The 55,484-nt window shown below is 67.1% G+C and carries 59 protein-coding genes and 1 tRNA gene (2 of these 60 only partly in view); 27 read left to right on the forward strand and 33 right to left on the reverse strand.

Annotated elements, in window-relative coordinates:
* Positions 1–68 carry the 3' portion of an MBL fold metallo-hydrolase gene (locus tag ABGB19_RS07950; protein ID WP_347685319.1) on the forward strand. It extends 586 nt beyond the left edge of the window, so only the last 68 of its 654 coding nucleotides appear in the window; the start codon falls outside the window, past its left edge; its stop codon occupies positions 66–68.
* On the opposite strand, the gene ABGB19_RS07955 is transcribed toward ABGB19_RS07950, so the two are convergent.
* From ABGB19_RS07955 to ABGB19_RS07970, 4 genes are all read right to left on the reverse strand, one after another.
* Positions 65–1,702 carry an FAD-binding dehydrogenase gene (locus tag ABGB19_RS07955; protein WP_347685320.1) on the reverse strand — a complete coding sequence of 546 codons (1,638 nt, stop codon included), beginning with the start codon at positions 1,700–1,702 and terminating at the stop codon, positions 65–67. The genes ABGB19_RS07950 and ABGB19_RS07955 overlap by 4 nt on opposite strands.
* 24 nt (positions 1,703–1,726) lie before the next feature.
* Positions 1,727–2,431: a DUF2334 domain-containing protein gene (locus ABGB19_RS07960; protein ID WP_347685321.1), complete on the reverse strand. Its 705-nt coding sequence runs from the start codon at positions 2,429–2,431 to the stop codon at positions 1,727–1,729.
* A 70-nt stretch (positions 2,432–2,501) separates the two neighbouring features.
* Positions 2,502–2,999: a glutathione peroxidase gene (locus ABGB19_RS07965; protein ID WP_347685322.1), complete on the reverse strand. Its 498-nt coding sequence runs from the start codon at positions 2,997–2,999 to the stop codon at positions 2,502–2,504.
* 9 nt (positions 3,000–3,008) lie between these two features.
* Positions 3,009–3,566, reverse strand: a complete 558-nt coding sequence (locus ABGB19_RS07970; protein ID WP_347685323.1) for a TetR/AcrR family transcriptional regulator — start codon at positions 3,564–3,566, stop codon at positions 3,009–3,011.
* Positions 3,567–3,648: 82 nt separating this feature from the next.
* Here ABGB19_RS07970 and ABGB19_RS07975 point away from each other — a divergent pair, with 82 nt between their 5' ends.
* Entirely contained in the window at positions 3,649–4,098 is a 450-nt protein-coding gene (locus tag ABGB19_RS07975; RefSeq protein WP_347685324.1) for a DoxX family protein, read from the forward strand.
* Here ABGB19_RS07975 and ABGB19_RS07980 read toward each other — a convergent pair.
* Both ABGB19_RS07980 and ABGB19_RS07985 read right to left on the reverse strand, forming a co-directional pair.
* Positions 4,057–6,162, reverse strand: coding sequence for a S9 family peptidase (locus ABGB19_RS07980; protein ID WP_347685325.1), 2,106 nt, complete (start codon positions 6,160–6,162; stop codon positions 4,057–4,059). The two genes, ABGB19_RS07975 and ABGB19_RS07980, sit on opposite strands and share 42 nt — an antisense overlap.
* Positions 6,159–7,046, reverse strand: coding sequence for a phosphoribosylaminoimidazolesuccinocarboxamide synthase (locus ABGB19_RS07985; RefSeq protein ID WP_347685326.1), 888 nt, complete (start codon positions 7,044–7,046; stop codon positions 6,159–6,161). The genes ABGB19_RS07980 and ABGB19_RS07985 overlap by 4 nt, the downstream gene beginning before the upstream one ends.
* Before the next feature lie 31 nt (positions 7,047–7,077).
* Between ABGB19_RS07985 and ABGB19_RS07990 the strand changes: the two genes are divergently transcribed.
* Together ABGB19_RS07990 and ABGB19_RS07995 are read left to right on the forward strand one after the other, a co-directional pair.
* Positions 7,078–7,707 carry a hypothetical protein gene (locus tag ABGB19_RS07990; RefSeq protein ID WP_347685327.1) on the forward strand — a complete coding sequence of 210 codons (630 nt, stop codon included), beginning with the start codon at positions 7,078–7,080 and terminating at the stop codon, positions 7,705–7,707.
* 66 nt (positions 7,708–7,773) lie between these two features.
* A complete protein-coding gene (locus tag ABGB19_RS07995; RefSeq protein WP_347685663.1) occupies positions 7,774–8,637 on the forward strand; it encodes a type IV toxin-antitoxin system AbiEi family antitoxin domain-containing protein in 864 nt (287 codons plus the stop codon).
* Here ABGB19_RS07995 and ABGB19_RS08000 read toward each other — a convergent pair.
* From ABGB19_RS08000 to purB, 3 genes are read right to left on the reverse strand one after another with little or no spacing between them, the layout of a single operon-like run.
* Entirely contained in the window at positions 8,561–9,463 is a 903-nt protein-coding gene (locus ABGB19_RS08000) for a tellurite resistance/C4-dicarboxylate transporter family protein (protein WP_347685328.1), read from the reverse strand. The two genes, ABGB19_RS07995 and ABGB19_RS08000, sit on opposite strands and share 77 nt — an antisense overlap.
* A gap of 10 nt (positions 9,464–9,473) precedes the next feature.
* Positions 9,474–10,691, reverse strand: a complete 1,218-nt coding sequence (locus tag ABGB19_RS08005; protein ID WP_347685329.1) for a cytochrome P450 — start codon at positions 10,689–10,691, stop codon at positions 9,474–9,476.
* On the reverse strand, positions 10,688–12,115 hold the full coding sequence (purB, locus tag ABGB19_RS08010) for an adenylosuccinate lyase (RefSeq protein ID WP_347685330.1): 1,428 nt from the start codon (positions 12,113–12,115) through the stop codon (positions 10,688–10,690). The genes ABGB19_RS08005 and purB overlap by 4 nt, the downstream gene beginning before the upstream one ends.
* A gap of 40 nt (positions 12,116–12,155) precedes the next feature.
* Between purB and ABGB19_RS08015 the strand changes: the two genes are divergently transcribed.
* On the forward strand, positions 12,156–13,019 hold the full coding sequence (locus tag ABGB19_RS08015) for a DUF429 domain-containing protein (RefSeq protein ID WP_347685331.1): 864 nt from the start codon (positions 12,156–12,158) through the stop codon (positions 13,017–13,019).
* Here ABGB19_RS08015 and ABGB19_RS08020 read toward each other — a convergent pair.
* Together ABGB19_RS08020 and ABGB19_RS08025 are read right to left on the reverse strand one after the other, a co-directional pair.
* Positions 13,016–14,437, reverse strand: coding sequence for an APC family permease (locus ABGB19_RS08020; RefSeq protein WP_347685332.1), 1,422 nt, complete (start codon positions 14,435–14,437; stop codon positions 13,016–13,018). The genes ABGB19_RS08015 and ABGB19_RS08020 overlap by 4 nt on opposite strands.
* Before the next feature lie 15 nt (positions 14,438–14,452).
* Complete coding sequence (locus ABGB19_RS08025) at positions 14,453–15,082, reverse strand: TetR family transcriptional regulator (protein ID WP_347685333.1); 630 nt, start codon at positions 15,080–15,082, stop codon at positions 14,453–14,455.
* Positions 15,083–15,175: 93 nt separating this feature from the next.
* Here ABGB19_RS08025 and ABGB19_RS08030 point away from each other — a divergent pair, with 93 nt between their 5' ends.
* The gene (locus ABGB19_RS08030) at positions 15,176–16,000 is read left to right on the forward strand and encodes an alpha/beta hydrolase-fold protein (RefSeq protein ID WP_347685334.1); all 825 of its coding nucleotides are present in this window, start codon (positions 15,176–15,178) and stop codon (positions 15,998–16,000) included.
* A 16-nt stretch (positions 16,001–16,016) separates the two neighbouring features.
* Here ABGB19_RS08030 and purD read toward each other — a convergent pair whose 3' ends face one another.
* Positions 16,017–17,285 carry a phosphoribosylamine--glycine ligase gene (purD, locus tag ABGB19_RS08035; protein WP_347685335.1) on the reverse strand — a complete coding sequence of 423 codons (1,269 nt, stop codon included), beginning with the start codon at positions 17,283–17,285 and terminating at the stop codon, positions 16,017–16,019.
* Between the two features lie 73 nt (positions 17,286–17,358).
* Between purD and ABGB19_RS08040 the strand changes: the two genes are divergently transcribed.
* Genes ABGB19_RS08040 through ABGB19_RS08055 form a run of 4 tightly spaced genes read left to right on the forward strand, consistent with a single transcriptional unit; the run spans position 17,359 to position 20,200 of the window.
* The gene (locus ABGB19_RS08040; protein WP_347685336.1) at positions 17,359–18,588 is read left to right on the forward strand and encodes a cytochrome P450; all 1,230 of its coding nucleotides are present in this window, start codon (positions 17,359–17,361) and stop codon (positions 18,586–18,588) included.
* Between the two features lie 13 nt (positions 18,589–18,601).
* Positions 18,602–19,219 (forward strand): TetR/AcrR family transcriptional regulator, encoded by a 618-nt coding sequence (locus tag ABGB19_RS08045; RefSeq protein ID WP_347685337.1) that lies wholly within the window; start codon positions 18,602–18,604, stop codon positions 19,217–19,219.
* Between the two features lie 20 nt (positions 19,220–19,239).
* Positions 19,240–19,788 (forward strand): EspA/EspE family type VII secretion system effector, encoded by a 549-nt coding sequence (locus ABGB19_RS08050; RefSeq protein ID WP_347685338.1) that lies wholly within the window; start codon positions 19,240–19,242, stop codon positions 19,786–19,788.
* Positions 19,754–20,200 carry a hypothetical protein gene (locus ABGB19_RS08055; protein WP_347685339.1) on the forward strand — a complete coding sequence of 149 codons (447 nt, stop codon included), beginning with the start codon at positions 19,754–19,756 and terminating at the stop codon, positions 20,198–20,200. Before ABGB19_RS08050 ends, ABGB19_RS08055 begins: the two co-directional genes overlap by 35 nt.
* A gap of 6 nt (positions 20,201–20,206) precedes the next feature.
* Here ABGB19_RS08055 and ABGB19_RS08060 read toward each other — a convergent pair whose 3' ends face one another.
* From ABGB19_RS08060 to ABGB19_RS08090, 7 genes are all read right to left on the reverse strand, one after another.
* On the reverse strand, positions 20,207–20,455 hold the full coding sequence (locus ABGB19_RS08060) for a hypothetical protein (protein ID WP_347685340.1): 249 nt from the start codon (positions 20,453–20,455) through the stop codon (positions 20,207–20,209).
* An 8-nt stretch (positions 20,456–20,463) separates the two neighbouring features.
* Positions 20,464–20,904 (reverse strand): hypothetical protein, encoded by a 441-nt coding sequence (locus ABGB19_RS08065; RefSeq protein WP_347685341.1) that lies wholly within the window; start codon positions 20,902–20,904, stop codon positions 20,464–20,466.
* Positions 20,905–20,947: 43 nt separating this feature from the next.
* The gene (locus ABGB19_RS08070; protein WP_347685342.1) at positions 20,948–22,174 is read right to left on the reverse strand and encodes a hypothetical protein; all 1,227 of its coding nucleotides are present in this window, start codon (positions 22,172–22,174) and stop codon (positions 20,948–20,950) included.
* The gene (locus ABGB19_RS08075) at positions 22,164–22,616 is read right to left on the reverse strand and encodes a carboxymuconolactone decarboxylase family protein (RefSeq protein ID WP_347685343.1); all 453 of its coding nucleotides are present in this window, start codon (positions 22,614–22,616) and stop codon (positions 22,164–22,166) included. Before ABGB19_RS08075 ends, ABGB19_RS08070 begins: the two co-directional genes overlap by 11 nt.
* Positions 22,617–22,621: 5 nt before the next feature.
* Positions 22,622–23,470 (reverse strand): NAD(P)-dependent oxidoreductase, encoded by an 849-nt coding sequence (locus ABGB19_RS08080; protein ID WP_347685344.1) that lies wholly within the window; start codon positions 23,468–23,470, stop codon positions 22,622–22,624.
* A gap of 31 nt (positions 23,471–23,501) precedes the next feature.
* Positions 23,502–24,263: an SDR family oxidoreductase gene (locus ABGB19_RS08085; protein WP_347685345.1), complete on the reverse strand. Its 762-nt coding sequence runs from the start codon at positions 24,261–24,263 to the stop codon at positions 23,502–23,504.
* 88 nt (positions 24,264–24,351) lie between these two features.
* Positions 24,352–25,818: an aldehyde dehydrogenase gene (locus ABGB19_RS08090; RefSeq protein ID WP_347685346.1), complete on the reverse strand. Its 1,467-nt coding sequence runs from the start codon at positions 25,816–25,818 to the stop codon at positions 24,352–24,354.
* Positions 25,819–25,958: 140 nt separating this feature from the next.
* Here ABGB19_RS08090 and ABGB19_RS08095 point away from each other — a divergent pair, with 140 nt between their 5' ends.
* The 10 genes from ABGB19_RS08095 to ABGB19_RS08140 all read left to right on the forward strand — a co-directional run bounded on the left by ABGB19_RS08095 (position 25,959) and on the right by ABGB19_RS08140 (position 33,794).
* The gene (locus ABGB19_RS08095; RefSeq protein ID WP_347685347.1) at positions 25,959–26,567 is read left to right on the forward strand and encodes a TetR/AcrR family transcriptional regulator; all 609 of its coding nucleotides are present in this window, start codon (positions 25,959–25,961) and stop codon (positions 26,565–26,567) included.
* A 77-nt stretch (positions 26,568–26,644) separates the two neighbouring features.
* Positions 26,645–27,859, forward strand: a complete 1,215-nt coding sequence (locus ABGB19_RS08100; protein ID WP_347685348.1) for a cytochrome P450 — start codon at positions 26,645–26,647, stop codon at positions 27,857–27,859.
* A gap of 10 nt (positions 27,860–27,869) precedes the next feature.
* Positions 27,870–28,697, forward strand: coding sequence for an SDR family oxidoreductase (locus tag ABGB19_RS08105; protein ID WP_347685349.1), 828 nt, complete (start codon positions 27,870–27,872; stop codon positions 28,695–28,697).
* Positions 28,694–30,046: a cytochrome P450 gene (locus ABGB19_RS08110; protein WP_347685350.1), complete on the forward strand. Its 1,353-nt coding sequence runs from the start codon at positions 28,694–28,696 to the stop codon at positions 30,044–30,046. Before ABGB19_RS08105 ends, ABGB19_RS08110 begins: the two co-directional genes overlap by 4 nt.
* A gap of 8 nt (positions 30,047–30,054) precedes the next feature.
* Positions 30,055–30,258, forward strand: a complete 204-nt coding sequence (locus ABGB19_RS08115) for a ferredoxin (protein WP_347685351.1) — start codon at positions 30,055–30,057, stop codon at positions 30,256–30,258.
* Between the two features lie 11 nt (positions 30,259–30,269).
* Positions 30,270–30,824, forward strand: a complete 555-nt coding sequence (locus tag ABGB19_RS08120) for a nuclear transport factor 2 family protein (protein WP_347685352.1) — start codon at positions 30,270–30,272, stop codon at positions 30,822–30,824.
* A gap of 94 nt (positions 30,825–30,918) precedes the next feature.
* Positions 30,919–32,046 carry an NDMA-dependent alcohol dehydrogenase gene (locus ABGB19_RS08125; protein WP_347685353.1) on the forward strand — a complete coding sequence of 376 codons (1,128 nt, stop codon included), beginning with the start codon at positions 30,919–30,921 and terminating at the stop codon, positions 32,044–32,046.
* Positions 32,047–32,052: 6 nt separating this feature from the next.
* The gene (locus ABGB19_RS08130; RefSeq protein WP_347685354.1) at positions 32,053–32,487 is read left to right on the forward strand and encodes a ketosteroid isomerase family protein; all 435 of its coding nucleotides are present in this window, start codon (positions 32,053–32,055) and stop codon (positions 32,485–32,487) included.
* A gap of 25 nt (positions 32,488–32,512) precedes the next feature.
* Positions 32,513–33,343: an SDR family oxidoreductase gene (locus ABGB19_RS08135; RefSeq protein ID WP_347685664.1), complete on the forward strand. Its 831-nt coding sequence runs from the start codon at positions 32,513–32,515 to the stop codon at positions 33,341–33,343.
* Between the two features lie 46 nt (positions 33,344–33,389).
* Positions 33,390–33,794 carry an HIT family protein gene (locus ABGB19_RS08140; RefSeq protein WP_347685355.1) on the forward strand — a complete coding sequence of 135 codons (405 nt, stop codon included), beginning with the start codon at positions 33,390–33,392 and terminating at the stop codon, positions 33,792–33,794.
* On the opposite strand, the gene ABGB19_RS08145 is transcribed toward ABGB19_RS08140, so the two are convergent.
* Both ABGB19_RS08145 and ABGB19_RS08150 read right to left on the reverse strand, forming a co-directional pair.
* The gene (locus tag ABGB19_RS08145; RefSeq protein WP_347685356.1) at positions 33,782–35,206 is read right to left on the reverse strand and encodes a HAMP domain-containing sensor histidine kinase; all 1,425 of its coding nucleotides are present in this window, start codon (positions 35,204–35,206) and stop codon (positions 33,782–33,784) included. The two genes, ABGB19_RS08140 and ABGB19_RS08145, sit on opposite strands and share 13 nt — an antisense overlap.
* A 32-nt stretch (positions 35,207–35,238) precedes the next feature.
* Positions 35,239–35,958, reverse strand: a complete 720-nt coding sequence (locus ABGB19_RS08150; protein WP_347685357.1) for a response regulator transcription factor — start codon at positions 35,956–35,958, stop codon at positions 35,239–35,241.
* Positions 35,959–36,051: 93 nt separating this feature from the next.
* Between ABGB19_RS08150 and ABGB19_RS08155 the strand changes: the two genes are divergently transcribed.
* Positions 36,052–36,876 carry a hypothetical protein gene (locus ABGB19_RS08155; RefSeq protein WP_347685358.1) on the forward strand — a complete coding sequence of 275 codons (825 nt, stop codon included), beginning with the start codon at positions 36,052–36,054 and terminating at the stop codon, positions 36,874–36,876.
* Positions 36,877–36,878: 2 nt separating this feature from the next.
* On the opposite strand, the gene ABGB19_RS08160 is transcribed toward ABGB19_RS08155, so the two are convergent.
* On the reverse strand, positions 36,879–37,208 hold the full coding sequence (locus ABGB19_RS08160) for a hypothetical protein (RefSeq protein ID WP_347685359.1): 330 nt from the start codon (positions 37,206–37,208) through the stop codon (positions 36,879–36,881).
* A 49-nt stretch (positions 37,209–37,257) separates the two neighbouring features.
* Between ABGB19_RS08160 and ABGB19_RS08165 the strand changes: the two genes are divergently transcribed.
* Positions 37,258–37,332, forward strand: a tRNA-Thr gene (locus ABGB19_RS08165).
* A 939-nt stretch (positions 37,333–38,271) separates the two neighbouring features.
* Positions 38,272–40,203, forward strand: coding sequence for a right-handed parallel beta-helix repeat-containing protein (locus ABGB19_RS08170; RefSeq protein ID WP_347685360.1), 1,932 nt, complete (start codon positions 38,272–38,274; stop codon positions 40,201–40,203).
* Between the two features lie 807 nt (positions 40,204–41,010).
* On the opposite strand, the gene ABGB19_RS08175 is transcribed toward ABGB19_RS08170, so the two are convergent.
* Both ABGB19_RS08175 and ABGB19_RS08180 read right to left on the reverse strand, forming a co-directional pair.
* Complete coding sequence (locus ABGB19_RS08175) at positions 41,011–42,864, reverse strand: glycosyltransferase (RefSeq protein WP_347685361.1); 1,854 nt, start codon at positions 42,862–42,864, stop codon at positions 41,011–41,013.
* Between the two features lie 601 nt (positions 42,865–43,465).
* On the reverse strand, positions 43,466–43,627 hold the full coding sequence (locus tag ABGB19_RS08180) for a hypothetical protein (protein WP_347685362.1): 162 nt from the start codon (positions 43,625–43,627) through the stop codon (positions 43,466–43,468).
* Positions 43,628–43,721: 94 nt separating this feature from the next.
* On the opposite strand from ABGB19_RS08180, the gene ABGB19_RS08185 reads away from it, so the two are divergent.
* Positions 43,722–44,210, forward strand: a complete 489-nt coding sequence (locus ABGB19_RS08185; RefSeq protein ID WP_347685363.1) for a MarR family transcriptional regulator — start codon at positions 43,722–43,724, stop codon at positions 44,208–44,210.
* A 17-nt stretch (positions 44,211–44,227) separates the two neighbouring features.
* Positions 44,228–44,644 carry a DUF5313 domain-containing protein gene (locus ABGB19_RS08190; RefSeq protein WP_347685364.1) on the forward strand — a complete coding sequence of 139 codons (417 nt, stop codon included), beginning with the start codon at positions 44,228–44,230 and terminating at the stop codon, positions 44,642–44,644.
* Between the two features lie 14 nt (positions 44,645–44,658).
* On the opposite strand, the gene ABGB19_RS08195 is transcribed toward ABGB19_RS08190, so the two are convergent.
* The 8 genes from ABGB19_RS08195 to ABGB19_RS08230 form a co-directional block, all read right to left on the reverse strand.
* Positions 44,659–45,870: a Dyp-type peroxidase gene (locus ABGB19_RS08195; RefSeq protein ID WP_347685365.1), complete on the reverse strand. Its 1,212-nt coding sequence runs from the start codon at positions 45,868–45,870 to the stop codon at positions 44,659–44,661.
* Positions 45,863–46,372: a copper chaperone PCu(A)C gene (locus ABGB19_RS08200; RefSeq protein ID WP_347685366.1), complete on the reverse strand. Its 510-nt coding sequence runs from the start codon at positions 46,370–46,372 to the stop codon at positions 45,863–45,865. The genes ABGB19_RS08195 and ABGB19_RS08200 overlap by 8 nt, the downstream gene beginning before the upstream one ends.
* Positions 46,365–47,747 carry a PepSY domain-containing protein gene (locus ABGB19_RS08205; RefSeq protein ID WP_347685367.1) on the reverse strand — a complete coding sequence of 461 codons (1,383 nt, stop codon included), beginning with the start codon at positions 47,745–47,747 and terminating at the stop codon, positions 46,365–46,367. The genes ABGB19_RS08200 and ABGB19_RS08205 overlap by 8 nt, the downstream gene beginning before the upstream one ends.
* A gap of 137 nt (positions 47,748–47,884) precedes the next feature.
* A complete protein-coding gene (locus ABGB19_RS08210) occupies positions 47,885–48,433 on the reverse strand; it encodes a hypothetical protein (RefSeq protein ID WP_347685368.1) in 549 nt (182 codons plus the stop codon).
* Positions 48,434–48,467: 34 nt separating this feature from the next.
* Positions 48,468–49,346: an NAD(P)-dependent oxidoreductase gene (locus tag ABGB19_RS08215; protein WP_347685369.1), complete on the reverse strand. Its 879-nt coding sequence runs from the start codon at positions 49,344–49,346 to the stop codon at positions 48,468–48,470.
* A 10-nt stretch (positions 49,347–49,356) separates the two neighbouring features.
* The gene (locus tag ABGB19_RS08220; protein WP_347685370.1) at positions 49,357–49,737 is read right to left on the reverse strand and encodes a carboxymuconolactone decarboxylase family protein; all 381 of its coding nucleotides are present in this window, start codon (positions 49,735–49,737) and stop codon (positions 49,357–49,359) included.
* 34 nt (positions 49,738–49,771) lie between these two features.
* The gene (locus ABGB19_RS08225) at positions 49,772–50,551 is read right to left on the reverse strand and encodes a cutinase family protein (RefSeq protein WP_347685371.1); all 780 of its coding nucleotides are present in this window, start codon (positions 50,549–50,551) and stop codon (positions 49,772–49,774) included.
* Positions 50,552–50,623: 72 nt separating this feature from the next.
* Positions 50,624–51,661, reverse strand: a complete 1,038-nt coding sequence (locus tag ABGB19_RS08230; protein ID WP_347685372.1) for an NADP-dependent oxidoreductase — start codon at positions 51,659–51,661, stop codon at positions 50,624–50,626.
* Between the two features lie 93 nt (positions 51,662–51,754).
* Here ABGB19_RS08230 and ABGB19_RS08235 point away from each other — a divergent pair, with 93 nt between their 5' ends.
* Together ABGB19_RS08235 and ABGB19_RS08240 are read left to right on the forward strand one after the other, a co-directional pair.
* Complete coding sequence (locus ABGB19_RS08235; RefSeq protein ID WP_347685373.1) at positions 51,755–52,729, forward strand: TIGR03885 family FMN-dependent LLM class oxidoreductase; 975 nt, start codon at positions 51,755–51,757, stop codon at positions 52,727–52,729.
* Entirely contained in the window at positions 52,726–54,402 is a 1,677-nt protein-coding gene (locus ABGB19_RS08240) for an alpha-amylase family protein (RefSeq protein ID WP_347685374.1), read from the forward strand. Before ABGB19_RS08235 ends, ABGB19_RS08240 begins: the two co-directional genes overlap by 4 nt.
* On the opposite strand, the gene ABGB19_RS08245 is transcribed toward ABGB19_RS08240, so the two are convergent.
* On the reverse strand, positions 54,370–55,484 hold the 3' portion of the coding sequence (locus ABGB19_RS08245) for an MFS transporter (RefSeq protein ID WP_347685375.1). Its footprint extends 184 nt past the window's final position; the window shows 1,115 of its 1,299 coding nt (coding positions 185–1,299); its start codon lies off the right edge, out of view; it ends in the stop codon at positions 54,370–54,372. The two genes, ABGB19_RS08240 and ABGB19_RS08245, sit on opposite strands and share 33 nt — an antisense overlap.

The following is a 55,484-nucleotide window of genomic DNA, read 5'->3' on the forward strand; positions in this document are numbered from 1 at the left end:
GCAGGCTTTCGGAGATGACCGACACCGATTTCCAGGTTCTCGAGCCGGAGCACGGCACCGAGTTCTAGGCCGTGGCGCGCGCCGCCGCCCGGCCCGCGGCCCGACCGGAGAACACGCAACCACCCAAGAACGTGCCCTCCAGCGAGCGGTACCCGTGCACCCCTCCGCCGCCGAAGCCGGCCGCCTCCCCCGCGGCGTACAGCCCGTCGAAGACGGCGCCGTCGGATTTGAGCACCTGGGAATCGAGATCGGTTTCCAGCCCGCCCAACGACTTTCGCGTCAGGATGTGCAACTTGACGGCGATTAACGGTCCGGCCTTCGGATCGGTCAGCCGGTGCGGGGCCACGACGCGGCTGATCTTGTCGCCGAGGTAGTTGCGCGCCACCCGGATCGCGGCGATCTGGGTGTCCTTGGTGAACTTGTTGGCCACCTCCCGATCGCGCGCGGTCACCTCCGCCTCGACGGTCGAGTAGTCCAGCGGCAGCACGGTGGGGACGGCGTTCATCGCAGACACCAACTCGCGCAGCGTGTTCGCGCTGACGAAGTCCACCCCGCGGTCGACGAACGCCTGCACGGGTTTGGGTGCGCCGGCCCGTACGCGTGACAGCACGTCGCGCACGCTGCGGCCGGTGAGATCCGGGTTCTGCTCCTGACCCGACAGCGCGAACTCCTTGGCGATGATCCGCGCATTGAGGATGAACCACGTGTAGTCCTGGCCGGTCTGCGCGATGTACTCCAGCGTGCCCAGCGTGTCGAACCCCGGATACAGCGGCGAGGGCAGCCGCTTGCCGTTCGCATCCAGCCAGAGCGACGACGGGCCGGGCAGGATGCGGATGCCGTGCAGCGGCCAGATGGGGTCGTAGTTGGTGATGCCCTCGGTGTAGTGCCACATCCGGTCGCCGTTGATCACGTGCGCCCCGGCCTTCTCGGTGATACCGATCATTCGCCCGTCGACGTGGGCAGGCACACCCGAGAGCAGCTGTTCGGGCACCCGGCCCATCCGCGTGGGCCAGTTCTGGCGGACCAGATCGTGGTTGCCGCCGATGCCGCCGCTGGCGACGATCACCGCCTGCGCTCGAAGTTCGAATTCACCCAGGGTCTCCCGCGACGAAGCCACCCCGCGCAGCGCGTCGGAGGGCTCGAGCACCGCGCCACGGACACCGACCACGGCGCCGTTCTCGACGATCAGCTCGTCGACCCGGTGCCGGTGCGCGAACCGGGCACGCCCGGCCAGCCGGCGCGCGAAAATCTCGACGATCGCCGGCCCGGTGCCCCAGGTGATGTGGAACCGCGGCACCGAGTTGCCGTGTCCGCGTGCGTCGTACCCGCCGCGCTCGGCCCACCCGACGATCGGGAACGTCTGCAGCCCGCGCTCGCGCAACCAACTGCGTTTCTCTCCCGCCGCGAAGTCCACGTACGCATGCGCCCACTGCCGCGGCCAATGGTCCTCGGGCCGGTCGAAGCCGGCGGACCCCAGCCAGTCCTGCAGCGCCAACTCGTGGCTGTCCCGGATGCCCAGGCGCCGCTGTTCGGGGCTGTCGACGAAGAACAGCCCGCCGAACGACCAGAACGCCTGGCCACCGACGTTGTTCGCGTTCTCCTGGTCGACGATCAGCACGCGTCTGCCTCGGTCGACCAGTTCACAGGCTGCGACCAGACCCGCCAGCCCGGCACCAACGACGATGACGTCAGCATCTGCCATGGCCGCCACGTTAGCGGGCCGAGATCAGGCGGCGTCTGTCAATGCGCGGTACGGAGCCCATCGGTAGACACCGGCCACGCACTGGTGCATCAGGGCGAGGTCGACGGCGTCGAGCATAACCTGCCGCGGTCCCGGCCTGCGCAGGTGCCTGGCCGCCACCGCGACACGGACGATCCCGCCGCGCCGCGCCGTGCGCTCGGCGGAGAGCACCAGCGTCCGGCACCACCACGGCTCGCTGAGGAAGCCCTCTCCGATGCCGAGCACCCGCGACCGCACCGTCGTGTCCCGCACCAGGTCGGTGATCTCGCTGAGCGCGGCGACCAGCCGAAAGCCGTTGCGGGGCAAAGCTTTGACGGTACCCTGGGAGACCGTCCACCCGGGTGCGGCGAACAGCCGGGTGCGCAGCCCCAGATGTTCCATCACCCGGTCGGCGCCCATCAACCGCAGATTGGCCTCGTGCGCCTGCAGCGTCGCGAATTCGCTGCGGCGCTTCTTGGTGGCCGCCTCGTCGAAACCGTGCAGGACGATCGCATCGCCGGCGTCGCGTCGGCCGGCCAGCCACTCGACGGTCTCGGCGTCGCCGTCGAGGCGGTAGCCGCCCTTGATCCTCGGCGCCACCAGAAACGACACCGGTACGTCCCGGGCGTCGAGTTGGGCGCGGAAGTCCGCGACGTCGGGCATCGTGCGATCGCTGATCCCGGAAATCGAGACGATCAGTTGTCCAGGCACGCTTGCCAGTGTGGCAACGTCAGGTGTCGCAACGGTTTACAACACGTGGTCGCCAGTTGGCCATCGGGTGCTATCGCGACAGCACACCCTCGATGGCCTCGATCACCTCGGGCGCATCCGGTTCGGTGCGGGGACGGAACCGCTTGACGACCGTTCCGCCGGGGGCAAGCAGGAACTTCTCGAAGTTCCATTGGATGTCGCCGGCCTCGCCGCTGTCGTCGGGGGTCTTGGTCAACTCGGCGTAGAGGGGGTGGCGATCTGAGCCGTTGACGTCGGTCTTGGCCAGCAGCGGGAACGTCACACCGTAAGTGGTGGAGCAGAACTCTTTGATCTCGTCGGCCGTGCCCGGCTCTTGTCCCATGAACTGGTTGCACGGCACGCCGATCACCGTGAGCCCGCGATCCCCGTAGTCCTTGGCGAGCTGTTCGAGCGCGGTGTACTGCGGTGTCAGGCCACATTTCGATGCGACGTTGACCACAAGCGCGGCGCCGTCGGCCAGCTCTCCCAGCGTGGTGGCGCGGCCGTCGAGAGTGGTGACAGCGATGTCGGTCAGCGGTGTGTCGGTCATGCCCGCACGTTACCCGCTCTTGAAAAGCATGCCCGCCACTCGGTCCACCGTGGCCATGGGATCGCTGTCGGTGTCGATGGCACGGTTCAGCCATAGCAGCGAAAAGCCGTGCACCAGCGACCATGCCGCGAGCGCGGCGGCCTGGGGGTCCTGCACGGCGCGTGGGTCGTCAAGGGTGCCGACGCCGCGTCGGAGCTCGGCACCCGCGGCGTCCTGAGCGGCCAGCAGGTCGGCGTTGTCGGGGTCGACGAGCGACCGGTCGAACATCACCGCGTAGTGGCCGGGATGATCGAGGGCGAACCGCACGTAGGCCAGCGCGGCGTTGATGAACTCCGGCCTCGCGTCGGCGAGCGTCGCGGCGAGCTTGCGCCAGCCCTCGGCGGCGAGCGCGGTGAACAGCCCGCGGCGGTCGGTGAAGTGGTGCGCGGGCGCGGCGTGCGACACGCCGGCCGAGCGCGCCAGTTCCCGCAGCGAGATGCCGTCGGCGCCGCGCTGCGCCACCAGATCGGCCGCCTCGGCGAGGATGACGGCCCTGAGGTCGCCGTGATGGTAGGAGCTTCGGCTCATGGCGTCATCATACCCGCCATCTTGACACTGCCTAGATACCCGCCTACCGTAGAACTTGCCACTGTCTAGATGGGAGTACCCAATGGTCGTTCTGTGGACCCTTCTGCTGGGCGCGCTGGTCGCCCGGGTGGCCGGTTGGCTGGGCGTGGACTACGTCGACGACTGGCCGTCGGCGATCGCGGTGGGACTGGCCGCGATGTTCGTCGTCACCGGTGTCGCCCACTTCGTCAACCCGCTGCGGCGCGACCTGATCGCGATCGTGCCGCCAGGGCTGCCGGCACCCGCGCTGCTGGTCACCGTCACCGGTGCGCTCGAACTGGCCGGTGCCGCCGGGCTGCTGTACCCGCCGACGCGGGTGGCTGCGGCGGTGTGCCTGTTCGTGCTGATGATCCTGATGTTCCCGGCCAACGTCTACGCGTCGCGGATGCCCGACCCGCCGAAGTCGATGACCACGCGCCTAAATCTGCGGACGGCAGAGCAGGTGCTCTATCTAGGGGCGGGGCTCGTGGTCGGCCTTGGCGGTATCCAATAGCCAGGCGTACTGGAACGCGACTTCCTTCCAGCGCTCGTAGCGTCCGCTGATACCACCGTGACCGGCGTTCATCTCGGTCTTGAGTAGCACCGGATGACCGTCGGTCTTGGTATGCCGCAGCGCCGCAATCCATTTCGCCGGCTCGACGTAGTAGACCCTGGTGTCGTTGAGCGACGTCATCGCCAGGATGGCCGGATACGCCTTGGCCTCGACGTTCTCGTACGGCGAGTACGACTTCATGTAGGCGTAGACGTCGCTGTCCTCCAACGGGTTTCCCCACTCGTCCCATTCGGTCACGGTCAGCGGCAACGACGGGTCGAGGATGGTGGTCAGCGGGTCGACGAACGGCACCACGGCGAGGACGCCCGCGAACAAATCCGGTGCCGCGTTGGCCACCGCGCCGACGAGCAGACCGCCTGCGCTGCCCCCCTGGGCCACCAGATTCTCGGGCCGGGTGATGTCGGTCTGCACGAGATGTTCTGCGACGGCGACGAAGTCGGTGAAGGTGTTCTTCTTCTCCAGCATCTTGCCGTGCTCGTACCACGGCCTGCCCAGCTCGCCACCGCCGCGCACGTGTGCGACGGCGAACACCATGCCACGGTCCAGCAGCGACAGCCGCGCGATGGAGAACCGCGGATCCTCGCACATCTCGTAGGCGCCGTAGCCGTAGAGCAGAGTCGGTGCCGGATACTGCAGGCCGATCTTGTGCACGATCGAGATCGGCACGCGGGCGCCGTCGGGCGCCACCGCCCAGTCGCGGCGCTCCACATAGTCCTCGGGCCGGTAGTCGCCAAGCACCGGTTGTTCTCGCAGCAGCGTGCGTTCACCGGTGGCGAGGTCGACGTCGTAGATGCGGACCGGCGTGATGTACGACGTCGCCCCGATCCGCAGCTTGGGCGCGGACCAGTTCGGGTTGGCCGATAGTCCCGCCGAGGTCAGTTCGGACTCGAAGGTGAAATCCTGTGGATGGCCGTACTCACCGTTCGGGTAGATGGGCCACAGCTGGATCTTGGGCAGTGCCTCGCTGCGGTATCCGACGACGAGGTGCCCGTCGAAGGCGTCGACCGAGTCCAGGCGGACGTCGTCGCGGTGCTCGATCAGGGTCCGGAATGCCGTCGGGTCGCTCACCGGCGCCTCGACGAGGGTGAAGTTCTCGGCGCCGTCGTTGTGCAGGATCAGGAAGCGGTCCTCGCCGCCCACGATGGCGTGTTCGACCGAGTACTCGACGAGGTCGCGCCGGGGCCAGACGACGGTGAACTCGGCTTCGGCGTCCATCGCGTCGCCGTAGCGCACCTCCGAGGTGACGGCGCTGCCCGCGGCGATGACGATGTAGCGGTCGCTGCGGGTCCGCCCCACGCCGAGCCAGAACCGTTCGTCGGGTTCGTGGTAGACCCTCTGCGCGGCCGACCCCGAGCCCAGGCGGTGGCGCCAGATGGTGTCCGGACGCCACGCCTCGTCGAGCGTCGAGTAGTACACGGTGCGGTTGTCGGCCGCCCACGTGGCACCGGGGCCGATGCCGACGATCGTATCCTCGTACAGCTCGCCGGTGCGTAAGTTCTTGAACCGCAACGTATAGCGTTCGTCGCCCTTGACGTCCTCCGAATACGCCAGAATGTCGCCGTCCAGGCTGACCGATGCCGCGCCGAGGGAGAAGAAATCGTGTCCTTCGGCCTCGACGTTCTCGTCGAGAAGGATCTGCTCGCCTTCGATCTCGGTGTTCTCGTCGAGGACCGGCGGCGTCCAGTCGTCGGGATCGGCGACGGGGCAACGGCAGTGCACGCTGTACTGCTTGCCCTCGAAGCTGCGGCCGTAGTACCACCACTGCCCGCGCCGGGTCGGCACCGACAGGTCGGTCTCCTTGGTGCGGGCCTTGATCTCGTCGAAGATCTTCTCCCGCAGCGCCGCCAGGTGTTCGGTGACGTGCTCGGTGTAGGCGTTCTCCGCTTCGAGGTGGGCGATCACATCCGGGCTGGACTTGTCGCGCATCCACTCGTAGGGATCGACGAAGACGTCGCCGTGATGCTCGCGACGGGTGTCGACGCGCTTGGCCACCGGCGGCTTCATGCACCGAGCCAATCGCTGAACTTCAGTCCCGAAATGCGTTCGTAGGCATCGATGTAACGAGTCCGGGTGGCGTCCACGACATCGGGCGGCAGCGGTGGCGGCGGGGTGTCGCTGCTGCGATCCCAGCCGGAGTCGGGACCCGTGAGCCAGTTGCGGACGAACTGCTTGTCGAAGCTCTCCTGCACGACGCCTTCCTGCCAGCGCTCGGCGCGCCAGTACCTGCTCGAGTCGGGGGTGAAGACCTCGTCGGCAAGACGCAGGTCGCCGTCCTTGTCGACACCGAATTCGAACTTCGTGTCGGCGACGATGATGCCTTTGGTCATCGCGTGGTCGGCACCCTGGACATAGGTCTGCAGTGTGCGCTCCCGCAACTGGTTGGCCCGCACCGTGCCGATCATCTCGACCACCTCGGCGAACGAGATGTTCTCGTCATGCTGTCCCAGTTCGGCTTTCGTCGCGGGGGTGAACAGCGGCTGGGCGAACTTACTGGCTTCGACCAGCCCTGGTGGGAGCTCGATACCGCACACCTTTCCGGTCTTCTGGTAGTCGATCAGTCCCGAGCCGGTGAGGTAGCCGCGCGCAACGGCCTCCACCGGCAGCATCTCGAGTTCGGTCACCACCAGCGCACGGCCCAGCACCTCCTCGGGGATGCGCGGATCGTCGGGTGGGCCGGCCAGATGGTTGGGCGCGTCGACGAGGTCGAAGAAGAAGACGCTCATCGCGGTGAGGATGCGACCCTTGTCGGGGATCTGCGAGTCGAGGATGTAGTCGTACGCCGAGATGCGGTCGCTGGCGACGAACAGCAGCGTCTCGTCATCCACGCGATACAGCTCACGGACCTTGCCGCTGGCAAGATGCCGGTAGTCGGACAGAGCGGGGCGCATCGGGCCAGCCTATCGGGCAGCATCTACAGCCATGACTTCGCGGTTTATCCCTTACGCCACCCGGCCGTCGCGGCTGCTGGGCCAGCTAGTCAGCGACATCGTGGTCGTCGCTTGGACAGTTCTGTGGGTTCTGATCGGCACGGCGGTGTACAAGGCGGTGGCGGCGATCGCCGCCGTTGGCCGTCAGGTCGAGACGGGGGCCAACGGCGTCGCCGACAACCTCGATACCGCCGGCGACCGCACGGATGACTTTCCGCTCGTCGGCGACGCGCTGAGCCAGCCGCTGCGTGCGGCGAGCGAGGCCGCCCTCGACATCGCGGGGGCCGGACACAGCCTCGACACCACCGCATCGTGGCTGGCCTGGGTGCTGGCGCTGGCGGTGGCGGCGCCGCCGATCCTGTTTGTCGGGATGCCGTGGCTCTTCCTTCGGCTGCGGTTCGCCCGCCGCAAGTGGACGGCGATCACCCTGGCCCGCACGCCGGCCGGCGAGCAGCTGCTGGCCCTGCGCGCGCTGGCCAACCGGCCGCTGGCCAAGCTCGCCGCGATCCATGCCGACCCCGTCGGTGCGTGGCGCAGTTACGACGTCGACGCCATCCGCGGCCTCGCCGCCCTGGAACTGCGTGCCGCCGGCTTGCGATTTGTGCGTGATATCGAGCGCTGAGCGTACGTTTTCACGCACAAGCCGCCATGGATGGAGCCAGTCGAGGCGTCAAACCGTCCTATTGAAGTGCTTGAAGACCTCTTGCGCAGTCACGACGGCGTCATCACCCTCGCTCAGGCCCGTCTCGCTGGCCTCAGTGAGTACGCGGTCAGGCGCCGTGCGCGGTCCGGACAATGGCGACGCTGCGGCCCCGGTGTCTACTTCGTCGACGACCGGCCATTCACCCATTCGGCACGAGTTCGGGCGGCTGTCTGGAGCTACGGCGTCAGGGCCTGCGCCAGCGGACTGTCCGCGGCGTGGTGGCAGGGTTTGACGAAATTCACCCCGGACGTCGTCGAGGTAACGGTCCCGAAGGGAAGCAACGGCCGCCATCGCCCGGGCACCAAGCTCCGCAGGCGCGATCTCGACCCGCATGATGTCGTCGAGCGCCACGCCCTACGGGTGACGGCATTGCCGCTGACCGTCGTCGAGGCCGCAGTGCGGCGCGGTGGCGGCGCCAAGCTGATGGACGCGGCGCTACAGCGCCATGTCGAACTCCGAGAACTGTGGCGCGCGCATCTGCGCAACAAGGGTCGGCACGGTTCACCCGCCGCGCGCCGGCTACTGAATGCCGCGCAGAGCGGCGCGCGTTCCGAGGCGGAACGCCAGCTCGTGAAGCTCCTGAAAGACGCCGGATTCACGGGCTGGAAGACGAACTATCCCGTCGGTGGCTACAAGGTCGACGTCGGCTTCATTGCCGAGAAGGTCGCGATCGAGGTCGACGGCTGGGCGTTTCATTCCGACTCCGACGCCTTCCAGACCGACCGCAAACGTCAGAACGCGATCTCGCTGCTCGGTTGGAAGGTGCTGCGCTTCACCTGGCTTGATCTGACGGAGTATCCGCGGCGCGTGATCGCCGAAATCGCTGCAGCGACTGGACAGCAACGCTGAGCCACGCCGCCAGCGCGATCCAGAGGAACACCATCGACACGTCGACGAACCACCCCCACCCCGTTTCGACCGACATCGCGTACGCCGCCGACGCGTACATGCCCAACGGGAACACCGTCGGCCACCCGATGCCCGCGAACCGCCGCAGCGCAACGTAGGCCAACGGCGGAATCCACAGCGTGGCCACGACCCAGGTCACAAGCGTCACGACACGGACCGCATCCGCGAACGGGCCCGGCGGCAGGATGTGGTGTAGGTGATCGCCGGCGAGCGTGGCGATCGCCGCCCCACCCATCAGGATCCAGCCGTCCGGCTGCGCGAGGTCGATCCGACCCGCGATCAGCAGCGTCATGAAGACGTACACACAGATGCCCAGCGCCCAGAACACCACCGCCCAGAACACGATGTCGAGATCGGCGAACACGATCGCGAGGCCGGACGTGGCCACCGCCGCCAGCTCCCAGCCGCCGCGGGCGTCGTCGCGTAAGCGCGTCCGCCGGTGCCGCCACATCGACCGTACGGTCAACGGCGCCAACGACAACCAGCCCTGCAGCGCCATCCCCGCGAAGATCCACACCACGACACGATGCTCCGCGAACCTCGCCGCCAGCACGGAGCAGGCGGCGACATAGGTGAACAAGGGCAACGCCACGGTGTAGTCCCGCACATCGAAGTGCCATCGCCGTGCCGTCAGGTACATCAGCACCGGCATGCCCACCGCGGCGACCACCGCCAGCGACGCACTGATCCAGTCGATCCCGTGGTCGGCAGCCGCGATCGACACGATGCCGGTCGCCATCACGAACGCGAACGCATCCGGCCTCACCGGTCGAAGCTCACCGCAACTCGATCACCAGATGCCGGATCCCGGTGTGCCGGTTGCTTCTGGTCCACTCGACGGGCTTGACCAGCGCCGCCGACGAGAATCGGGACAGCAGCTCCTCGAACAGCACCCGCAACTCCAACCGCGCCAGGTTGGCGCCCAGGCAGTAGTGCACGCCCTGGCCGAAACCCAAGTGAGGGTTCGGTTTACGGGTGACGTCGAAGACGTCGGGGTCGGCGAACATCGCAGGGTCGCGGTTGGCCGAACCTTCCCAGATCTGCACCTTCTGGCCGGCCTCGATCGCGCAGCCGCCCAGCACCGCATCGCGCGTCGCGGTGCGCCGCTTCGACGGCGACGGCGACGTCCAGCGCACCATCTCCTCGACGGCGGACGGCAGCAGTTCGAGATCGTCGCGCAATCGGTCGAGCTGCGAGAGGTTCTCGATCAGCGCCAGCAGTCCGCCGGCCACGGCGTTTCGCGTCGTCTCGGCGCCCGCGCTGAACAGCAGGCTGAAGAACAGGTACAGCTCCATCTCCGAGAGCACACCGTCATCGACCGACGCGTTCGCAACCACCGACAACATGTCGTCGGTCGGTCTTGCCCGCTTCGCCGCGATCAACTCCTGGCCGAAGGTGTACATCCGCGAGCCGGCCTCCTCCGCGGACATCTGCCCGAGGGCGGCCTTGCGCGAACCACCGAAGTCGAACTGCGGCTCGATCGCGTGGAACAGCCAATGTCGTTCGGACTCCGGAACTCCCAGCAGGATGCAGATCATCTGCATGGGCAGCTCGGCGGCCACGTCGATCAGGAAATCAAAGGGTTCGCCCGGCTCGACCGCGTCCAGCAGGCGACGGGCCCGCGCGCGCAGATCGTCCTCGACGCGGCTGATCATCCGCGGCGTCAGGCCCGAGCTGACCAGCCGGCGGATCTGCGAGTGACGCGGATCGTCCATCATGTTGAGCACCTGGCCGGCGATCGCCAGATCCTGCAGCAGCGTGCCGCCGTACGGGCGCAAGCCGCCGGTCACCGACGAGTACGTCTCCGGATCACGCAGCACCGCAAGGGTTTCGGCGTAGGTGGCGACGGACCAGAAGCCCTCGCCGTCGGGGGTGTTCTCGGTCGGCTCGTGCCAGTACACCGGCGCCTCACGCCGATGCACCGCGAACAACTCGTGCGGAAAGCCGTTCGCGAAATTGTCCAGATCGGTGAAGTCGATCCCGGCGAGCGTCACAAGATGGCACCCGAGGTGTACTTGGCGGCTTCGGGATAGCGGCCGACCAACTCGTCGACCGCCTCGACGACGCGGTCCACCTGATCACCCGCCGCGCCGGTGAACACCTGCTTGTCGGCCAGCGCCGCGTCCAGCGCGGGCCGGTCCAACGGCAACCGCGGATCGGCGGCCAGCCGGTCCAACAGGTCCGGCTCCCTGCCCTTCTCGCGCATCGCCAGCGCCACCGCGACGGCGTGCTCCTTGATCACCTCGTGGGCCGTTTCCCGGCCTACACCGGCGCGGACCGCGGCGATCAGGATCCGCGTCGTGGCCAGGAACGGCAGGTAGCGGTCCAGCTCGCGCTGGATCACTGCCGGGTAGGCGCCGAACTCGTCGAGGACCGTCAGGAACGTCTCGGTCTGTCCGTCGATGGCGAAGAACGCGTCGGGCAGCGCCACCCGGCGCACCACCGAGCAGAACACGTCGCCTTCATTCCATTGTGCGCCAGCCAGTTCCGCGGCCATCGAGGCGTATCCGCGCAGCACCACCTGCAGGCCGTTGACGCGCTCGCAGGAGCGGGTGTTCATCTTGTGCGGCATCGCCGACGAGCCCACCTGCCCCGGCGCAAAGCCCTCGGTGACGAGTTCGTGGCCCGCCATCAGCCGGATGGTGTGCGCCAGCGATGACGGTCCGGCGCCGACCTGCACGAGAGCGGAGACGACGTCGTGGTCCAGCGAGCGCGGGTACACCTGGCCGACACTGGTGAAAAGCTCGGTGAAGCCCAGGAATTCGGCGACCCGCCGCTCCAGGTCGGCGAGCCGCGACGCGTCGCCGTCGAACAGGTCGAGCATGTCCTGTGCGGTGCCCATCGGCCCCTTGATGCCGCGCAGCGGATAACGGTCGATCAGCTCCCGCAACCGCTGCAGCGCGATCAGCATCTCCTCGGCCGCCGAGGCGAAGCGCTTGCCCAGCGTCGTGGCCTGCGCGGCGACGTTGTGGCTGCGGCCCGCCATCACCAGGTCGCGGTAGCTGATCGCGCGCTCGGCCAGCCGGGCCACCACCGCGACGCCGTGCGCGTGAACCAGTTCCATGGACCGGCGGATCTGCAGCTGCTCGACGTTCTCGGTGAGGTCGCGGCTCGTCATGCCCTTGTGCACGTGCTCGTGCCCCGCCAACGCGTTGAACTCCTCGATCCGCGCCTTGACGTCGTGGCGTAGCACGCGCTCGCGCGCGGCGATGGAGGCGAGGTCCACCTGGTCGAGCACCCGCTCGTAGTCGGCGATGACGGCGGAGGGCACGGCCGCGGCTTCTACCCCCATCTCCGCCTGCGCACGCAGCACCGCCAGCCACAACCGGCGCTCCGCGACGACCTTGGCCTCCGGCGACCAGATGGCCACCATGTCCTCGCTGGCGTACCGACTGGCCAGCACGTTCGGGATCGTCACAAGCACATAGCTTACGACCCGGGTAGGGCAGGCTGGCCCCATGTACTTCGTTGGGCTCGATCTCGCGTGGGCGGAAGCGAACCAAACCGGTGTGGCCGTCCTGGACGACGACGGAAGGCTCGTGCAGGTCGGCGCGGCGGTCAGCGACGACGAGATCGCGGTGGCTCTCGCGCCCTACGTCGACGGCCCCTGCGTCGTGGGCATCGACGCCCCGCTGATCGTCAGGAATCCCAGCGGCTACCGACTCGGCGAGACACTGTACAACCGGGATTTCACGCCGTTCGAAGCAACCGCGCAGCCCTCGAACACGGGCAATCCGCTCTTCAATCCCCCCCGCGCCAAAGTGCTCTGCGAGCGGCTGGGCCTCGACCCCGACCCACGGTCGCGCGGTGATCATCGCGCGATCGAGGTTTACCCGCACGCAGCGACGATTTCCCTGTTCAAACTCGGCAGGACGCTCAAGTACAAGCGGCGCGCCAGGGATGTCGCGAAGCGCAAGTCCGAGCTGCTGAGGATGGTGGAGCTGATCGAGGGGTTGAACGACGCGTCACCGCGGCTTCGCGTGCGCAGTAGTCCCGCCTGGCTCGAACTCCGGAAGAGAATCGAGGCGAGCGTCCGGGCCTTTCAGCTGAACGCCTGTGAGGATCCCGTCGACGCGGTGCTCTGTGCGTACGTCGCGCTGTACTTCCAGCGGCGACCCGAGGACATCACGATCTACGGCGACAACGAAGTCGGCTACATCGTCACGCCCGCGTTGCCACCGGAGCTGACGCCCGCTCCTCGGGGCCGCGCGGTGCCACATCCTGACCCCGGCGATGTGCTGCCGCGGCTCGAGCAGGTCCAACTGCTCATCGAGCGTGCACAACGCGAGCTCACCGAGATCCGCAGGCAGCTGGGCGGCTAGTCCGGCGCGTCGGCAAGATGCGTCGGGTCCGTGATGCCCGCCCCCGTGATACCCAGCTGCTTGTTGATCACCGCCGTGATCGCGTACAGCACAATGCCGATCACCAACAGGATGCCGGCGAGGAGGTACTGCGTTCCTGCGCGGCCCGACAGCGGCGTCACCAGATACAGCGATGCCACGAAACCGATCACCGGCATCACGGTCGGCGTCTTGAAATGCCCGCCGGCCTCGCGCACGTCGCGGCGCAGCACCAGCACCGCGACGTTGACCATCGCGAACACCGCCAGCAGGAGCAGCGACGTGGTGCCGCCGAGCATGGAAACCGCTGAGCTGCTGGCGAATGCCGAGACATAGAAGATCAGGCCGAACGCGATCACGGTGGTGAACACGATGGCGACCCACGGCGTGTGGCGCCTCCGGTGCACCGAGCCCAACACCGGGGGCAGTACATGCTGACGGGCCATACCGTAGATCAGCCGGCTGGCCATCAGCATGTTGATCAACGCCGTGTTCGACACCGCGAACATCGTGATGAAGGGGAACAACTCGTCGATCGGGAGTCCGGGTGCCGCCGCTTCGACCACGTCCACCAGCGGCGTTGTACTCTTGCTCAATTCGCCGATCGGGACCAGCGCCACGGCGATGATGGACACCAGCACGTATACGACACCGGCGATGCCCAGGCCGCTCAGCAGGACCTTCGGAAAGATGCGCACCGGGTCTTTGGTCTCCTCGGCCATGTTTACCGAATCCTCGAACCCGACCATCGCGAAGAACGCCAGCGATGTGGCAGCGGTGACAGCGACGAAAGCGCTTCGCTCGTCACCGCTTTCGAACACAACGACGCGGGAGAAGTCGACGTCGCCGCCCTGGGTGAAGGCCCACAACCCGACGATGATCACCAGCAGAAGGCCGGTGATCTCGATGATCGTCAACCCGACGTTGAGCTTCACGCTCTCACTGACCCCGCGCAGGTTGATCGCGGCCAGCCCCGCCATGAACAACAGAGCCACCACCGCGATGCCGACCTTGCCCCAGTCCAGGCCGAACCCCTTAATCATGTTGTCCGCGAACGCCCGTGACGCCGTCGACGCCGAGGTGATGCCCGAGCACATCACGATGAAGGCGACCAGGAAGGTGAAAAACTGGATACCAAAAGCCTTGTGTGCGTAGAGCGCTGCGCCTGCGGCCTGAGGGTACTTGGTCACCAGCTCCAGATAGGAGAAGGCGGTGATGGTCGCGATGACGAATGCGAGTAGGAACGGCAGCCAGGCCGCGCCGCCGACTTCGCCGGCGACCTGGCCGGTCAGCGCATACACCCCGGTGCCGAGGATGTCGCCGACGACGAACAACAGCAGCAGTCCGGGACCCATGACCCGCCGAAGTTCTGGCTGTTTGTCCGCGTCCGGCGTACTCATCGGTCTCCTTAGGGCTTACACCTGCGCCACTCGCTCGTCGATCGGTGCCAACACGTCTATCACGTCGATCAACGTCGCGCGCGCTGTTGCGCGGGGACCGTCGCCGTCGGCCACCAGCGCCGCAACCACCGCGCCGTCGACGGCATTCACCAACGCCGTGAGGAATTCGGCGCGCACCGACCGGCCCGAGCGCTCGACGACTTCGACGACGGCATCGGTGCGCTGGCGCAGGATCCGCCGCTGGATGTCACGCAGCATGGGATGGCGCGCGCACGCGATGTAGCGCTCGTACCGCGAGATCAATTGTTCACTCACCCGTTGCCCCACCACATCGTCGACCAGTAGATCGACGAGGATGTCGGCCGTCGACTCGGCGCCGCGCCTGCGCCGCGACAGCATCGCCACGCGCGCCCGAAGCTGCTCGGCCTCACGCTCACCGATGTGTTCGACGGCCTTGGCGACAAGATCGTCCAGCGACGAGAAGTAGTACGTCGTCGACGCCAACGGCAACCCCGCGCGGCGCGCGACGGCGCGGTGCCGGACGGCGTCGAAGCCGCCCTCGCACAGCAGATCGGCGGCCGCGCTGACCAGCGCGTACCGTCGACGTTCTCCCTTGGGAGTGACCGCTGCCGTCACCTTTAGCATGCTGCCAGTCGGGCGGGTCCGGCATAGTGCTTTCGGCTAATCGCCAGGCTTTACTCAGGGAAGTCGGCGCGCTCGGCGCTGAGCGCCGATGGCATGATGGCCGCCATGCCGGAACTGAGTCGCCGCTCGCTTCTGCGCCTCGGTGTCGGCGCCGCGGCGGGTGCGGCGGCGCTGCGCATGGCACCGTCCGCCCCAGCAGCCCCTGTCGCACCAACCTTCGTCGACGGCTCGTTCGTCTCCGCGGCTCGCGGTGGCGCGACGACGAACTGGGCGATCGCCCGTCCGCCCGGCCAGACCGCACCACTGCGTCCGGTCGTCGCTTTGCATGGCAAGGGACAGGACGCCGCGGGCGTGATGGCCGGTGGCGTCGAACAAGGCCTTGCCGAGGCGGTCGCGGCGGGTCTGCCGCCGTTCGCGGTCGTCGCCGTCGACGGCGGTGGGAGCTACTGGCACAAGCGGGCCTCCGGCGAGGACTCCGGCGCGATGGTGCTCGACGAGCTGATCCCGATGCTCGGTTCGCAGGGCTTGGACACCTCGCGGGTCGGCTTCCTGGGCTGGTCGATGGGCGGCTACGGCGCCCTGCTTCTCGGCGGGCGACTGGGGCCGGCCCGCACCGCCGCGATCTGCGCGGTCAGCCCGGCGCTGTGGACGTCGTCCGGCGCGGCGGCCCCCGGCGCATTCGACGACGCCGGCGACTACGCCGCCAACAGCGTGTGGGGGCTGCCCGAGCTGGGGTCCATACCGATCCGGATCGACTGCGGCACAAGCGATCCCTTCTACGAGGCGACGCAGCAATTCGTCGCGCAGCTACCGAATCCGCCCGCGGGCGGGTTCTCGCCCGGCGGGCACGACGGCGGCTTCTGGAGTTCGCAGTTGCCTGCCGAGCTCACGTGGATGGCACCGCTACTGGTCGCCTGACCGCGCGAGCAGACACCTAGACGGTGATGCGGCCCTCGGCCGCGGCCAACCCGATGTCGGTGCGAAAGTGACTGCCCGGCAGGCGAATCGACTTGATCAGCCGATAGGCGCCCTCACGGGCCGCGGACAGATCGGCGCCGACGCCGACTACCGACAGCACGCGTCCACCCGAGGACACGATCGCGCCGTCGTCGCGCCGTGCGGTGCCCGCGTGCAGCACCCCGTCGGCCTCCGATCCGGTGATGACGTCGCCGACCCGCGGTCGTCCGGGATAGTTCTCCGCCGCCAGCACGACGGTCACGGCCGCCCCGTCACGCCAGCGCAACGGTTCCTCGCCCGCGAGGTCCCCGATCGCCGCGGCGTACAGCAGTTGTCCCAGCGGCGTCTCGAGCAGTGCCAGCACCGACTGCGTCTCGGGATCGCCGAACCGGCAGTTGAATTCGACCACCGCCGGTCCCCGCGACGTGATCGCCAGCCCGGCGTACAGCAGGCCGGAGAACGGGCACCCCCGCGCAACCAATTCGGCGGCAACAGGTTTGACGATGTCGTCGACGATCCCGGTGACGACCTCCTCGGGTAGCCATGGCAGCGGGGTGTACGCGCCCATCCCGCCGGTGTTGGGGCCGGTGTCGTTGTCGCCGACGCGCTTGAAGTCCTGAGCGGCCAGCAGGGGCACCACGGTCTCGCCGTCGACGACACAGAACAGCGACACCTCGGGACCGTCGAGGAACGACTCGAGCAGCACCGGATGGCCGGAGTCGAGCAGACCCGCCGCGTGAGACCGCGCGGCATCGCGGTCGGCGGTGACCACGACGCCCTTGCCGGCGGCCAGGCCGTCGTCCTTCACCACCCACGCCGGATCCCCGGCCGACGGCCCGAACCGATCCAGCGCGGCGTCGAGGTGGGCGGGGTTGTCGACGATCTCGCTCGTGGCGGTGCGCACTCCCGCCGCCATCATCACGTCCTTGGCGAAGGACTTCGAGCCCTCGATCCGCGCCGCCTCCTTGCTCGGCCCGAAGCAGGCGATCCCGGCGTCGCGCACCGCGTCGGCCACCCCGAGCACCAGCGGCACCTCGGGCCCGATCACCACCAGATCGGCGGCGATGCGCTGTGCCAACTTCGTGACGGCCTCCCCGGAGGTGATGTCGACGTCGTACTGATCGGCGACGGCCGCGGTGCCTGCGTTGCCCGGCGCGACGGCCAGCGACTCGACCTCGGGATCACGGCGCAGCGCCAACAGCAGAGCGTGTTCACGGGCTCCGGATCCGATCACCAGGACTCGCACAACTGCCCACCCTAAACCTTGGTGGCAAACCTGCTCGGCCATACACTTGACAAGACACTGTATGGTCTGATGTATGACGCAGAGCACATGTCCCTTCGGCCCGGGCTACGACTTCACCGACCCCGAGGTACTGCTGAATGGCATCCCGGTCGCCGAGTTCGCCGAGCTACGCAAGACCGCGCCCGTCTGGTGGAACGAACAACCCGAGTCGATCTTCGGCGACGGTGGCTACTGGGTGATCAGCAGGCACGAGGACATCAAGGCGATCTCCCGTGACGGCGGCCTGTGGTCGACCAACCGCAAGGGCGTCGTCATGCGGCTGCCCGAGGGCACCACCACGGACCAGCTGGAGCTGACCAAGGCGCTGCTGATCAACCACGACGCCCCTGAGCACACGCGGCTACGCAAGATCGTGTCGCGGTTGTTCACCCCGCGGGCGGTGGCCACTCTGGAGGAGAAGCTGGCGGTCGCCGCCCGCGAGATCGTGGCCGCGGCAAGGGAACGAAACTTCGGCAATTTTGTTGATGACGTTGCGATGCCGTTGCCGCTGCTGGCCATCGCCGACCTGATCGGTGTGCCCGAGGCCGATCGCGAGAAGTTGTTCGGATGGACCAACGCGATCATGAACACCGACGACCCGGATTACGAAACCGACTACGCCGCCGCGAACGCCGAGCTGATGGGCTACGCGTACATGATGGCCGAGGAACGTCGCCAACGCCCGGCGGACGACATCGTCACGCGGCTGGTGCAGGCCGACCTCGAGGGTGAGTCGATGGAGGACGTCGAGTTCGCGTTCTTCGTCATTCTGCTCGCGGTGGCGGGCAACGAGACCACCCGTAACGCGATGACACACGGGATGAACGCGTTCTTCGACAACCCCGAGCAGTGGGAACTGTTCAAGCGCGAACGGCCGGCGACCGCCGTCGAGGAGATCGTGCGGTGGGCCACGCCGGTGCACTGCTTCCAGCGAACGGCGTTGCGCGACAACGAACTCGGCGGCGTGACGGTCCGGGAGGGACAGCGCGCCGGGCTGTTCTACAGTTCGGCGAATTACGACGACTCGGTCTTCGACCGGCCGTTCGACTTCAACATCCTGCGCGACCCGAACCCGCACCTCGGCTTCGGGGGCAACGGCGCCCACTTCTGCATCGGCGCGAACCTGGCCCGCATGGAGATCAAGCTGATCTTCAACGAGATCGCCGACCAGATCCCTGACATCGCCAAACTCGCCGAGCCGCAGCGGCTCCGGTCGGGCTGGATCAACGGCGTCAAGGACCTGCAGGTCTCCTATCGCGGCTGAGTAGGATTTCGCCGTGCGCACTCACGGCTGGGCCGGATCGGCGCCGGCCACCGACGAGGAGGCCGTCGCCCGGATTCTCGATGCCGCGGGCCGGGCCATCGACGCCCGCGGCGCGGACTTCTCGATCACCGACGTCGCCCGCACCCTGGGCGTGACCCGCCAGACGGTCTACCGGTACTTCCCGAGCACCGACGCGCTGCTGCAGGCGTCGGCCCAGCGCGCCGCGACCGGCTTCCTCGATCGGCTGGCCGAGCACCTGGCCGGTGTCACCGATCCGGAGGCGGCGGTCGCCGAGGGCATCGCGACCGCGCTGGAGTGGCTGCCTCGCGACAAGCACATGGGGCTGCTGCTCATGCCCGGCAGGGCCAGCGCGTTCAGTCAGACCGTCACCTCGGATGTGGCGCTGCAGTTCGCCAATTCGATGCTGCGCCGGTTCGACATGGACTGGGCGGCCCTCGGATTCGCCGACGGCGACGTCGACGAGTTGGCCGAGCACCTGCTGCGGATCATCCAGTCGTTCATCATCGATCCCGGCCGTCCACCGCGCCGCGGGACCGAGTTGCGCAACTACCTCCGCCGTTGGGTGGGGGCCGCGGTGGCGCCGAAAATTGCCGCCAACCCCTCGAGCTGACCGGGCTTAGACTCCTCAGCGTGGGTGTGCTGAATGCGTTTCTGACGACGTGGGATCACGCGCGCGCCACGTTCGGCGAAGGGGTCCCGCACGGCGGTGACGGCCTCGACCAGAGCGCGCAGTTGCGTCGGCTGCAAGGCGATGTCGAAGCGGCCGCGCCGAAGGGCTGGACCGGTACGGCGTCGGATACCTACGCCGAGGCGAATCAGCGACAGAGTCGCGCGCTCGGCTCGATGGCGAACCTGGATCAACGGCTCAAGGCCGAAGTCGACCGCTCCGCGGCGGTGGTGTCGGCCGGCCGACGGGATCTCGAGGCTGTCAGGCAATGGGTGGTCGACGCCGCCGCGACGGTTCCGAACACCGCACTCGGCGAGCGGATGCTGTGGCCGGTCATCAGCAAGGGCGCCGGCGAGGTCGCCGAGATCCTGCAGCGGTCGAACGGCGATCTCGCCGCCATCGCCGGCCGGATCCGGGCGCTCGGGGCCGAGTACGACGAGATCGCTTCCCCCGAAGTCGGACGGAACCGTCGAGCCGGTGAACTTTCAGGGGGACGACGAAGACAAGGCTGAGCTGCCCGAGACGACACTCGATCTCGCCGACATCGAATTCCTGGCGCCAGGAGCACCTGGCAGGCCGGGCATGATGGAACTGGTTCCCGGATCAGGGGTTTGGGTGCCCGACCCCGGTAGTCCCACCTACCGTCCGAAGCCTCCGAAGGCTCCACTCGACCTCAATGACATTGAGTACCGCGGGCCAGGGGCGCCGGGCCGGCATTGGCAAATGGAACTCATACCTGGCTCGGGCGCCTGGGTGCCGGACCCGGAACACCCCGGCTATCAACCCCGCACCCCCGAAGCGCCCGTCGATCTGAGCGAGCTGGAAATAGTCGATCCAGGTTTGATGGTCCCCAGCAACATGATCGAATTATGGCCTCGTTCAGGACTTTTGATTCCAAATCCGTATCTGGGTCGGCCGTTCTGACGCCCGTTACCGACCCTTGATGACGCTGACGGCTTCGACGAGCAAGCCGGGGAGCAGGGGTTGCGCCTCGAAATCGGGGACGACGCGGGCCTGGACGCTGACGTACACGCTGTTGTCGATGATGGCTGCATAGAAGTACTCCGGGTCGGCAAACCCGTCGATCGTGGACCTCAGCGCCAGGGTGGTAGCGCCGACGATGGCCGGCGCCTCGATCCGCTCGACCGAGCCGGCGTAGGGCCGGCGATCGTCTGGCACCGAGTAGGTCATCCGATCGCACGCCGTCGCCGGGATATCAGCCGGGACGTCAACGGCGCATAGGCTCCCACCCCGATTGACTGATCCTGCGGCCCGTCGGCAAGAAATCCGATCGAGTCCGAGCCGGCCACACCGTTGACGGGCTTCAGTAGCGTGCTGCACTGCGGGGGGTCGACCCAGTACGCCTTTCCCTTGGACACCACCGAACCCACGCTCGCAACGTAGGCGTGGTGCAACTTCTTGACCTCGGCATCGAAAGGAACGAATCCCGGCGGCATGTCGTCCCGGAGTTCGGACAGCCGCGACAGCTCGATGCCTTCGGCTGCCGCAGTTGTCTCCGATGTCGGTGCAGACCCGTGTTCGGGAGTTGAGCAACCGGCTGGCAACGCGGCCACGAAGGCCGCAAGCGACAATGCGGCCATCCGCCGAACGAGCGGGGTAGACACCATGGCTAAACCCTAAGCGAGCGGCGCGACCGCCGAGCGCACCAATTCAGAGCACGGTGAGCGGCAGCGACTTGCGGTCCTCGAACACCCAGGCCGCCCCGCCGCTGACCTTCGTCACCGACACCTCGGAGAATTCCTTGGCTTCCGTGTCGGTTTCGACCACGCGAGCCGTCCAGTCCTCGGGCCCACCGGAGACTTCCACGTCCAAATGCGGATCGACGGCGCGCACCGCCGCCTGCAGCGGGCGCAGTTCGTCAGGCGTCATCAGCGACACCCAGGCGCCGTCCTCGTGGGCCGGCGACCGTCGGACGTGCACGACGTCCGGGCCGAACTCCGCGTCCACATACGCAACCGGGTTCAGCATCGGATGCAGTTCCAGCGTCCGCAGCGCACCCTCGATCCTGCCCGGCAATTTCATCGCGCGGTGAATCCGTTCGGCGGCGATACCGGCCAAGCCGATCAGCTGCTTGGTGCAGATCTCCACCGCCAGTTCGGTGTTCGTGCCGGCGCGCTTGCCCACGGCGATGACGAATGACAGGTTCAGCAGGTGCATCTGCAGGCAGATCTCGTCGGCCATCCGCACCAGCGCTGAATGCGAGAACGCCGCGAAGTCGAGGTCCGAGAGCAAGGCACCCGAATAGTCCGCCTGACCCTCGTCGGCCGGGTCGATCGGGTCCAGCTCCGTTCTGGCGGCGCGGCTTCGGCCGACCACCTCGAGCACCGGGTGATCCTCGACCTCCGGATAGGACTCGTCGATGATGACCGTCCACGCACAGTGCGGGTGCCGGTCGGCCGGGGTGCGCGGCGGGCGGTGGATCGGGCGGATCTGCGCCTTGCGATTCGTCGCGACAGCCGTCGCGTCGAACGTCGGGTCCTCGATGTCGTGGCACATCCCGCGGACGTACTCGTCGCCCATCGGTTCGACGTCCAGCAGGGCCCCGCAATGGTCGAGGTGGAACTCACCGTGCCAGCGGTCGTGCACGGTGTAACGGAAGTCCATGAACTGCGGCGGCGCACCGATGTCGAGTTGCAGGCCCTTGAAGATCGTGATGACGTCGACGCCTTCGTATTTCAACGCCTTCTGCATACGCCTGGTGTAGATCGGGCTGGCGCCCATCCACTCCTCGATCGCGATCTGGAGCATCTCCGTACGACCGAAATTACTGATGCACCAGGCCATTCCAGATCGGTCGATCAGCTGACCGATCAGCAGCAGCTCGGGAACCAGCGTGGCCAGTTCCTCGCGGGAGAGCGCGGCGTACCTACTTGTCATGAATCTTGCCCCCGGAGTGCATCTGCACGGCGGCGTTGACGTTCGCTCGTCTTTCCTCCGCCGTATCCCCCCCTAAGCCCTTCTCGGCGGCCTTCCTGCGATTGTTGATCACTTTGGTGGCCACCCCGTCGAGCTTCGAGCCGAGCGGGAAGCCGAGGTAGTGGGTGAGGAAGATCGCCATCTCCTTGAGCTCATCCTCGGTGATCTCTTCGTTGGCCAGCGCGGCGTTGGCCTGGATCTCGGCCAGGTCCGAGATGCCGAGCGCCGTCACCACGGTCAGCGTCATGATCCGCTTGTCGCGCATCGACAGGCCTGGCCGTGTCCAGATGGTGCCGAACAGGTGGTCGGCCGTCAGCGCGAAGTACTCGCCCGGCATGTCCGGCATCTCCCAGCCGTAGACTTCGTTCATCTTCTCGAGGCCCTTGCGGCGCAATTCGTCCATGAGCGTTACTCCTTCGCGTGTGGCACGCCGAGTCCGGCCGCCAGGTTCTGCAGAGCGACCTCGGCGAGGGGAAGCTCGACATCGTTCGCCTCCCCGAGCGCCAACGCCAACCGCAGGTCCTTCTCGCCGAGTCCACGGGTGTGGACGAACATGTCGTGCAGGAAGTGTTCCGGGGTGAGCGGTTTGGTGTCGTCGCGGTACATGATCGCGCCGGGGCCGCCGCTCTGCGCGTCACTGTGCCGCACCACTCGCCCGAGCTTCTGCAGATCGATGCCCGCCGCCTCCGCCAGCTTCTGCGCTTCGCAGGCAGCGGCGAATCCGGTGAAGGTCAGCATGTTGCGGGCCAGCTTCATCCGGGTGCCCGCGCCGGGCTCGCCGGCGCGGACCACCAACGAGGCCCATTGTTTGAAGACCGGCTTCACCTTGGCGAAGGCCTCGTCGTCGGCGCCCACCATGACGGCGAGTTCGCCCTTCTCGGCCGCACCGGCACCACCACTGACCGGGGCATCGACGATGTGAATTCCCTTTGAGCGCAGCTGCTCTGCCAGCTCGCCCGCCGTCTCGGGCTCGATCGTCGAGTGGATCGCGATGACGGTACCCGGTTTGGCGTGCGCGGCAAGCTCACCGACCACTTCACGGACCTGCGCGTCGTTGAGCACGGTCACGCTGATGACGTCGGCGGTCGCCACGTCGGCCACGCTGTCGGCCAGCGTCGCCCCCGCTTCGGCGAGCGGTGTCATTGCGTCGGTGCGGACATCGAAGACGATCAGGCCGCCCGGCCACTCCACCAGCCGCTTGGCCATCGGGGTGCCCTGGTTGCCGAGGCCGATGTAGCCGAGCTTGATGTCACTCATCAGCGCCTTCTCCTCTTCGCGCAAGCGCTCATCAGCGGATGATCTGTCCGCCGTCGACATTGAAGATCTGCCCGGTGATCCACTTCGCCTGGTCCGACAGCAGGAACAGGCACATCCCGACCAGGTCCTCCGGTTGTCCCATGCGCGACAACGGGATTCCCTTCACGATGTCGGCCACCATCTCCTGAGGGGTGGTGGTGCGGTTGGCTTCGGTGTCGATCGGGCCGGGCGCGATCGCGTTGATGCGGATGTTCTGCCCGCCGAGTTCGGTGGCCAACTGCTGGGTCAGGCCGTTGATCCCGACCTTGGCCAGTCCGTAGAAGTTCGAGTACAGCCACGCCGCGGTCGAGGACTGGTTGACGATCGCCCCGCCCCCGCGCTTGGCCATCTTCTTGTACACCGCGCGGGTGCACACCAGCGCACCGTCCATGTTCACGCTCATGAACTTCTTGTAGTAGTCCCAGTCGACGGTGATCAGGAAGTCCAGCTTCATGCCGCCGAAGATCGCGGCGTTGTTCACCAGGTAGTCGATGCCGCCGAACTCCGAAAGCGTCTGCGCCGCCATCTCCTTGGCCGAGTCGGGGTCGGACACGTCGACCCGTACGGCCAGTGCGTTGCCGCCTTCGCCCTTGATGCCGTCGGCGACCTTCTGGGCGCCCTCGGTGTTGATGTCGGCGACGACGACGGCCGCGCCCTCACGGGCCAGCGCCTCGGCGTAGGCCTGACCGATCCCGCCCCCGGCGCCGGTGACGATCGCTATCTTGTTGTGGAAGTCAGTGTCGAACTGCCCCATTGTGTTCCTTTCTGGTTGCCGAGCGTGGGGTTGTGTCACGGTTTTCCCGGTCCGACGTGTCACAACCCCACACTCGGCGAAGTGGTGGTCATCGTGCGGTGGCGATGGCCTTGGTCTCCAGGTACTCCTCGAAACCGGCCAGACCCATCTCCCGGCCGAGGCCCGACTGCTTGTATCCGCCGAACGGCACGTCGGCGGAGTACCAGATGCCGCCGTTGATGTTGACCGTGCCCACGCGCATGCGGGCGGCGATCCGGTTGGCGCGCTCCTCGTCGGCGGAGAACACCGTGCCGCTCAACCCGTACGGCGAGTCGTTGGCGATGCGCACGGCGTCGTCGTCGCCGTCGTGGGCGATCACGGTCAGCACCGGGCCGAAGATCTCCTCGCGGGCGACCTTGGCGTTGTTGTCCAGGCCCGCGATCACGGTGGGCTCGATGAAGAACCCGGTGTCGCGGTCGGCCGGACGGCCGCCGCCGCACGCGAACGTTCCGCCCTCGTCGACGGCCGAATCCAGATAGCCCTGCACGCGGTCGCGCTGCCGCGTGGAAATCACCGGCCCGCAGATGGTTCCGGCGTCCTGCGGGTCACCCGGCTTGAGGCCGGCCATGGTCGCGGCGGCCGCCTCGACGGCTTCGTCGTAGCGGGCGCGGGGCACCACCAACCGCGTCGTGATCGCGCACCCCTGACCGGCGTGCATCGATGCGGTGAACGCCGACATCGCGCAGGCACCCGCCAGATCGGCGTCGTCGAGCACCAGGAACGCCGACTTGCCACCCAGTTCCAGGAACACCCGCTTGATCGTCGCGGCGCCGTCGGCCATCACGGCTCGTCCGGTGGCCGTCGACCCCGTGAACGACACCATGTCCACCCGCGGGTCTTTCGACAGCATCGCGCCGACACCGTGGTCACTGGAGGTGACGATGTTGACCACTCCCGGCGGGATGTCGGTGTGCTCGGCGATCAGCTCGCCGATGGCGGCCGCACACCACGGCGTGTCCGGGGCGGGCTTAAGCACGACGGTGTTACCCGCAGCGAGGGCGGGTCCGATCTTGGCCAGGTTGATCTGGTGCGGGAAGTTCCACGGCGTGATGGCGCCGACGACACCGACCGCCTCGCGGGCGATCCTGCGCTCGGTCTTGATACCCATCGGCGAGGCGATGCCGAGATCGGTGACCCACCGATACGACTCGGCGGTGTCGGCGCAGAAGGTCAGGTCCTCGACCGGCCCCTCGAGCTGGGCCGCCGAGGTCAGCATCCGCGGCGCGCCGACCTCGGCGATGGTGATCTCCCGCAACTCTTCCAGGTTGTCGCGCAGCACCCGCTGCAGCTGGCGGATGCACCGCACGCGCAACTGGGTGTTGGTCGACCAGTCCGTTTCATCGAAGGCGCGGCGCGCCGCGTCGATGGCGCGGCCCATGTCATCGGGGGTCGCGTCGGCGGCGACGCCGAGCACCTCCTCGGTCGCGGGGTTGACGGTCTGGAACGTCCCCCCGCCGCCCGAGACGAGCTTGCCGTCGATGAGCAGCTGACTCTCGCGATTGGTCAGCACCGCCATGTGCACTCCGTTCCACCATTGCTGGACAACTGTCCGAAATACTTGAGACGAACCTTAGACCTCAACTGACACGACTGGCAAGCACCGACCTTCCACCTGCACACTTGCCTATCCATACCGCTGTCGGATAACTTGGACATGTGTCCAGCGAACCCGTGGTTGCGATCACAGGCCACGCGCCTGCATCCGCAGGTGAGACGCCGCGCAACCGTCGCCAGGAGGAGACCTTCCGCAAGGTCCTCGGCGCCGGACTGGAGATGCTGCGCGAGTCGTCGTACGCCGACCTGACGGTGCGTGCGGTCGCGGCGAGGGCCAAGGTCGCACCCGCGACGGCGTACACGTACTTCTCGTCGAAGAATCACCTGATCGCCGAGATCTACCTCGACCTGATGCGCCAGGTGCCGTACTTCACCGACGTCAACGACAGTCGGGGCGTCCGCGTCGAGAAGGCGCTGCGCAGCATGGCGCTGATGGTCGCCGACGAACCGGAGGTCGCGGCCGCGTGCACGACGGCCCTGCTGAGCGGTAACGATCCCGCGGTCCGGACCGTGCGCGAGCGCATCGGCGCCGAGATCCACCGCCGCATCCGGTCGGCACTCGGTCCGGATGCCGATCCGCGGACGTTGTCGGCCCTGGAGATGACGTACTTCGGCGCGCTGGTCAACGCCGGCAGCGGCGCCTTCACCTACCACCAGATCGCCGACCGGCTCAGCTATGTGGTCGGCCTCGTCCTCGGAGAGGACAAATGAGCAGACGTCTCGGAGAGGACAAATGAGCAGAAGCCTCGGAGAGGACAAATGAGCAGACGCAAGAGGAGACGGGTCCGTTGACCGTGAGCGACATAGTTCTCGATCCGTACGACTACGACTTCCACGAAGACCCGTATCCGTATTACAAGCGGTTGCGCGACGAGGCGCCGCTCTATCACAACGAGGAACTCGGCTTCTGGGCGCTGTCGCGCCATCAGGACGTGCTGCAGGGCTTCCGCAACAGCACCACGTTGTCCAACAAGTTCGGCGTATCGCTGGACCCGGCCTCGAGGGGCCCGCACGCGTCCAAGACCATGTCGTTCCTGGCGATGGACGATCCCGCTCACCTACGGCTGAGAACGCTTGTCTCCAAGGGGTTCACGCCGCGTCGCATCCGCGAGCTGGAGCCGCGTGTCACCGAGATCGCCGTTCGGCACCTCGACACCATGATGGAGAAGGCCGCCTCGTCTCCTGCCGACACCGTCGACTACGTCGACGAATTCGCGGGCAAGCTGCCGATGGACGTCATCTCCGAGCTGATGGGCGTGCCCGAGAAGGACCGCACCCAGGTCCGGGCATGGGCCGACGGGGTGATGCACCGCGACGAGGGCGTGACCGACGTGCCGCCCGCAGCGGTCGAGGCCTCCATCAACCTGATCGTCTACTACCAGGAGATGGTCGCCGAACGCCGCAGGAAGAAGACCGACGACCTCACCACAGCGCTGCTCGAGGCCGAGATCGACGGCGACCGGCTGACCGACGACGAGATCCTGGGCTTCATGTTCCTGATGGTGATCGCCGGCAACGAGACCACCACCAAACTGCTTGCCAACGCGGCCTTCTGGGGACACAGGAACCCAGACCAGCTGGTGCCCGTCTATGCCGATCTGGAGCGGGTGCCGCTGTGGGTCGAGGAGACGCTGCGCTACGACACCTCCAGCCAGATTCTGGCGCGCACCGTCGCCGGGGAGCTGACGCTCTATGACACCACCATCCCCGACGGAGACGTCGTCCTGTTGCTGCCCGGGTCCGCGCACCGCGACGAGCGCGTGTTCGACAACCCCGACGACTTCGTCATCGGCCGCGAAATCGGCTCGAAGCTCATGAGTTTCGGTAGCGGCGCGCACTTCTGCCTCGGCGCCCATCTGGCGCGCATGGAGGCCAGGGTCGCGCTGACCGAATTGTTCAAGCGAATCCGCGGATACGAGGTCGACGAGGCCAACGCCGTCCTCGTCCACTCGAGCAATGTCCGCGGATTCGCTCACCTTCCCATCACCCTGCAAACCCGCTGAAGGCCGGCACATGCCCCGTTTCGAACCCCTGCCCGAACGCCGACCGGTAATCATCGCCGGCGCCTCGTCCGGAATCGGCGAGGCCACCGCCATCGAGATGGCAGCGCACGGCTTCCCGGTCGCGCTCGGCGCGCGCCGCGTCGAGAAACTCACCGACATCGTCGGCAAGATCAACGCCGACGGCGGGGAGGCGGTCGGGTTCCACCTCGACGTAACCGACCCCAATTCGGTCAAATCGTTTGTCGCACAGTCGGTCGAGGCGCTCGGCGACATCGAGGTGCTGGTCGCCGGTGCGGGCGATACCTACTTCGGCAAGCTCGCCGAGATCGCAGGCGACGAGTTCGAGTCGCAGCTGCAGATCCACCTGGTCGGCGCCTTTCGGTTGGCCTCCGCGGTGCTGCCCGGCATGCTCGAGCGTCAGCGGGGCGATCTGATCTTCGTGGGCTCCGATGTGGCGCTGCGCCAACGCCCGCACATGGGCGCCTACGGTGCGGCCAAGGCGGCGCTGGTCGCCATGGTCAACAACTTCCAGATGGAACTCGAAGGAACCGGTGTGCGCGCCTCGATCGTGCATCCCGGCCCGACCAAGACCAGCATGGGCTGGAGCCTGCCTGCCGAGAAGATCGGTCCGGCGCTGGAGGACTGGGCCAAGTGGGGCCAGGCGCGGCACGACTATTTCCTGCGCGCCTCGGATCTGGCCCGCGCCATCACCTTCGTGGCGGAGACGCCGCGCGGTGGGTTCGTCGCCAACATGGAACTGCAGCCCGAAGCTCCGTTGGCCACCGCCCCCGCGGACCGAAAGCAGCTGAAGCTCAACGAGGAGAACCTGAACTCATGACCACCGAGATCGTGCCCCGGGTCTCCGGCGGCGAGGAAGAACACGGACATCTCGAGGAGTTCCGCACCGACCCGATCGGGCTGATGAAGCGGGTCCGCGAGGAATGTGGCGACGTCGGCTGGTTCCAGCTCGTCGACAAGCACGTGATCCTGCTGTCGGGTGCGCAGGCCAACGAGTTCTTCTTCCGGTCCGCCGACGAGGATCTCGACCAGGCCGAGGCATACCCGTTCATGACGCCGATCTTCGGCAAGGGCGTGGTGTTCGACGCCAGCCCCGAGCGGCGCAAGGAGATGCTGCACAACTCGGCGTTGCGCGGTGAGCACATGAAGGGCCACGCCGTCACCATCGAGGGCGAAGTCAAGAAGATGATCGCCGACTGGGGTGACGAAGGTGAGATCGAGCTGCTCGACTTCTTCGCCGAGCTGACGATCTACACCTCGACCGCGTGCCTGATCGGGCTGAAGTTCCGCGAGCAACTCGACCACCGCTTCGCCGCGTACTACCACCAGCTCGAGCGCGGCACCGACCCGCTGTGCTACGTCGATCCCTACCTGCCCATCGAGAGCTTCCGGCTGCGCGACGAGGCACGCGTGAAACTCGTTGCGCTGGTGCAGGAGATCATGGACCAGCGGCTGGCGAACCCGCCGAAGGACAAGGCCGACCGCGACATGCTCGACGTGCTGGTGTCGATCAAGGACGAGGACGGCAAGCACCGGTTCTCGGCCGACGAGGTCACCGGCATGTTCATCTCGCTCATGTTCGCCGGTCACCACACCAGCTCCGGCACGTCGGCGTGGACGCTGATCGAGTTGATCCGCCACCCCGACGTCTACTCCGAGGTGCGCAACGAACTCGACGAGCTCTACGCCGACGGCCAGGAAGTGAGTTTCCATGCGCTGCGCCAGATCCCGAAGCTGGACAACGTCGTCAAGGAGACGCTGCGGCTGCACCCGCCGCTGATCATCCTGATGCGCGTCGCCCAGGGCGAATTCGAGGTCGAGGGCTTCCCGATCCACAAGGGCGACTTCGTCGCCGCCTCCCCCGCCATCTCCAACCGCATCCCCGAGGACTTCCCGGACCCGGACGCGTTCAACCCGGACCGCTACAACAAGCCCGAGCAGGCCGACATCGTCAACCGGTGGACGTGGATTCCGTTCGGCGCAGGCAGGCACCGCTGCGTCGGTGCGGCGTTCGCGCAGATGCAGATCAAGGCGATCTTCTCGGTCCTGTTGCGCGAGTACGAGTTCGAGATGGCCCAACCGGCCGACTCCTACCGCAACGATCACTCCAAGATGGTGGTCCAGCTGCAGCGACCGGCGAAGGCCCGCTACCGCAGACGGACGAAGTAGGCGATCAGATGGGCTGCTTCCGCGTCGAAGTCGATCTGGACCTCTGCCAGGGGCACGCGATGTGCGAGGTCGAGGCACCCGACTACTTCAGGGTGCCCAGACGCGGCAAGGTCGAGATCCTCGACCCCGAACCGCCGGACGACGCCCGCGACGAGATCCAGAACGCGGTCGACATGTGCCCTACCCAAGCATTGGCCATCAAGGAAAAATAGGAGAGTAGACAATGCCGTCACTACCCCGCGAAGCGCTCGACAAATGGGTCGAGCAGTGGCTGGAGACCAACCGCGAATGTGAGCGCAACGGCGACTGGAAGCCGTTGGCCGAGTTCTACACCGATGATGCGACCTACGGCTGGAACATCGGGCCGAAGGAGGACGTCATGTGCGTCGGGAAGGACGAAATCCGCGACGTCGCACTGGGCTTGGAGATGGAGGGCCTGGAGAACTGGGCCTACGAGTACCAGAAGGTGCTCGTCGACGACAAGCAGGGCGAGATCGTCGGATTCTGGAAGCAGATCGTCAACAAGTCCGACGGCACCCGCGACGAGATCTACGGCATCGGCGGCAGCTGGTTCCGGCTGACCGACGAAGACGGGGAGCTGAAGATCGAGTGGCAGCGCGACTTCTTCGACTTCGGCCACGTGTCGTACATGTTCGGCAAGCTCATCGAGTCCGGCGACCTGAGCGAGGGCATGCAGAAACGCATCGAGCGATCGCTGGCCGGTGAGAAACTACCGGGCTACTACCCGCTCGGCCAGGCGCCGTCGCCGATCTGGTGAGCGCCCCGGCCAAGCAGTTGATTGGGGTGAGTGTGACGCACGTAACTACTCCCTCTAGTCTGTGGTCACCAGCTCTAGTGGAAGGCACCTATCGATGAAGACAAAAGGCGCTCTCATCTGGGAGTTCAACCAGCCGTGGTCGATCGAGGAGATCGAGATCGGGGACCCCGTCAAAGACGAGGTGAAGATCCAGATGGAAGCGTCGGGGATGTGCCACTCCGACCACCATCTGGTCACCGGCGGCATCCCGATGGCCGGCTTCCCGGTGCTCGGCGGCCACGAGGGCGCCGGCATCGTGACCGAGGTCGGCCCGGGTGTCGAGGACCTCGCGCCGGGCGATCACGTGGTGCTCTCGTTCATCCCCTCGTGTGGCCGCTGTCCGTCGTGTCAGGCGGGGATGCGCAACCTGTGCGACCTCGGCGCCGGACTGCTCGGCGGCACGGCCGTCTCCGACGGCACCCACCGCATCCACGCCAAGGGACAGCCCGTCTTCCCGATGACGCTGCTGGGCACATTCTCGCCGTACATGGTGGTGCACAAGAGCTCGGTGGTGAAGATCGACCCGTCGATCCCGTTCGAGGTCGCCTGCCTGGTCGGCTGCGGCGTCACCACCGGCTACGGCTCGGCGGTGCGCAGCGGTGACGTCCGGCCCGGCGAGGACGTCGCGATCGTCGGCGTCGGCGGCGTCGGCATGGGTGCGCTGCAGGGGGCCGTGAGCGCCGGTGCGCGGCGCATCTTCGCGATCGACCCCGTCGAGTGGAAGCGCGACCAGGCGCTGAAGTTCGGTGCCACGCATGCGTACCCGGATTTCGAGTCCGCGATGGCCGGCATCGGGGAGGTCACCTGGGGCCTGATGGCCCACAAGGTGATCGTCACGGTCGGCGAACTGCACGGCCAGGACGTCGACAACTACATGAACCTGACCGCCAAGGGCGGCACCTGCGTGCTGACCGCCATCGGCAGCCTGCTCGACACCCAGGTGAACCTCAACCTGGCGATGCTCACGTTGATGCAGAAGCGGCTGCAGGGCACCATCTTCGGCGGCGGCAACCCGCACTACGACATTCCGCAGCTGCTGTCGATGTACCAGGCGGGCAAGCTCAACCTCGACGACATGGTCACCCGGCAGTACAAGCTGGAGCAGATCAACGACGGCTACAAGGACATGCTCGAGGGCCGCAACATCCGCGGGGTCATCCGCTACACCGACGACGACCGATAAGCCGCCATGTCGCAGGAAACCGCCCAGACGACACCGGCTCTGGCCGCCTCTCACAACTCGTGGCGCTGCGTGCACGCCCACGACAAGGACGGCTGGCTGGCCCTCATGGCCGACGATGTCGTCATCGAGGATCCGATCGGTCAGTCGTTCACCAACCCCGACGGCACCGGCATCAGGGGCAAGGAGGCGGTGTCGGGGTTCTACGACGCCAACATCGCCTCCAACGATCTGCGGATCACGTGCGAGGAGACGTTCCCGTCGAGCTCACCGCACGAAGTGGCCCATATTCTGGTGCTGCGCAGCAAGTTCGACAACGGCATGGTCAGCACGGTGCGGGGCGTGTTCAGCTACAAGACCGACGACGCCGGCCTACTGACCAACCTGCGCGGGTACTGGAACATGGACATGATGGAGTTCGGCCAGGCTGGCGGTGCCGAGTAGCACCCCGCTCAGCGGCCGCGGCGCGGTGGTCGTCGGGGGCACCCGCGGCGTCGGGCTGGCGGTGGCCGAACTGCTCGCCGAGCAGGGTGCGGGCGTCGTCGTCAACAGCCGTGACCGGGACGCGGTAAGCCAAGCGGCGCAACGCATTCCGAATGCGGTCGGCATGGCCGGCTCGCCCGCCGACCCGGCGACCGCCGACGCGCTCATCGATCGCTGTGTGGGCGAGTTCGGCAGCGTCGACATCCTCGTCAACTGCGCGGGCACTCCGGGGCTGGCGCGCGAGTCCATTCTCAACGTCACGAGCGACCTGTTCCGCGACCTGCTCGGGGCCCATCTGCTGACGACGTTCGAGACGTGCCGCGCGGCGGCGCCGAGGATGGTCGCCCAGGGCGGCGGCGCGATCGTCAACACCAGTTCGTTCGCGTTCCTCGGCGACTACGGCGGCACCGGCTACCCGGCAGGCAAGGGTGGGGTCAACGGCCTCACCCTGGCGATCGCCGCCGAACTGAAGGAGTACGGCGTGCGCGCCAATGTCGTGTGCCCCGGCGCGAAGACGCGGTTGTCGACCGGGTCGGAGTACGAGGAGCACATCGCCGAGCTGAACCGCCGCGGCCTGCTCGACGACGTCAGCATGGAGGCGGCGCTGGACGCCCCACCCCCGGAATACGTCGCGCCGACCTACGCGTACCTCGTCAGCGATCAGGCCGAGGACGTCACCGGGCAGATCTTCATCGCCGCGGGCGGGTTCGTCGGCCGCTTCGACCGGCCGACACCGGCCATCGTGGCCTATCGCGACCACCACGACTCGCCTCCGTGGTCGGTCGCCGAGATCCACGAGAAGCTGACCGGGGGCTGACACCCCACCGCGGCGCCACGGCCGGGCTACTGGAATGCTCGGTGCCATGGCGACCGTCTTCACCAAGATCATCAACGGGGACCTGCCCGGCCGGTTCGTCTACGAAGACGACGACATCGTCGCCTTCCTGACCATCGCCCCGATCACTACGGGGCACACGCTCGTGGTGCCCCGTGCCGAGATCGACAACTGGCAGGACATCGAGCCCGCGGTGTTCGGCCGCGTCATGGAGGTCTCTCAGCTGATCGGCAAGGCCGTGGTCAAGGCCTTCCCCGCCGAGCGCGCCGGCGTCATCATCGCCGGTCTCGAGGTGCCGCACCTGCACGTGCACGTGTTCCCCACCAGCGACCTCGCCGATTTCGGGTTCGCGAACGCCGACCACAACCCGTCGCCCGAGTCGCTCGACGACGCGCAGGCCAGGATCAAAGAGGCGCTTGCTCAGCTGACCTGAGCCGCGACGTCGGCGATCCGCGGCAGCGCCACCCGAAAGGTGCACCCGCGGCCCGGCGCGGTCGCGACGGTGACCGTGCCGCCGTGCGCGAACACCAGCGAATCGACGATCGACAATCCGAGGCCGGTGCCACCGCTGGCCCTGGCCCGTGACGAGTCGGCTCGGTAGAACCGCTCGAACACGCGCGGCGCGTCGTCGGCGCTCATGCCCGGCCCCTCGTCGCACACCTCGAGGACCGCACTGTCGCCGTCGGTGCCGACCCGCACGGTGACGCCCGCGGTTTCGGGCGTGTGCTGCAACGCGTTGGCCATCAGATTGCCGAGCACCTGACGCAGCCGGGCCTCGTCGCCGAGCACCTCCGGGGTGCCAGGGCCGTCGAACACCTCCATCCGGATGCTGCGTTTCGGTGCGATCGACTGCGCGTCGTGCACGGCGTCGGTGGCCAGCGTCAGCAGATCGACGCGATGGCGCTCGAGTGGGCGCTGCGCATCGAGGCGTGCGAGCAGCAGCAGATCCTCGACGAGCAACCCCATCCGGCTCGACTCGCTCTCGATGCGGCTCATCAACATCTCGACGTCGCGGGCGGCGCCCTGCCGGTACAGCTCGGCGAAACCGCGGATGGTGGTCAACGGCGTGCGCAGTTCATGGCTGGCGTCGGTGATGAAGCGTCGCATCCGCTCCTCGGAACTGCGGGCCTGCTCGGCCGACGCCTCCGACGCCGCCATCGCGGTCTGGATCTGGGCGAGCATTCCATTGAGGGCCAACGAAAGCCGGCCCACCTCGGTGCGCGGGTCGCGCTCGGGCACCCGGCGGTCGAACTGGCCGGCGGCGATCGCCGCCGCGGTCTGCTCGACCTCGGTCAACGGCCGCAGGCTGCGATGCACCACCGCATAGCCGGCGGCCGCGAGGACCAGCAGCACCGCCAGCCCGATGCCGGCCTGCGCGTAGGTCAGTTCGCGCACGGTGGTGCGCACGTCGGACAGGTCGATCGCCACGGTGGTCAGCTCCCCGCCGGGCCCGCGCACGGTCATCGCGCGCCACTGCACGTCGGGGTTGCCGATCGACGCGATGGTGACGGGCACGGGCCCGACGTCGTTGTCGGGCGGCAGTGCGGGTTCGGCGTCGCCGTCGTTGACGGCCATCCAGATGCGGCCGCCGGGGTCGACGCCGCGGACGTAGAAGTTCGATGGCGGCCTGGCCGGGTTCGGGCCCTCCGCCGGGGCCGCGGGGGTGAGCCGGGGCGCCTGGGCCCAGCTGCGCGACGCGTCGAGCAGTTCCTGGTCGACGCGGTTGCTCAGCGTGTGCCGCAGGATCGAGGTGACGGCGATACCCGACGCGAGCAGTCCGCACGCCACGAGCACGAGGGTGGCCGCCACCAACCCGACCCGTAGCGGGACGCCACGTCCGGTCATTCACCCATTGTCGGTGCGGTCGGCGCAGGCACTCATCGCGGCTCGCGCAGAACGTAGCCGACGCCGCGCAGCGTGTGCAGGAGGCGTTTCTCACCGGTGTCGATCTTGCGGCGCAGATACGACACGTAGGACTCGACGACGTTGACGTCGCCGCCGAAGTCGTAGCGCCAGACGTGGTCGAGGATCTTGGGCTTCGACAACACCGTGCCGGCGTTGATGATGAAGTAGCGAAGCAGCGTGAACTCCGTCGGCGACAGCGACACCGGCTCGCCGGCCTTCCACACCTCGTGGGTGTCCTCATCGAGTTCGATGTCGGCGAAGGTCAGCCGCGAGTTGCGGGGCTCCTCGACACCGCGGCCGGTGCGCCGCAGGATGACCCGCAGCCGGGCGACCACTTCCTCGAGGCTGAACGGCTTGGTGACGTAGTCGTCGCCACCGAGAGTCAGGCCGGCGATCTTGTCCTGCAGCGAGTCGCGGGCGGTGAGGAACAGCGCGGGTGCGTCGGTGCCGTCGGCGCGCAGCCGGCGCAGCAACCCGAAGCCGTCCATGCCGGGCATCATCACGTCGAGGATCACCGCGTCCGGGCGCACCTCGCGGGCCTTGTCCAGGGCGGCCGGGCCGTTGGACGCGGTGTGCACCTCGAAGCCCTGGAACTTCAGGCTGACGGAGAGAAGCTCGACGATGTTGGTCTCGTCGTCCACGACGAGAACCTTGGCCTCGGGAGTGTTCTCAGGTAGTGCAGGCATCGCCATTCCGATACTCTCGCCCGTCCGGTTGTCACGATCCTGCACGAACGCTGTGCACTTCCTGTGAGTTTGTCCTCGCGCAGTCCATAGACTGAGGTGATGAACCTCGGCAAAGCCCTGTCCGACCTGGCGACCGCGCCCGTCAAGATGTCTCTTGCGGTTGCCGACGCCGGGCTTTCCGTCGCCACCACCGCCGTGGGGCTTGCCCAGCGCACCCTGGGCGAGGCGAACACCACGACCCGCAACGGGTCGGCGTCGATGGTGCACATGCTGGGCCTCGACGACGCCGTCGAGCGGGCGAACCGGCTGGCCAGGCTGATGGACGACGACGCGCCGCTCGGTCGGGCGCTGGCGCCCAACGGCCCGCTCGACCGGCTGCTGCGGCCCGGCGGGTTGGTCGACCAGCTGACGACCGAGGGCGGCCTGCTGGATCGGCTGACGGCGGAGAACGGGGCGGTCGCCCGGGCCGTGGAGCCGGGCGGGGTCGTCGATCAGGTGATGGCCGAGGGTGGGCTCGTCGACCGGATGACCACCGAGGACGGCGCGCTGTCGCGGGTGATCGCACCGGGTGGGTTGGCCGATCAGCTGCTGGCCAACGACGGTCTCATCGAGCGGGTGCTGCGCGAGGACGGGGTAGCCGACCGGCTGTTGGCCGAGGGCGGGCTGCTCGACACGCTCACCGACCCGAACGGGCCGCTGTTGAAGCTGGCCGATGTCGCGGACACGCTGAACCGGTTGGCGCCGGGACTCGAAGCGCTGGCGCCGACCATCGACGCGCTGCACGAAGCGGTGGTGACGCTGAGCCAGGTGGTCAATCCGCTGAGCAACATCGCCGACCGGATCCCGCTGCCCGGTCGCCGTCCGCGGGCGCGCTCGGCGTCCCGCAACGTGGCCTCACAGCGGATCATCGACGCCGAGCAGTGACGTCAGGACTCGCTTTCGACGCTCTCGACCTCGGCGGTGACGCTGTCCGGGCTCGGGGGCTCGCCGTCGGACTGCCAGCGCTGCAGTAACACGACGACGCCGCCGCGCAGGATGCGCACGTAGTCGTCCACGTCGTCGGTCTTGTTGTAGGACTCGAGGCGCTTCGCGACGTCGGGCACCAGCGGCTTGATAGCGGTCGCGATGCTGAGGGCAAGATTGCCCTCGGTGCCCGCGCTCTGATCGAGGATGGTGAGCAGCCGCTCGACCTCTGGTCGCGTCAGCCCCGGGTACACCTGGGGGAAGTCATTGAGGACATCGTCTTTGACAGTCACGGGCTGCGGGTTCCCCGGGGCAGCGACCCGATAAACTCGGGACCCGCAGGCCTCCTTAGCTCAGTGGTAGAGCAACGCACTTGTAATGCGTAGGTCATCGGTTCAATCCCGATAGGGGGCTCCAAGCTCGGGCTTGGGTCCACACCGACCCGACCAGCCCGACTTTCAGTACCGCCGCCGCGGACATTCACGCGTAATCGCATCAGCTCCGACGGAAGCGTCGCGTTCGCCACAACGGACAAGTAGAAAAGCAGTTCCACGGCGGAATCGCGGCGCGACCTGACCGTTGTTGATGTCAACTCTGATGAGGTTGATGCTCGTCCGGTCCTGACCCGCCGAAGAGCGCATTGCAGGCGTACCAAGCCGAACCACACCGCAGTCAGCGCCGCGAATAGAAACGGGCTCCGGACGGGACTGGTTGTCGCCAAATGTCAGCGGCCCCCCATGGGCAAGCCACAACCCGATCCCTCGAACGAGACCTGACTTGGTAGTCGTTCCCGTCCGGAGGAAATTGAGATTAGGCCTGATGTTCGGCCCGAGGAATCGGGTGTTTCCCTATGGAATGCGCCAGCCCGGAGGCTCACGCTGATTGCAGCGCTTGAGCGTCGATGCGAATCTCAGTGCAGATCACTTTCTGGCGAAGTTCAATAGGCTCCTTCTCAGAAATGCATCGTCTGCGCATCGATTGTGTTAGCCAATGACGGCACGCACTCGCGACTCAGGAACGCAGAATTGCGCTCATGGCGGCGACCCAAGCTGCGCAAACTTCATCTATATCGAATACTGGCAACCCTCGCAAGTTCGACTGGCTACCGTTCCAGCAATGGCACCCTTTTTGCCGTCATCGTCAAAAATACATTCTTGCCCCTGCTTCTTATACGAGTACCAGAATATTTGGTTTGAACAGCTCCATTGCTGGGCAAATGCTCGACGTATTGTCCGCTAATTCGTCCAGGGGTCGCCACAGAAGATAACGGTGTCGTGGGGCGCCGGAATCGAACCAGGTAAGCGCCGCTGCCGTCACCAGCGGTGCGGGTGACCTCTTTGCCAGGAAAGGAACAACATGACTTACTCCGCACACATCGGCAGAGTCGGCGTACTGGCCGTCGCGCTGGGAATAGGTTTCGCTATCGGCACCGGTGTCGCGTGGGCTGACGACACCGGCGGAAGTTCGTCGAGTGGCAACGCATCATCTGCGGACGCCGGAAAGGGCAACTACAACTCCTTGAAAGGTCCGGAGCGCGCGAGCCAGGCGGCCGAGAAGGGCAACCCCGGTCCGCGCGCTTCTCGGGGCGCGCCGCAAAACGACGGTTCCTCGGCCAGAACCGGAACCGTCGATGATGCCGAGGACAATGGCGCCGACTCGGCTGATATTCCGCAGTCGAACCGCCCTGCGTCAGCCGACGAATCGAAGCCCTCGAGGACGAACTCGCCAGCTATTGACCGCAGGAACGGCGATGTTGCCGACACGTCGAAGCCCGCCACACCGCAGCCCGCCAACACGCTGTCCGACCCCCTGCCGGCTGTCGTAGTCCCGTCAGTGAGCATTTCCGGCACCCCCGGGTTGGCCGAATCCCAAACCGACGCAGAAGCTGCCACCCAGGCCGCTGCCCCAGCCCTTCAGTCTGTATCGGAAAACAGCGAATATCCGACGGAAACGATAGAAGTCACTACGAATACCGCCCCCGCCGCGGTGCCGCAGATGTTCGCCGCACCAGAACCGACTGAAGCCCAGCCGAATATCCCGATGACGATTTCGCCGGGTGCGTGGAACGTGTACAACAACAATCCGACGGCGGGGCATCCGATCCCAGCCGGACCACCGGCGACCGCCGCAATTCTGTCGGTGCATTGGATGCGCAGGGAAGCCGAACGTGCGGCCCAGCAACAAACTCCGATCCCGCTGGCGCAGACGACGAGTCTGACCGACGCATCCTCCGCCTCGGCCGAACCCAGCGCCGTCCTCGTCGATGACACCGCCCTACTACAGGCGAGCTTCGATGCGCTTCGGCCGGGCGACACGCTGACGCTTGAATCTCGGACCTATTACTACAGCGACAACCTCTACATTCGGCAGTCGAGCGTTCAGATCGTCGGCAACGGGGCGACGCTGTATTCCACTAACCCTGACGCGGCGGCGGTCGTCATACAGGGGAACAACGTGACGCTGAGCGACCTCAACCTCAGCGCACCGACGGGCCAGGTCCGCGAGGACGGAACCAATCAAACGCGCTTGGTCTTCGGTGGCGACGGCAACGTGATCAGGGATGTAACCATCACCGGTGGGGCTTCTGCCGGGGTCTACATCACCGGAGCAAGCAACTTCCTGCTCGAGCGCGTGACGGTCCAGGACACCGCTGCCGACGGAGTCCAGATCACCAATGGCTCGAACAACGGTGTGTTGCAGGACGTGACGACGCTACGTACTGGAGACGACGCCATCGCAATCGTGTCCTATCAGTATCCGGCGCTCGGGACTGTGCACGACATCACCATCAACAACCCCGTGGTCGATGGTGCCGGGCAGCGCGGCTTGGTTGTTACCGGTGGCCTGCGAATCACCTTCAATAATGTTGATGTCTCGAACACCGCGTTGTCCGGTATCTGGATCGGCTCGCAGCCCGCTCCCTTCTACACACAGGGAGTCGACGATGTGACGGTCAACGGTGGCACGCTAACCAACACCAACAGCGGGGGACTTCCACTCGGCGCCGTCGCCGTTGTGGCACAGAACCCCACCACCACCGTGTCGAATGTGACAGTCGAGAATCTCACCATCGTGAACACACCGCCGTCGTCATACACGAACGTCGGCCTCTACACGCAAGGTGGCAGTCTGGACGACATCACGTTCCGCAACATCGCGATCTGGCAGCCAGTACCGACCCCGCCGCTGCCTTTCTACACCAACGCGCCGACGGGGACCTACACGACAACCGGATTCACTGTGAACGGCGTTCCGGTCACCGTTACGCCAGTCGGAGTGGCCGTGTAGCGCGGCCGCCCTGCCGCGCGGGCTCACACGACCATAACGACGCCGCCGGCCCGCCCGTTCGATCAGTATCGCGCCGGGCGGGCCATCCGCGATCTGGTGACGGCATGCTGGCCACGCGTCTCGTGCGCGACGTCGCCGACGCGATAACGCGGGGGACCGCTGTTAATGCAGCATGCCTAGATCTTCGAGCACGGGCCATGCCAAGTACATCACGAGAAGAAAGAGAGCAACGACAACGCCCACGACGACAGCACGGGTGTCGCTTCGTTGTGGCTCAGTCCAAAGACGTCGATGATTCAAATATGTGGCCTCGGGTTCTGACTGTTCGTTCGCCTTCAGCATGCCCCTCTCCCAAGGAGTCACCCGCGGAAACAGATATCGACGCCCGAATGCCGCCGCCTTCACACTCATTCGTCTCCGGTTTTTCTATCACAGCCGACTTCTGCGTGTGCACCGCATCGGTCCAAAACCGCAGAGCCAGGCCAACTCCCGATGTACACAAAGGTATGGCAGCAACCTCTCAATTCATCACCCCATGAGTGAGCGCCGACGGCCGAGCGAATCACCTTGTTGAATCCGATGGACCACGGGGAAGTCGTCAACCCCAGCCGTCTAAGACGACCAGTGAACGCCTTAAATGCGCGTCTACGTGCCGATATAGCACTTGGGAGGAGTCAGCCTGATCATGGACCGGCCCCCTGGCCTTGGCTCGCTGCTTGCAGATGGTGCGTGTAGAGTTAGGTCCGCTCGTCCAGAAGTCAAAGCCCTCCTCAACTGGCCTAGTAAACTTCCGCATCCTCGCCCCGGCTAAGAATCGTCGCCTAACAGCCTGGTCCAGTTCTCCCGGCTGGACAGTCGGGCGAAGGAGCTGCGGTACTCGTCCTGCACTCTTGGCGCCTCCGAACGGAAGCGACGCAGCACCCGTATTGCTCGCCGGGTCAGTGAAACGAGGGCATGTCTGTCGTGTCGGCGGATCCGGACACCGGCTTGCGAGGCGTCGGTGATAACCGCAAAGTTGAACCGCGACACGTGCCACCAGGTGGCGTCGGTGGCCGGGATCGTCACGGGGCCCGCGATGAGGCGTCCGCTGAAGTGAGAGATCAGCCGTTTGATCATCAGGAAAGTGAGTCGATTCCGACGGTCATCGGTGGGCTTCGTCGGAGGATTAGCCGAACCGGTCAGTTCAGCGGTTCGCACCGCCGCATGCACTTCGGTTTCGAGGAAGTTCTTTCGCTCTGTGCGAATACGCTCCATAGCCGCTGCGCCGCCGTCGTCGAGTACCGATGGCCCCTCAAGGAAATCTTCGACCGCGCGGATGACCGTGTGGGCCAGGCCGTAGTTCATGGCGACCAGGTTTCTGGTGATTTCCTGACGGATGGTCTTGGACGTCACTGCAATGTCGACCCTGGCGTGCAGCGCTGCGGTGATCAACGCATTGCGAATATCGAAGTATCGGACCCAGTCATCACCGTCCTTCCAATGGAACTCTGCGTGCCAGACACCCGCATTAGGAAGTGTCACAACGGGAAAGCCAGCAGTAAGGGCGCGCAAGCTGTACTCAACGTCGTCCCATTTGATGAAGAAGGGCAGTGGCAATCCGGCGGCCGAGATGAGTTCGGCGGGGATCAGGCAGGTCCACCAGCCAGTATAGGTTCCGTCGACGCGGCGGTTCTGACGGTGTTCGACGATATCGGCGTGGTGCAGCCCGTGCACCCCCCAGCGGCCGGGGCGCAGGGTGGGCAGGTCAGCCATCTCCGCCGCGGCCAGGAGGAAGCGTGGATTCTTGACGAACAGCATCTGCGCTCCGACGATGCTCGGAGTCGGCGTGAGATTGGCGAATGCGTTGAGCCGCAGCACCGTTTCTGGTTCGGAGAGGATGTCGTCATCCATCAGTATCACGTTCGCGTGGTCGGTGATGCGAGAGACTTCATAGAGCCCGCGGGTGAACCCGCCGCTGCCGCCGAGATTACGCTGCTGCAGATAGACACACTTGTCGCCGAGCGTAGTCACGACTTCGCGGAAGGCGGCTCGCTTTGCGACCGGTTCGCTGCCCTGGTCGATGATGTAGACCGCGTCGATGCCCGTGAGCACGTCCTGGTCGTTTGCCACGGCGCGTACGGTTGCCACACACGCTTCCGGCTGGTTGAAGGTACAGATCACCAACGCGGCGGGCCGGATCTTCGCCGGCGCCACCGCGGTCCACACCAGATCACTGACGGTCAGCGAACCTTCGCTCGCGGCACATTCCATCCACAGGGAGCCACCGTCCACGAACGCATCGAGCATCGCAGACATCGACACCGTTCCGGCACCCTCCACTCGGACGCTGTCAACGGTGCGTTTGTGGCCGTGGAAGTCAGAGGCGCATAACGTGATTCGAGCGGATCGGGACGCTTCATAGGCCAGTGTCAGCTCGAGCTGGTTGATTTCAGTCCACCGCTGGAAGTAACTTGCCGGCAAAAGACCGAAGTACGTGTCAGTGGTGACGACAGCGCCCTTCTCCAGCGTTAGCGACGCGCGCCTGCGGTGAGCCGTTCCCTTCACGACCCTGGCATACAGATCATCCGGCAACTTGACTGTTGGCGCTGCAAAAACGCCTCGGGCGACGATTAGCTCGTCCGGCGCAGGATGATCGGTCAGCGCGTGCTGAATATCCTGCATACTGACCTCACCGATGTCGATCGGCCTCCTTTGCTAAGCCACTTCCAACGTCGGGACCGAAGGCTTGTGCTGCGACTGATGACCGCCGCACTGCAGAGTAACAGCGGAGCGCATCTCTGCTTGTGTAAGACCTGGCTGCGCGTTCAGTCGAGCGGATGTGGCGTCCTGACTGTGACCAATTCACGATATTTGGCTTCGGTGTTCTAACTTCATCGGCCGCCCCCGGACAGATTCGCCCTATCGGTCCGGCCAGCTTCACGATGGGCACCGACACGAGATATCCGAGGATCAGTCGCGTCAGCGGGCCCGTCGCGATTACGTCATCATCGGCGCCGAGGTCAGCAAGCGCCCACTCGTAGGGAAGGTCGACGTGAAACGGTCGCCTCAGATGCCGCGAGCTGTCGTACGTCAGCTCCACGCCCCTCAGTGCTCGCAAAAGGAGCATCCCGGCCAGAGCACGTTGTGGGTGCCCGCACACGCGCAGACCAAGTCGGGCTTCAGTGACTGCGCTTGGTCGAGCTGATCGGTGAGCACGTCTCTGATCATGACCCCCGCGCGGCGGGATTGGCTGGATTTTCTTCGAGCGATCAGGTTCCGAGCTCTAGCGTCCGATCTCGTCTGGCATGTCGTCACGACTTTGATGCCCGCCGGGCGCCTCGGGGTCGTCGTCGCGGTGGTCGAGTTGATCCTGCAGTTCGCGCTGTTCCTCGGTGGCCTCGGTGGCGTCCTTCGGCTTGGCCGACGGGTCGTTCGACGGTGACATGCCGAGAGGGTCGCCCGTTGCTGCACATCCGAAACCAGCCCTTGTGACAGAGCCGACATTGTTAGGGCACTAACTATTAGGGCAACATGGATACGTGACCACGTCGTTGCCGTCCGAAGTAGATCCCCTCGCGCTCGAACAGCAGGTGTGCTTCGCGCTGGCGGTCACCAACCGGGCCGTGCTCGCGGTCTACCGCCCCCTGCTCGAACCGCTGGGGCTGACGCACCCTCAGTACCTGGTGATGCTCGCACTGTGGGACCACCAGAAGTCGAGCGCGCCGGACCGCCCGATGACCGTGAAGAAGATCGCCACCGCACTGCAGATGGACTCCGCGACGCTATCCCCGATGCTCAAGCGACTGGAGTCGCTGGGCTTGATCACCCGGTCCCGCTGCGCGGCCGACGAGCGCGCCACCGAGGTCGAACTGACCAGATCGGGCACCCAGCTGCGCCGGCGTGCGCTGAAGATCCCGCCCGCCGTGGTGGAGCGGCTCGGCGTCAGCCTCGACGAACTCGCCCTCCTGCGCGATGTGCTGACCCGCGTGAACACCGCGGCGCTGGCAGCAGGCACACTCGACAACTGACCATCCAAGGAGAAACCGTGGCCACTGCCCGACCCAATCTGATCCAGTACCTCGCCTATTCCTATGGCCGCCGCCTGCCCGACTCCATGCGCGAATGGGTGGCCAACGACCTCGCCGGGCCAGGCGCCGTCCGCCGCCACATGATCCGCATGGCGATCCCGCCGTTCATCGTGCTGGCGCCGTTCTGGCTGCTGCCGGCCTCGCTGTACGTGCACCTCGAGATGACCGCGCCGATCTACATCTGGGCGATCCTGATGGCGCTCGCGCTCAACAAGATCTGGCGCCGGCACCGGTTGGCGCAGCACAACCTCGACCCCAACCTGGTCGACGTGATCAAACGCGAGAAGGACGCGCAGATGCACGAGGACTACATCCGCCGCTTCGGCCCCCGCCCGGAAGAGGCCCGGCGACAGCAGAACAGCAGCCCCTTCTGACCGACGCGACGGCGCTATGTCAGCAGTGTCTGCCCGAGAAACCCACCGTCGGGGACACCGGGCAGGATCGCGAAGGTCGCCGACCCGATGGTGGTGATCCACGGGTTGAGCGCGTCGGCCTCGGCGAGGCGCTGCTGCACCGGCGTGAACTGTGTCGCCGGATCACGTTGGTAGGCAGCGAAAATGAGTCCACTGTCCGTCGTCTGGCCCGATGCCGGCGGATCGTCGAAATTGTAGGGGCGACGCAGGAACTGCTCGTCGTCGGTGCGGTGCCGAGCCAGCGCGATGTGCGCGTTCGGCGGGATCACCGGGATGCCGTTCCGGGTCGCTGACAGGTCGGGCTCGTCGGACTCGCGCCGCCCGGTGAGCGGAGCACCCGAGTCGAGCCGGCGGCCGACGGTGAGTTCCTTGCTGGCGCGGTCGAGTTCGTCCCACGCATCCATCTCGGCGCGGATCCTGCGCAGGACGAGGGTCGTGCCGCCCGCGAACCACGGCTGGTCCGCCCCGTCGTCCCAGACGAGCCGGTCGAATGCGGCGGCGTCGGTGATGTTCACCGTGCCGTCGACCTGGCCCATGAGGTTGCGCATGGAGCCACCCGGGCGGCCCGAACCGCGAGCGTTGCGGAAGCCGGCCTGCCGCCAACGCTGCGTGGTCAGGGCGCGGACGTTCTTCAGCAGGACCCGGCCGGCGTGCGCGACGGCGACGGGATCCTCGGCGCAGATCTGCAGCAGAAGGTGACCCCCGCACCACCGCGGGTCCAACCGGTCCGTGGCGAATGCCGGTAGTTCCCCTGCCGACAGCGGACGCCGGTGCGCCAACCCGATCCGGTCGAACACCTGCGGCCCCAGGCCCACGGTGACGGTGAGCCGCGCCGGACGCTGCGCCAGTTCCGGTTCGGTGTCGGCTAGCGCCGGGGTGCCCCGGGTCAGCCGCGCCGCGTCCGAACTCCACAATCGCAGTACCGCGGTGAGGGTTTCGCGCGCGTTGCGACCGGCTAGCGGTTTCAGGTCGAGCGCGACGAACAGCGCGTGGGCCTGCGGTGGGGTGGTCACCCCGGCCTGATGCTCGCCGTGGAAGGGTTCGATGTCGAGAGACTCACCGGCCGTCGCGGATGAAGCGGTGCCCCATTGGGTGGCCGCCGCACCTGCCGCCAACGCGGCGGCGCCTCCGGTGAGAAGGCGCCGCCGGTTGACCGCGAACCGACCGTGACGTGGCGGCTCAGCCATGAGCGGGATGGCTCACCGACGGCTGGTATTCCTCGTCGGCCCCGGCGAAGTCGCGCACCTGCGCGGTCACCGGCAGCGTCGAGCCGTCCTCGAAGACGACGGTCAGGGTGACGTCCGTGCCTGGGGACAGCGGTTGCGTCAGATCCATCAGCATCAGGTGATCGCCGCCGGGTTCGAGGTTGTGTGAACCCTCGGCCGGGATCGTCAGGCCACCCTGTTTCGGGCGCATGGTCTTGGTGCCCGACGAATCCGGCACCACCTCGTGCACCTCCACGTTGCCCGCCACTCGAGACCGGCCCGAGACGACGACGGCGTCGTGGTGCCCGGCGTTGGTCAGCGTGCCGAACACCGCGGCCATACCGGTCTGCGCCGAACTGGCCCACTGGTCTTCGATGGCGACCATCGAGGCCATGGCTTCGTCGTGGGCGTGCCCGCTGGTCGTACAACCCGCGACGAGAAGCGCGGCGACGGCCACCGCGGCGAACCTCGTTTCGCTAGACATTCGCGACCTCTTCCTTCCTGGCGTCGGCGATGCGCCTCTTGTTCGCAGCGACGACGAGATCGACGACGACGAACGCGGCCAGGCTCAGCCCGAACAGAGGCAGTGCCCAGCCCAGCGCAATCGCGATGACGGCCAGCAGCGCGATCGCCGCCGGATGCAGGCCGCGGAGGCCACCGCGCAGCGGCGGGCGGCCGAGTGCCCACGCCGAACCCCGCGTCGGCCGGCGCTGCCACCACATCACGTAACCCCGCGCGACGATCGTGATCAGACCAACGGCCGTGAGCGCCAACAGAATCTGATTGGGGATGCCGAACAACACACCCATGTGCGCGTCGATGGCCCAATCGGTGAGCTTGGCCGGCAACGGCCATTCGGCGAAGTCCACCCGGTCGGTGATAGCGCCGGTGTCGGGGTCGACGGAGACCGCGTCGTGCCGGGTCGGCCAGTCGCGCTTGTTCTCGGCGACCTCCCAGCCCTGTCCGGGTCCGGCCGGCGGCGTCATGACCAGCGGGCCGCGCAGCCCCGCGGCGACCGCGGTGCGAAGCGCGGTGTCCGCGCCGTACGGCGATACCTCGTCGGCGCCGTGGCCCCCTCCCGCCGTCTGCATCAGCGTCGTGTCGACCGAAGGCGCGGCCGTGTTCAACCTGTCCTGAAGGAGGTTCACGGTTTCGCCGCCATACCGGGACCAGGTGATGCCGGTGGCCGAGAGCCCGAGCAACGCGACGACGGTCCAGACCCCTACCGCGCCATGCCAGGACAGGGTGCGCCTGCGGTCCCTGTCGTCCCGGTCCGGAACGGCGACGCGACGCCGCTTCCCGGTGTCGCGGCGGTGCAGGTACCACAGCGCCACACCGGCCAGCGAGATCACCCCGAGCCAACTCGCCGCCAGCTCACTGTAATTGCGGCCCAGCACGCCCAGATGCAGGTTGCGGTGCAGCTCGTCGAACCACGCCCGCAGCGGCATCCACTGGCCGTAGGTGGTCAGCGCCCCGCGCACCTCGCCGGTGTACGGGTCCACGAACACGGTTCGCGCGTAGTCGGGGGGAACATCGTCGACGGCGAGCCGGACCCGGGTCGTCTCGTCGGGCGCATCCGGCGGGCGGACGGCCGTCACCGTCCCCTCGGGGTGGGCGGCGCGGACGGCGCCGAGTTGCTCGGCCAGCGGCAGCCGCTGCTCGCCGACCCGCTCGACCGTGAGTTCGTGGCGGTGGACCGCGGCATCGACCTGCGGGATCACCGCATACAGCAGGCCGGTGACGGCGGCGATCAGGATGAACGGGCCGACGAACACGCCGGCGTAGAAGTGCAGCCGCAGCAGCAGCGGGCGCAGCCCGCCTCGCCGTTGCGCGCTGGAGGTGTCTGAGGACGTGGTCATGACATGGACAGCTTTCGAGCCGGCGGCACACCGAGCGGCCTCGGCGAGCCGAAAGTGGATGTGACGGTTCGTCTATGGCTGCGAAACGCAGCAACCCGCGGTCGCAGAGGACCGCGGCGATCGAGCAGAAGCGACGGCTAGGCGGCCGTCGCGAACCGTCCCGGCGGGGCGCGCATGCCAAGCCCGGAGTTCAGCAGAACAGATTCGGCGACAACGGCTCTGAGGGCGAAATGTGCTCGGCGCGCCTGCGGCCGGATGACGAGCGCAGCGAATACACGCAACCACCGCAGGACCGACGAGCAGACGACGTAGAGGTATTCGACCGCGGAGATCGCGGCGCCGAGAGCCGCGGCGGCCACGACGTGCGCGGCCACCATCGAGCCGGTGAGCCCCAGCGCGGCGGCGTGGTGGTGGCCGCCCCCCGAAAGGACGAACGTCACATGGCCCAGCGCCTGGGCGAGGGCCAGTGCCGCCACGACTCCGAGCACGCGACCGCGCCGACCGTCGAGCCGAATACGCGCGAGCACCGCACCTGCGGTGGCACACACCAGCAACGCCGCGGTGAGCGCGGCGCCCCCTGGCAGCTCCGCCCCGGCGGAGGTGTGCGCGCCCGCGGTGACGGCGGCCGAGCAACCGCCGACCAGACCCCCGCGCAGCCACTGCGCGCGTGATCTCGGCGTGCTCACCCGGCGAACTTTACCGTGGGTTCTACTACAGCACCTAGTAGGCCTGGATCACCACGTCAGCGGCGGCTTCGAGGGGCCGGACAACTGCGGTGAAATCGGACTCGGGACCCTCGCTGGCCAGCGTCGACTCCCAGAGGCGGGCGACCGCGTCGGCCAGTTCGGTGCTCACGCAGAGCGCCATGGCCTCGTCGAGGTAGAGCCGGACGTCCTTGACCATCAGCCCGGTCGCGAAGCCGTAGTCGAACGTGCGGGGCAACACGGCGCGCGGGAACTTGTCGCGGCTCGCGTGGGTTCCGCCCGATCCGGCGTTGAGGACGTCGATCATGACCTGCGCGTCGAGTCCGGCCTTCACGCCCGTCACCATCACCTCGGCGGTGACGGCCAGGGTCGCCGCGGCGATGAGGTTGTTGACGAGCTTCATCGTCTGCGCCGCACCGGGTTTCTCGCTGACGAAGGTGGCGCGGCCGATCTCGCCGAACATCGCCGCGCACATGTCGAAGTCGGCGCGTGGGCCCGAAACCATGACCGCGAGCGTGCCCGCCTCGGCGCCGTGCACGCCGCCGCTGACCGGGCTGTCCAGCGCGGCGATTCCGCGCTCGGCCAGTAGCGCGTGATTACGTTGCGCGGCCGGGCTTCCCACCGTCGACAGGTCGATGAAGCGCTCGATGCGAGTGCCCCGCGCGACGGCGGCGACGACGGTCTCCGACGCCTCAGGCGTCGGCAGGCTCGCCATGACGGTGCCCACGCGGTCCGCGACGTCCCGGGCCGACGCGCCACGTTCGGCGCCCGCCGCGACCGCACGATCGACCACGGAGTCGCGGGTGTCGAAGACGACGACGCGATGCCCCGCCGCGACGAGACGGCCGGCGACGGGAAATCCCATGTTGCCCAGGCCGATGAACCCGATGTCCACTGCCCCGGCCCTACTGCCGGTCGAGTTCGTCGAGCACGGCGCGCGCGACCCGGAAACTGTCGACCGCGGCGGGCACGCCGCCGTAGATCGCGACCTGCAGCAGGACCTCGCGGATCTCCTCGCGGGTCACGCCGTTGGTGATCGCGCCCCTGACGTGGGTGTGCAACTCGGTCGGCCTATTCAGCACCGCGAGCATCGCCACGTTGAGCATGCTGCGGGTCTTGTGGGACAACCCATCCCGGCCCCACACCGCACCCCAGCAGTACTCCGTCACCAGATCCTGCAGTGGCGCGGAGAACTCGTCCGCCGTGTCGGCGGCCTGCTGCACATATGCCTCGCCGAGCACCGCGGCGCGGATCTGTCGGCCCCTGTCGTACGTGTCTTGGTCCACCCCTAGAGACTGGCAGACCGCACCGCCGGCGCGATCAGGGCGCGGGTGCGCGCACGGGTGCCATCGGAATCGCCGCCGGACCGGCGGGAGCAGGTCCCAGGCGGGCCACCGCGTAGGCCGCTCCCTCGCCGGTCATCCCGTTAACGCCGTAGGTGGCGTGCGCGAAGCTCGGGCCGCCGACGGGCGCACCGTTGCAGATCGTGTCGCCCTCCGCGCACAGGCTCAGCGTCTTGCCCTGATACGACGGTCCGATCACGATCGGTGGCGCTCCGGTGTCGCGCAGGAACTGCGCGGACGGCTGACCGAGCAGCACCACCGCAGCGACGTGGTCGGACACCTCGACGGGCATCGGCTGGGGGATGAAGTCCCGGTACTCGGCGGGCACTTCCTGCGGAATCTCCGCCGCCGTGACGAAGCCGGCCACCGCCGCGCCTTGCGAGAAGCCGCCGAGCACGATCCGGGTGTCGGGGCACGTCGCCGCCGTCGTCTCCACCTTCGTTCCGGCGTCGCGGATTCCGTCGACCACCGTGCGCGCGAATTGGATGCGGTTGCCGAAGTCGCTGCTGGCGGGGTAGTTGACGGCGTACGCGTCCACCGACCGCGGAGCGGCCTGTGCGCGCACTGCGTCGACGAACGACTGTCCGATCCCGCCGAGACCGGGGGCTTCGCCGGTGCCGCGCGCGAACACCACCTGCACGTCGGGACAGCCCGGGGGCGGCGGCTGGGCGGCGGCGAACGGTACGGGTGCGGCCGTCAACGCGGCGACGGACATCGTCGCTGCGCCGAGTGATCGAGCGATTCGCGAAGCGATCATCCGGGAACTCCTATACGTCTACCCAAGTTGCGGCGGACGCCGCATGGCTTCAGTACCCCCAAGGTTTGCTGGTCAATCCCCGGTCGCCGACGAACCGGTCGGGTCGCTGATCTTGACCAGCATCTTGCCGATGTTCGCGCCGGTGAACAGTCCGTTCATCGCGTCGACGCACGACTCGATGCCCTCGAAGATCGTCTGCCGGTGCACGAGCCTGCCGTCGGCCGCCCACTGCCGCAGCGGCCCGAAGGCCTCCTCGAACCGGCCCCACTCGTCCAGCGCGTTGAAGCCCTGCATCAGCGCGGTCTTGGCCAGCAGGTTCACGTAGTTGGCGGGGCCGGGGTGCTCACCGGTCAGGTAGCTGGAGATGACGCCGCACAGCACCACCCTGGCGTGGTGCGCGAGGCGGCCCAGCACTGCGTCGAGGATCGGGCCGCCGACGTTGTCGAAGTAGACGTCGACGCCCTTCGGGCAGTGCTGTTTGAGCGCGGCAGGCAGGTCGCCCGCGCGGTAGTCGATGCACGCGTCGAACCCGAAGTCCTCGACGACGGCACGGCACTTCTCCGGTCCGCCCGCGATCCCGACGACCCGGGCACCGGCGATCTTGGCGATCTGTCCCGCCACCGATCCGGTCGCGCCCGCCGCGGCCGACACCACCACCGTCTCGCCGGCCTTTGGCTTGCCGATGCCCATCATCCCGAAGTACGCCGTCGCACCCGTCGGCCCGTACACCGACATCACGGCGAGCTGATCCACCTCGGGGCCGGGCACCGGCGTGGTGAAGATGTCGTCGCGGCTGATCACGTACTCCTGGAAGCCGGTCAGCGTGGTGACCACGTCGCCGACGGCGTACGCGTCGCACCGTGACGCCACCACCTCGCCGATGCCCGCCGCCCGGACGACCTCGCCGAGCGCAACCGGCGGCAGGTAGCCCGGCTGGTCGTTGAGCCACGTGCGCGCGGCAGCGTCGATGCCGACATAGGTGGTGCGCACCAACGCCTCGCCCTCGGCCGGCTCGGGGGCGGGGGCGGTGATCAGCTCGGTGTCCCCGGGTGCCACCAGGCCGTTCGGTCGGCGACGCAACACGATCTGGCGGTTCATCAGCTCGGCCACGACCCGCAACCTACCCAAGGCTTCGACGTCAGACCGGCGATCGGCGGTTGACGTCTGCGTAAGAAGTCACCGAGAACGGGTACGCGGTAACCCATGACGGTTATCGGCTTCCACTGCTCCCACGAGCAGATCGACCCCGCCCAGTTGCTGCGCGACGTGCAACACGCCGAACAGGCGGGCTTCACCGCTGCCATGTCCTCGGACCACTTCAGCCCCTGGAGCACACGTCAGGGCGAATCCGGCTTCGCGTGGTCGTTCCTCGGCGCGGCGCTGGCCACGACCCAGTTGCCGTTCGGTGTCGTCAACGCGCCGGGCCAGCGCTATCACCCGGCGATCATCGCCCAGGCGATCGCGACGTTGGCGCAGATGTTCCCGGGCCGGATCTGGGCGGCGCTCGGGTCGGGTGAAGCCTCCAACGAGCGGATCACCGGCGATGAATGGCCGCGCAAAGACGTGCGCGATCAGCGTCTCGTCGAGTGCGTCGACGTCATCCGGCGCTTGCTGCGCGGTGAAGAGGTCAGCCACGAAGGCCTGGTTCACGTCAACCGGGCGCGGCTGTGGACGCTTCCCGAAACCGTTCCCGACCTCATCGGTCCGGCGGTCACCCCCGAGACCGCCGCCCGCCACGCCGCATGGGCGGACGGGTTGGTCACCGTCAACCAGTCCAGAGATGCGCTGGGAAAGGTTCTCGACTCGTACCGCGACGCCGGCGGCCGCGGGCCGGCCCGCCTGCAGATTCATCTGAGCTGGGCGCACACCGACCACGAAGCCCTCGCCATCGCCCACCACCAGTGGCGCACCAACGTCTTCGATCCCCCGGTCTGCTGGGATATCGAGACGGTCGAGGCATTCGACGTCGTCGGCGAGAAGGTGTCGCCCGAGCATGTCCGTCAGTCCGTACGGGTCTCGAGCGATCTGGGTCAGCAAGTGGCGTGGTTGCAGCAGGACCTCGATCAGGGCTGGGACGAACTGTATCTGCATTTCGTCGGGCAGCAGCAGTCCGCCTTCATCGACGCGTTCGGCGAACATGTGCTGCCGCAACTGGATTCGCAGGCGGTCACCGCGTGAGAAAGATCGAAACCGGCGACCTGTGGTGGAAGAACGCCGTCTTCTACTGCGCCGACATCGAAACCTTCTACGACTGGAACGGCGACGGCTGCGGCGACATCCGAGGCATGACCGAGCGCATGGAGTACCTGTTCGACCTCGGCGTGACGTGCCTGTGGCTCATGCCCTTCTACCCGACCGCCCGCGTCGACGACGGCTACGACATCACCGACTTCTTCGGCGTCGACCCGCGTCTCGGCACTCTCGGCGACTTCGTCGAACTCGTGCGGACCGCCAAGGCGACGGGTATCCGGGTGGTCATCGACTTCGTCATGAACCACACGTCCGACCGCCATCCCTGGTTCAAGTCCGCCCGCCGCAGCACCGACGATCCGTATCGCGACTACTACGTGTGGAGCACCACCGAGCCGAAATCCAGCCCGAAGGACGTCGTCTTCCCGGATCAGGAAGACAGCCTCTGGGAGCTCGACGCGAAAACCAACGAGTGGTACCTGCACCACTTCCTCAAGCACCAGCCGGACCTGAACATCGCCAACCCCGTGGTCCAGGAGGAGATCTCGCGCGTACTCGGCTTCTGGCTCGAACTGGGAGTGTCCGGCTTCCGCGTGGACGCCGTCCCGTTCATGTTCGCGCGGGACGGTGCGCCGGGTGATCCCGGGGTCTTCGATCCGTACAAGTATCTCGGTGAGGTCCGCAACTTCGTCACCCGTCGCGTCGGCGACGCCGTTCTGCTCGGCGAGGTCAACGTTCCCTACAAGGACCAGAAGACGTTCTTCGGCGGAGCCGACGGTGACGGGCTCAACATGCAGTTCGACTTCATCGGAATGCAGAACCTCTACCTTTCCCTGGCTCGCGGCAAGGCCGCTCCGATCGCCAAGGCGCTCAAGCAGCGGCCGAAACTCGACATCACCAGCCAGTGGGCGAACTTCGTGCGCAACCACGACGAGCTGACCCTCGACAAGCTGGGCGACGCCGAGCGCCAAGAGGTTTTCGACGCATTCGGGCCCGATCCGGACATGCAGCTGTACGGAAGGGGACTGCGCAGGCGGCTGCCCGCGATGCTCGGCGGCGATCAACGGCGGATGCGGATGGTCTACTCGCTGATGTTCTCCTTACCCGGCACGCCGGTGCTGTTCTTCGGCGAAGAGATCGGCATGGCCGAGAACCTCGACGTCGAAGGGCGATTCGCGGTGCGCACGCCGATGCAGTGGACGAGCAGCGCCAACGGCGGCTTCTCCGGGGCGTCGAAGCGAAAGCTGCCGCGGCCACTTCCCGACGGCATGTACGGTCCCGACCGGGTCAACGCCGCGGACCAGCGCCATGACCACCAGTCGCTCTGGTGGTTCATCCGCAACCTCATCTACACCTACCGGTCGCAACCGGAGATCGGCTGGTCGACCCCCGAGATCGTGAAGCAACCCAATCCCGCCGTGTTGGCACACGTCTGCCGGGAGAAGTCGGGCTGGGCGCTCGTCGCGCTGCACAACTTCGGCGCCGAGGCCTGCCTCGTGCCGATCGAGCTCGACGAGGCACCGGGATGCCGGCTCGTCGACCTGCTCGATGATCTCACCGAACACGAGCTCGACGACCGGGGCCGCGTCGAGATCGGCCTGGAACCGTACGGCTACAAGTGGCTGCGCCTACTGCGACCGGACGATCCGCCGATCATCTGAATCGACCATCTCACGGGTGAATCGCCCGCTCGCCCATAGATAGAGGGCGATCGCCACGACCTGGAAGAGCGGGACGATCAGCAGCGCGCGACCGAGCGACATCACGCCCAGGTCGTCCTTCAATGCGTCGCTGAGCACGCCGGTGAGGAACGGCCCGGCGGACCCCACCATCGCGCCGAAGAACAGGAAGATCGCCGACGCGGTCGCGCGCTGCTCGACGCGGGCCAGCCGCTGGATCGCCGCGATCGACGGGGCCATGTACGCGGTGCCGACGACGTAGCTCAGCGAGATGAACCAGACGCACAGCACCCGGCTGTCGACCAGGAAGGCCAGCGCCGAGAACGGGAGCATGGCGGCCGTCATCGCGGCCACCAGCCACAGCAGCCAGCGCGGATCGCGGGCCGACAACCGATCGGCGATGCGGCCGACGACCAGCAGGCCGAGGATGCCCGTCAGCCCGCTCGCCACCCCGTACTGGACACCGACCTCCCCCAGCGTCATGCCGCGCGCACGGACCAGATACGCCGGAGCGAACGTCGTCAGCGAGTAGCCCGCCACCGAGACACACGCCGCACCGAGGACGATGATCACGAAGCTGGGCTTGCGCAGCAGGTCCCAGGCCTTGGCGCCGTGTACCACGGTGTCGGCGGTGGCGGTCGGCATCGACTGCCTACGGCCCAACACCACCAGCACCAGCGGGGCGAACACCACGCTGATCGCCCCCATCACGACGAAAGCCGTTCGCCAGCCCAGGGATTGGGCCAGCAGGCCGCCTCCGATGAGGCTGGCCGCGCTGGCGAGCGGGATCGCCAGCGTGATCACGGCCAGCGGGGCAGCGCGGCGTTCGGGCACGAAGTTGCGCGCCACGTAGGCGTGCGCGGCGGGCGTGCTGCCCGCCTCGCCGATCGCCACGCCGACGCGGGTCAGCGCCAGCTGGAACCCGGACTGCACGGCGCCGCCGAGCATCGTCATCGCGCCCCACAGGGTCAGGCACGTCGAGACCACCAGGCCGAAGGTGCCGCGGTCGGCGATGCGCGCGATGAACAGGCCCAGCACGGCGTACACGGCCAGGAACCCGAAAC

The sequence above is a fragment of the Mycobacterium sp. B14F4 genome (assembly GCF_039871645.1).
In the GTDB taxonomy this organism is placed as follows: Bacteria; Actinomycetota; Actinomycetes; order Mycobacteriales; family Mycobacteriaceae; genus Mycobacterium.

Excerpts from the sequence above, each read along its gene's own strand:
- ABGB19_RS08040 (WP_347685336.1), top strand. The coding sequence starts at position 17,359 with ATGACGCAGAGCACATGTCCCTTCGGCCCGGGCTACGACTTCACCGAC.
- ABGB19_RS08105 (WP_347685349.1), top strand. The coding sequence starts at position 27,870 with ATGCCCCGTTTCGAACCCCTGCCCGAACGCCGACCGGTAATCATCGCC.
- ABGB19_RS08150 (WP_347685357.1), bottom strand. The coding sequence starts at position 35,958 with ATGGCGATGCCTGCACTACCTGAGAACACTCCCGAGGCCAAGGTTCTC.
- ABGB19_RS08155 (WP_347685358.1), top strand. The coding sequence starts at position 36,052 with ATGAACCTCGGCAAAGCCCTGTCCGACCTGGCGACCGCGCCCGTCAAG.
- ABGB19_RS07980 (WP_347685325.1), bottom strand. The coding sequence starts at position 6,162 with ATGAAGCCGCCGGTGGCCAAGCGCGTCGACACCCGTCGCGAGCATCAC.
- ABGB19_RS08170 (WP_347685360.1), top strand. The coding sequence starts at position 38,272 with ATGACTTACTCCGCACACATCGGCAGAGTCGGCGTACTGGCCGTCGCG.
- ABGB19_RS07990 (WP_347685327.1), top strand. The coding sequence starts at position 7,078 with ATGACTTCGCGGTTTATCCCTTACGCCACCCGGCCGTCGCGGCTGCTG.
- ABGB19_RS08110 (WP_347685350.1), top strand. The coding sequence starts at position 28,694 with ATGACCACCGAGATCGTGCCCCGGGTCTCCGGCGGCGAGGAAGAACAC.
- ABGB19_RS08130 (WP_347685354.1), top strand. The coding sequence starts at position 32,053 with ATGTCGCAGGAAACCGCCCAGACGACACCGGCTCTGGCCGCCTCTCAC.
- ABGB19_RS08120 (WP_347685352.1), top strand. The coding sequence starts at position 30,270 with ATGCCGTCACTACCCCGCGAAGCGCTCGACAAATGGGTCGAGCAGTGG.
- ABGB19_RS08205 (WP_347685367.1), bottom strand. The coding sequence starts at position 47,747 with ATGACCACGTCCTCAGACACCTCCAGCGCGCAACGGCGAGGCGGGCTG.
- ABGB19_RS08090 (WP_347685346.1), bottom strand. The coding sequence starts at position 25,818 with ATGGCGGTGCTGACCAATCGCGAGAGTCAGCTGCTCATCGACGGCAAG.
- ABGB19_RS07985 (WP_347685326.1), bottom strand. The coding sequence starts at position 7,046 with ATGCGCCCCGCTCTGTCCGACTACCGGCATCTTGCCAGCGGCAAGGTC.
- ABGB19_RS08025 (WP_347685333.1), bottom strand. The coding sequence starts at position 15,082 with ATGCTAAAGGTGACGGCAGCGGTCACTCCCAAGGGAGAACGTCGACGG.
- ABGB19_RS08175 (WP_347685361.1), bottom strand. The coding sequence starts at position 42,864 with ATGCAGGATATTCAGCACGCGCTGACCGATCATCCTGCGCCGGACGAG.
- ABGB19_RS08030 (WP_347685334.1), top strand. The coding sequence starts at position 15,176 with ATGATGGCCGCCATGCCGGAACTGAGTCGCCGCTCGCTTCTGCGCCTC.
- ABGB19_RS07970 (WP_347685323.1), bottom strand. The coding sequence starts at position 3,566 with ATGAGCCGAAGCTCCTACCATCACGGCGACCTCAGGGCCGTCATCCTC.
- ABGB19_RS08080 (WP_347685344.1), bottom strand. The coding sequence starts at position 23,470 with ATGAGTGACATCAAGCTCGGCTACATCGGCCTCGGCAACCAGGGCACC.
- ABGB19_RS08145 (WP_347685356.1), bottom strand. The coding sequence starts at position 35,206 with ATGACCGGACGTGGCGTCCCGCTACGGGTCGGGTTGGTGGCGGCCACC.
- ABGB19_RS07955 (WP_347685320.1), bottom strand. The coding sequence starts at position 1,702 with ATGGCAGATGCTGACGTCATCGTCGTTGGTGCCGGGCTGGCGGGTCTG.
- ABGB19_RS08115 (WP_347685351.1), top strand. The coding sequence starts at position 30,055 with ATGGGCTGCTTCCGCGTCGAAGTCGATCTGGACCTCTGCCAGGGGCAC.
- ABGB19_RS08200 (WP_347685366.1), bottom strand. The coding sequence starts at position 46,372 with ATGTCTAGCGAAACGAGGTTCGCCGCGGTGGCCGTCGCCGCGCTTCTC.
- ABGB19_RS07965 (WP_347685322.1), bottom strand. The coding sequence starts at position 2,999 with ATGACCGACACACCGCTGACCGACATCGCTGTCACCACTCTCGACGGC.
- ABGB19_RS08125 (WP_347685353.1), top strand. The coding sequence starts at position 30,919 with ATGAAGACAAAAGGCGCTCTCATCTGGGAGTTCAACCAGCCGTGGTCG.
- ABGB19_RS08075 (WP_347685343.1), bottom strand. The coding sequence starts at position 22,616 with ATGGACGAATTGCGCCGCAAGGGCCTCGAGAAGATGAACGAAGTCTAC.
- ABGB19_RS08015 (WP_347685331.1), top strand. The coding sequence starts at position 12,156 with ATGTACTTCGTTGGGCTCGATCTCGCGTGGGCGGAAGCGAACCAAACC.
- ABGB19_RS08065 (WP_347685341.1), bottom strand. The coding sequence starts at position 20,904 with ATGGTGTCTACCCCGCTCGTTCGGCGGATGGCCGCATTGTCGCTTGCG.
- ABGB19_RS08195 (WP_347685365.1), bottom strand. The coding sequence starts at position 45,870 with ATGGCTGAGCCGCCACGTCACGGTCGGTTCGCGGTCAACCGGCGGCGC.
- ABGB19_RS08020 (WP_347685332.1), bottom strand. The coding sequence starts at position 14,437 with ATGAGTACGCCGGACGCGGACAAACAGCCAGAACTTCGGCGGGTCATG.
- ABGB19_RS08085 (WP_347685345.1), bottom strand. The coding sequence starts at position 24,263 with ATGGGGCAGTTCGACACTGACTTCCACAACAAGATAGCGATCGTCACC.
- ABGB19_RS08225 (WP_347685371.1), bottom strand. The coding sequence starts at position 50,551 with ATGATCGCTTCGCGAATCGCTCGATCACTCGGCGCAGCGACGATGTCC.
- ABGB19_RS07975 (WP_347685324.1), top strand. The coding sequence starts at position 3,649 with ATGGTCGTTCTGTGGACCCTTCTGCTGGGCGCGCTGGTCGCCCGGGTG.
- ABGB19_RS08070 (WP_347685342.1), bottom strand. The coding sequence starts at position 22,174 with ATGACAAGTAGGTACGCCGCGCTCTCCCGCGAGGAACTGGCCACGCTG.
- ABGB19_RS08180 (WP_347685362.1), bottom strand. The coding sequence starts at position 43,627 with ATGTCACCGTCGAACGACCCGTCGGCCAAGCCGAAGGACGCCACCGAG.
- ABGB19_RS08235 (WP_347685373.1), top strand. The coding sequence starts at position 51,755 with ATGACGGTTATCGGCTTCCACTGCTCCCACGAGCAGATCGACCCCGCC.
- ABGB19_RS08140 (WP_347685355.1), top strand. The coding sequence starts at position 33,390 with ATGGCGACCGTCTTCACCAAGATCATCAACGGGGACCTGCCCGGCCGG.